The organism is Collinsella aerofaciens (assembly GCF_039062365.1).
Taxonomy (GTDB): domain Bacteria; phylum Actinomycetota; class Coriobacteriia; order Coriobacteriales; family Coriobacteriaceae; genus Collinsella.
In genome coordinates this window covers 1-57,671 of record NZ_JBCJBI010000004.1, presented here as the reverse complement: position 1 = coordinate 57,671, position 57,671 = coordinate 1, and the positions used below count along the sequence as shown (strand labels likewise).

Annotated in this window: 42 protein-coding genes, 1 tRNA gene and 1 other RNA gene (1 of these 44 running past the window's edge); 34 read left to right on the top strand and 10 right to left on the bottom strand. The window is 60.1% G+C overall.

Annotated features, from left to right (window positions below):
- From ABCN01_RS03260 to ligA, 7 genes are all read left to right on the top strand, one after another.
- Positions 1–781 carry the 3' portion of an FAD-dependent oxidoreductase gene (locus ABCN01_RS03260; protein ID WP_342995902.1) on the top strand. It extends 1,169 nt beyond the left edge of the window, so only the last 781 of its 1,950 coding nucleotides appear in the window; its start codon lies off the left edge, out of view; its stop codon occupies positions 779–781.
- A 206-nt stretch (positions 782–987) separates the two neighbouring features.
- Positions 988–1,680 carry a GntR family transcriptional regulator gene (locus ABCN01_RS03255; RefSeq protein ID WP_342995900.1) on the top strand — a complete coding sequence of 231 codons (693 nt, stop codon included), beginning with the start codon at positions 988–990 and terminating at the stop codon, positions 1,678–1,680.
- Between the two features lie 125 nt (positions 1,681–1,805).
- Positions 1,806–2,828: a LacI family DNA-binding transcriptional regulator gene (locus ABCN01_RS03250; RefSeq protein WP_342995899.1), complete on the top strand. Its 1,023-nt coding sequence runs from the start codon at positions 1,806–1,808 to the stop codon at positions 2,826–2,828.
- 134 nt (positions 2,829–2,962) lie between these two features.
- On the top strand, positions 2,963–4,300 hold the full coding sequence (locus tag ABCN01_RS03245; RefSeq protein ID WP_342995898.1) for a glutamine synthetase family protein: 1,338 nt from the start codon (positions 2,963–2,965) through the stop codon (positions 4,298–4,300).
- 50 nt (positions 4,301–4,350) lie between these two features.
- Entirely contained in the window at positions 4,351–5,013 is a 663-nt protein-coding gene (locus ABCN01_RS03240; RefSeq protein WP_006234733.1) for a response regulator transcription factor, read from the top strand.
- Positions 5,014–5,221: 208 nt separating this feature from the next.
- Positions 5,222–6,649: a S1C family serine protease gene (locus ABCN01_RS03235; protein WP_342995896.1), complete on the top strand. Its 1,428-nt coding sequence runs from the start codon at positions 5,222–5,224 to the stop codon at positions 6,647–6,649.
- A 482-nt stretch (positions 6,650–7,131) separates the two neighbouring features.
- Positions 7,132–9,360 carry an NAD-dependent DNA ligase LigA gene (gene ligA / locus ABCN01_RS03230; protein ID WP_342995895.1) on the top strand — a complete coding sequence of 743 codons (2,229 nt, stop codon included), beginning with the start codon at positions 7,132–7,134 and terminating at the stop codon, positions 9,358–9,360.
- A gap of 64 nt (positions 9,361–9,424) precedes the next feature.
- Here ligA and ABCN01_RS03225 read toward each other — a convergent pair whose 3' ends face one another.
- Both ABCN01_RS03225 and ABCN01_RS03220 read right to left on the bottom strand, forming a co-directional pair.
- Positions 9,425–10,273, bottom strand: a complete 849-nt coding sequence (locus ABCN01_RS03225) for a MerR family transcriptional regulator (RefSeq protein ID WP_342995893.1) — start codon at positions 10,271–10,273, stop codon at positions 9,425–9,427.
- A 56-nt stretch (positions 10,274–10,329) separates the two neighbouring features.
- The gene (locus tag ABCN01_RS03220) at positions 10,330–11,676 is read right to left on the bottom strand and encodes an MATE family efflux transporter (protein WP_342995891.1); all 1,347 of its coding nucleotides are present in this window, start codon (positions 11,674–11,676) and stop codon (positions 10,330–10,332) included.
- A 314-nt stretch (positions 11,677–11,990) separates the two neighbouring features.
- Between ABCN01_RS03220 and ABCN01_RS03215 the strand changes: the two genes are divergently transcribed.
- The 18 genes from ABCN01_RS03215 (at position 11,991) to ABCN01_RS03130 (ending at position 36,783) form a co-directional block, all read left to right on the top strand.
- Positions 11,991–13,028, top strand: a complete 1,038-nt coding sequence (locus ABCN01_RS03215) for a hypothetical protein (protein ID WP_342995889.1) — start codon at positions 11,991–11,993, stop codon at positions 13,026–13,028.
- 235 nt (positions 13,029–13,263) lie between these two features.
- Entirely contained in the window at positions 13,264–14,319 is a 1,056-nt protein-coding gene (gene moaA / locus ABCN01_RS03210; protein ID WP_342995887.1) for a GTP 3',8-cyclase MoaA, read from the top strand.
- 4 nt (positions 14,320–14,323) lie between these two features.
- On the top strand, positions 14,324–15,610 hold the full coding sequence (gene moaC / locus ABCN01_RS03205) for a cyclic pyranopterin monophosphate synthase MoaC (protein ID WP_342995885.1): 1,287 nt from the start codon (positions 14,324–14,326) through the stop codon (positions 15,608–15,610).
- Between the two features lie 265 nt (positions 15,611–15,875).
- Entirely contained in the window at positions 15,876–17,156 is a 1,281-nt protein-coding gene (locus ABCN01_RS03200; protein ID WP_342995883.1) for an MFS transporter, read from the top strand.
- A 200-nt stretch (positions 17,157–17,356) separates the two neighbouring features.
- Positions 17,357–18,178, top strand: a complete 822-nt coding sequence (locus tag ABCN01_RS03195; RefSeq protein WP_342995881.1) for an HAD family hydrolase — start codon at positions 17,357–17,359, stop codon at positions 18,176–18,178.
- Positions 18,179–18,684: 506 nt separating this feature from the next.
- Complete coding sequence (locus ABCN01_RS03190; protein WP_342995880.1) at positions 18,685–22,107, top strand: Spy0128 family protein; 3,423 nt, start codon at positions 18,685–18,687, stop codon at positions 22,105–22,107.
- Positions 22,100–23,767 (top strand): SpaA isopeptide-forming pilin-related protein, encoded by a 1,668-nt coding sequence (locus tag ABCN01_RS03185; protein ID WP_342995879.1) that lies wholly within the window; start codon positions 22,100–22,102, stop codon positions 23,765–23,767. Before ABCN01_RS03190 ends, ABCN01_RS03185 begins: the two co-directional genes overlap by 8 nt.
- A gap of 114 nt (positions 23,768–23,881) precedes the next feature.
- Positions 23,882–25,663, top strand: coding sequence for a SpaA isopeptide-forming pilin-related protein (locus ABCN01_RS03180; RefSeq protein WP_342995878.1), 1,782 nt, complete (start codon positions 23,882–23,884; stop codon positions 25,661–25,663).
- 512 nt (positions 25,664–26,175) lie between these two features.
- On the top strand, positions 26,176–27,144 hold the full coding sequence (locus ABCN01_RS03175) for a hypothetical protein (protein WP_343014184.1): 969 nt from the start codon (positions 26,176–26,178) through the stop codon (positions 27,142–27,144).
- Positions 27,126–27,899: a hypothetical protein gene (locus tag ABCN01_RS03170; protein WP_342995874.1), complete on the top strand. Its 774-nt coding sequence runs from the start codon at positions 27,126–27,128 to the stop codon at positions 27,897–27,899. Before ABCN01_RS03175 ends, ABCN01_RS03170 begins: the two co-directional genes overlap by 19 nt.
- A gap of 132 nt (positions 27,900–28,031) precedes the next feature.
- Entirely contained in the window at positions 28,032–28,949 is a 918-nt protein-coding gene (locus tag ABCN01_RS03165) for a class C sortase (RefSeq protein WP_342995872.1), read from the top strand.
- Between the two features lie 304 nt (positions 28,950–29,253).
- Positions 29,254–29,565: an Asp-tRNA(Asn)/Glu-tRNA(Gln) amidotransferase subunit GatC gene (gatC, locus tag ABCN01_RS03160; protein WP_055250987.1), complete on the top strand. Its 312-nt coding sequence runs from the start codon at positions 29,254–29,256 to the stop codon at positions 29,563–29,565.
- Positions 29,565–31,079, top strand: a complete 1,515-nt coding sequence (gene gatA, locus ABCN01_RS03155) for an Asp-tRNA(Asn)/Glu-tRNA(Gln) amidotransferase subunit GatA (RefSeq protein ID WP_342995867.1) — start codon at positions 29,565–29,567, stop codon at positions 31,077–31,079. The genes gatC and gatA overlap by 1 nt, the downstream gene beginning before the upstream one ends.
- Positions 31,079–32,755 carry an Asp-tRNA(Asn)/Glu-tRNA(Gln) amidotransferase subunit GatB gene (gene gatB, locus ABCN01_RS03150; protein WP_342995866.1) on the top strand — a complete coding sequence of 559 codons (1,677 nt, stop codon included), beginning with the start codon at positions 31,079–31,081 and terminating at the stop codon, positions 32,753–32,755. Before gatA ends, gatB begins: the two co-directional genes overlap by 1 nt.
- A 684-nt stretch (positions 32,756–33,439) precedes the next feature.
- Entirely contained in the window at positions 33,440–33,685 is a 246-nt protein-coding gene (locus ABCN01_RS03145; protein ID WP_342997029.1) for a DUF6110 family protein, read from the top strand.
- A gap of 78 nt (positions 33,686–33,763) precedes the next feature.
- On the top strand, positions 33,764–35,779 hold the full coding sequence (locus ABCN01_RS03140; protein ID WP_342997028.1) for a heavy metal translocating P-type ATPase: 2,016 nt from the start codon (positions 33,764–33,766) through the stop codon (positions 35,777–35,779).
- Between the two features lie 138 nt (positions 35,780–35,917).
- Complete coding sequence (locus ABCN01_RS03135; protein WP_342997027.1) at positions 35,918–36,271, top strand: hypothetical protein; 354 nt, start codon at positions 35,918–35,920, stop codon at positions 36,269–36,271.
- Positions 36,268–36,783: a type II toxin-antitoxin system VapC family toxin gene (locus tag ABCN01_RS03130; protein ID WP_342997026.1), complete on the top strand. Its 516-nt coding sequence runs from the start codon at positions 36,268–36,270 to the stop codon at positions 36,781–36,783. The genes ABCN01_RS03135 and ABCN01_RS03130 overlap by 4 nt, the downstream gene beginning before the upstream one ends.
- Positions 36,784–36,841: 58 nt before the next feature.
- On the opposite strand, the gene ABCN01_RS03125 is transcribed toward ABCN01_RS03130, so the two are convergent.
- Complete coding sequence (locus ABCN01_RS03125) at positions 36,842–37,276, bottom strand: hypothetical protein (protein WP_342997025.1); 435 nt, start codon at positions 37,274–37,276, stop codon at positions 36,842–36,844.
- 239 nt (positions 37,277–37,515) lie between these two features.
- On the opposite strand from ABCN01_RS03125, the gene ssrA reads away from it, so the two are divergent.
- The 8 genes from ssrA to ABCN01_RS03085 all read left to right on the top strand — a co-directional run bounded on the left by ssrA (position 37,516) and on the right by ABCN01_RS03085 (position 46,852).
- Positions 37,516–37,879: a transfer-messenger RNA gene (ssrA, locus tag ABCN01_RS03120) on the top strand.
- Between the two features lie 617 nt (positions 37,880–38,496).
- Positions 38,497–39,375 carry a patatin-like phospholipase family protein gene (locus tag ABCN01_RS03115; protein WP_342997024.1) on the top strand — a complete coding sequence of 293 codons (879 nt, stop codon included), beginning with the start codon at positions 38,497–38,499 and terminating at the stop codon, positions 39,373–39,375.
- 157 nt (positions 39,376–39,532) lie between these two features.
- Positions 39,533–39,976, top strand: coding sequence for a 50S ribosomal protein L13 (gene rplM, locus ABCN01_RS03110; protein ID WP_022094635.1), 444 nt, complete (start codon positions 39,533–39,535; stop codon positions 39,974–39,976).
- Positions 39,977–39,978: 2 nt separating this feature from the next.
- Positions 39,979–40,374, top strand: coding sequence for a 30S ribosomal protein S9 (rpsI, locus tag ABCN01_RS03105; RefSeq protein ID WP_022094634.1), 396 nt, complete (start codon positions 39,979–39,981; stop codon positions 40,372–40,374).
- A 123-nt stretch (positions 40,375–40,497) separates the two neighbouring features.
- Positions 40,498–41,835 (top strand): phosphoglucosamine mutase, encoded by a 1,338-nt coding sequence (gene glmM / locus ABCN01_RS03100; protein ID WP_342997023.1) that lies wholly within the window; start codon positions 40,498–40,500, stop codon positions 41,833–41,835.
- 71 nt (positions 41,836–41,906) lie between these two features.
- The gene (locus tag ABCN01_RS03095) at positions 41,907–42,404 is read left to right on the top strand and encodes a PTS sugar transporter subunit IIA (protein WP_022094632.1); all 498 of its coding nucleotides are present in this window, start codon (positions 41,907–41,909) and stop codon (positions 42,402–42,404) included.
- 271 nt (positions 42,405–42,675) lie between these two features.
- Positions 42,676–43,404: a glucosamine-6-phosphate deaminase gene (gene nagB / locus ABCN01_RS03090; RefSeq protein ID WP_152067340.1), complete on the top strand. Its 729-nt coding sequence runs from the start codon at positions 42,676–42,678 to the stop codon at positions 43,402–43,404.
- 448 nt (positions 43,405–43,852) lie between these two features.
- Positions 43,853–46,852, top strand: a complete 3,000-nt coding sequence (locus ABCN01_RS03085) for an AfsR/SARP family transcriptional regulator (protein ID WP_342997022.1) — start codon at positions 43,853–43,855, stop codon at positions 46,850–46,852.
- 69 nt (positions 46,853–46,921) lie between these two features.
- On the opposite strand, the gene ABCN01_RS03080 is transcribed toward ABCN01_RS03085, so the two are convergent.
- The 6 genes from ABCN01_RS03080 to ABCN01_RS03055 form a co-directional block, all read right to left on the bottom strand.
- Positions 46,922–47,221: a YhbY family RNA-binding protein gene (locus tag ABCN01_RS03080; RefSeq protein ID WP_117839974.1), complete on the bottom strand. Its 300-nt coding sequence runs from the start codon at positions 47,219–47,221 to the stop codon at positions 46,922–46,924.
- A gap of 158 nt (positions 47,222–47,379) precedes the next feature.
- Complete coding sequence (locus ABCN01_RS03075) at positions 47,380–48,267, bottom strand: methyltransferase domain-containing protein (RefSeq protein ID WP_343014183.1); 888 nt, start codon at positions 48,265–48,267, stop codon at positions 47,380–47,382.
- A gap of 325 nt (positions 48,268–48,592) precedes the next feature.
- Complete coding sequence (locus tag ABCN01_RS03070) at positions 48,593–49,957, bottom strand: PFL family protein (RefSeq protein WP_118205271.1); 1,365 nt, start codon at positions 49,955–49,957, stop codon at positions 48,593–48,595.
- A 108-nt stretch (positions 49,958–50,065) separates the two neighbouring features.
- On the bottom strand, positions 50,066–52,624 hold the full coding sequence (locus tag ABCN01_RS03065; protein ID WP_342997054.1) for a homocysteine S-methyltransferase family protein: 2,559 nt from the start codon (positions 52,622–52,624) through the stop codon (positions 50,066–50,068).
- A 9-nt stretch (positions 52,625–52,633) separates the two neighbouring features.
- On the bottom strand, positions 52,634–53,422 hold the full coding sequence (locus ABCN01_RS03060) for a hypothetical protein (protein WP_342997055.1): 789 nt from the start codon (positions 53,420–53,422) through the stop codon (positions 52,634–52,636).
- The gene (locus ABCN01_RS03055) at positions 53,422–54,294 is read right to left on the bottom strand and encodes a methylenetetrahydrofolate reductase (protein WP_342997056.1); all 873 of its coding nucleotides are present in this window, start codon (positions 54,292–54,294) and stop codon (positions 53,422–53,424) included. The genes ABCN01_RS03060 and ABCN01_RS03055 overlap by 1 nt, the downstream gene beginning before the upstream one ends.
- Positions 54,295–54,720: 426 nt before the next feature.
- Here ABCN01_RS03055 and ABCN01_RS03050 point away from each other — a divergent pair, with 426 nt between their 5' ends.
- Positions 54,721–56,808: a glutamine synthetase III family protein gene (locus ABCN01_RS03050; protein WP_342997057.1), complete on the top strand. Its 2,088-nt coding sequence runs from the start codon at positions 54,721–54,723 to the stop codon at positions 56,806–56,808.
- 635 nt (positions 56,809–57,443) lie between these two features.
- Here the strand turns inward: ABCN01_RS03050 and ABCN01_RS03045 are convergent.
- Positions 57,444–57,520: transfer RNA gene (locus tag ABCN01_RS03045), tRNA-Glu, on the bottom strand.
- Between the last annotated feature and the right edge of the window lie 151 nt (positions 57,521–57,671).

Here is a 57,671-nt window from a genome sequence, read left to right as displayed (position 1 = left end):
TCCTGCGGGCATGGAGGCAGCCTACATTGCCGCCAAGCGCGGCCACAACGTGGTACTCGTGGATAAGCAGGACGAGCCGGGCGGCGAGATGCACATCGCAGCCGTTCCGCCGGCAAAGCAGGAACTCACCCGCGTGATCAAGTATCAGTACCGTCGCCTGGCCGAGGCCGGCGTGAAGTGCGTCTTTGGTACCGAGCTTTCGGCCGAGGACATTCAGCGTGACTACGCGGGCTACGAGGTCGTCCTGGCCTATGGCGCCGAGCCCATCGCTCCGGCCTTTATGCAGGGCTTTAAGCAGGTTATGACGGCTGACGACCTGCTGGGTGGCAAGGCTTTCCCGGGTAAGAAGATCGTCATCGTGGGCGGCGGCACCGTCGGTTGCGAGACGGCCGACTACCTGGCCCCGCTGGTCAACGACCTGTCGCCGGCCAATCGCGATGTCACCGTCATCGAGATGACCAAGACGCTCGCTGCCAACGAGGGCGGCGCCGGCCGCGCGGTGCTCATCACGCGCATGCTTTCCAAGGGCGTTCACGTGCTGACCGAGGCCAAGGTAACCGAGATTACCGAGGACACCATCAGCTACGAAAAAGATGGCGAGATCCACACTATCGCCGATGCCGATACGCTGGTGCTTGCCATGGGCTATCGTCCCAACACCAAGCTGGCCGACGACCTTGCCGCCGCCGGCGTTACCACCCACGTGCTGGGCGACGCCAACAAGTGCGGCAACATCCGCGATGCCATCGGCGATGGCTACAAGGTTGCCTGCGAGCTCTAGTTAATCCCTTGGTGCATGGGGCCAGGTGTCTCTGTGCCATCCGATAGCAAAACAGCGGCGGCGTCCCGGGTTTCGGGATGCCGCCGCTTGCTCTTGTGATTCTGGCGACGCGAGCGCGCCCTATTTCACCGCAACTGAGGAGATAGGGGATGCGATAGTATAACGTGGTGATATTCGACAAACCGTGAGCTTCATCCGAGGGCTTTATGGAACAACGCCAGCATAATCAGAGCCTGCAAGACCAGGCATACAACGCATTGCGCTCCAAGATCATCTATGCCGAGCTCAAACCCGGCACGCGCCTTTCGGCGATTGGTCTGGAAAAGGAGACGGGAATCGGGCGCACGCCCATTCGCGAATCCTTTGTGCGCCTGCGTGAGCAGGAGCTGGTGGAAACGCGTCCCAAAAGCGGCACCTACGTCTCTAAGATCAGCATGGAACGCGCCGAGAACGCCTGTTTCTTGCGCGAGAAACTCGAGCGAAGCGTGCTCATTAAATGTTGCTCGGCCGCCTCGCCCGAGCAAAAGCATCGGCTTGAGCAGATTCTTGTCGAGTCAGAGTCGCTCGACCATGGCGAAACGCGTCGCTTTTTCGACCTGGACAACCTGTTCCATGAGACGTGTTTTGCGATTGCCGGCCGTCACATGTTGTGGGATTGGATGAAGAGCGTCAATACGCACTTTGAGCGATACAACTGGTTGCGTATGGTGTCGCAGGATCTGGACTGGGAGCCGATCCGTGGGCAGCATCGCCGGATTCTCGAGGCCATTAAGAAGGGCGATACCGACACGGCGAGCTATCTGGCAGAGACGCATTTGCATCTAATGCCCGAGGAGCAGGGTCCGGTTATTGCCTTGCATCCCGACTACTTTGAGCTGTCCAAAGACTCGAATATCTAGCCCATCATCGCATCTGCTCGAGACGCAAAAACGATGCTACTCACCTACAGCGTTTTGCAACCGAGATTTTTAAAAAAATGCCTAAAATGGCTCAGACCGCCGACAAATGGGAAACGGGGTGCGCTATGGCGCAGATGAGAATCAAGGACATTGCCGCCGAGGCGGGTGTGAGCCCGGCCACGGTCTCGCGCTATCTCAATAACCGCCCCGGGCAAATGACCGAGGAAACCCGTGCTCGCATCGCGGCGGTTATCGAGCGCACCGGCTATCGCCCGCGTGCCGCCGCGCGCAATCTGCGCAGCTCGCGCACCAACCTCATCGGCGTGATTCTGGCCGACATCGCCAACCCGTTCTCGAGCGCCATGCTCGAAGGGCTTTCCGCCAGCGCCGCCGCGCGCGGCTGCTCGCTCATGACGGCCATTAGCGGCAACGACCCCGCTAAGGAAGCGGAGTCGCTCACCAGGCTTATTGATGCCGGCGTGGACGGCCTGGTCGTCAACACCTGCGGAGGTAATGACGAGGCGATCGCCGCGGCAGCGGGACGCCTGCCCGTTGTGCTGCTCGACCGCGATGTTGCCGACGGCGGTGTCGATCTGGTGACATCTAACAACCGTGAGCTGGTCGCCGGGTTGGTGGACGCCTTGGCCGCTGCGGGCAGCGAGCGCCTGTGCCTGCTCACCGAGGCAAGCGACGATAGCCCCGTGCGTCGCGAGCGCGCCGAGGCCTTTACCGACGAGCTGTCGCGACGCGGCCTTGCCGGCGAGGTTGTCACCTTGGCCGATGGCGGTGCCACGGGCGTTGGCCGCTTGGACGAGACCATGCGTGACTATGCCGGTAAAAAGCTCGGCCTCATTGCCGTCAACGGCCTGGTCTTTCTGCGTCTGACCGAGGCACTGGCGCAGTTGGGACCTTCGTTGCCGGCTGGTCTCAAGATTGCGACGTTTGACGATTACCCCTGGAACCATGTGCTCTTTGGCGGTGTGACCACGGCCGCGCAGGACACCCTCACCATCGCCGAGCGCGTAGTCGAGCGTCTGTCCGAGCGCATCGACGTTGTTACCACAACCGTGGGCGAAGCCGCAAAGCTGGCGCCCAAACGCATCGAGATTCCCGGCCACATCGAACACCGCGCTTCGACCTCGCGCTAACCGCTCGTTCGCAACGGCCTGTTCGCACACGTTTTTTGAGCGCTTGATACGCTTTAACCCTGCGGAAACATTTTTCTGCGATAGTATCTGCGATATAGACCAGTCGAAACCCGCCCGAAAGAAAGGGGAGCGACATGAACCAGCAGAACATCGATTACGTACTCCGCTCCGTAGAGCAGCGTGACATCCGCTTTGTGCGTCTGTGGTTTGTCGACATTCTCGGCCGCCTCAAGAACTTTGCCATTAGCCCCGAGGACCTCGAGGTCGCTTTTGAGGAGGGTATTGGCTTTGACGGCTCCGCCATCGAGGGCTTTGCCACGCCCGAGGAAGCCGACATGCTGGCGTTTCCCGATGCTTCGACCTTCCAGATCCTGCCGTGGCGCCCGAGCCACAACGGCGTCGCCCGCGTGTTCTGCGACGTGTGCACTCCCGATCGCAAGCCGTTCGCCGGCGACCCGCGCGATGCCCTACGTCGCATGTTCTACAGGGCCGAGAAGGCCGGCTACCTGCTCAACGTGGGTGCCGAGCTGGAGTATTACTACTTCCCCGACGAGCACACGCCCGAGCCGCTCGACAACGTGGGCTACTTCGATCTTTCGGTGAGTGACGCCGCCCGCGACCTGCGTCGCAACACGGTCCTCACGCTCGAGAAGATGTCCGTGCCCGTGGAGTACACCTTCCACGCCGCCGGCCGCTCGCAGCACGGCATGAGCCTGCGCCACGCCGAGGCCCTGAGCATGTCCGACGCCATCACCACGGCCAAGCTCATCATTAAGCAGCAGGCCTACGAGAGCGGTTGCCACGCCTCCTTTATGCCCAAGCCGTTGGCGGGCGAGGACGGCAGCGCCATGTTTTTGCATCAGTCACTGTTCGACCACGACGGCAACAACGTCTTTTGGGGCGAGGACGACGAGAAGTACCACCTCTCCGATATCGCCAAGCACTACATGGCCGGCATTCTGGCACACGCGCGCGAGATTAGCGCCATCACCAACCCCACAGTCAACTCGTACAAGCGCATCACCACGGGCGGCGACTCCGTGCCGCAGTACGCCACGTGGGGCCTGCGCAACCGCGCGAGCATGGTCCGCATCCCGGTCTACAAGCCCGGCAAGCAGCTGTCCACGCGCATCGAGCTTCGCAGCCCCGACCCCATGGCCAACCCGTACCTGGTCAACGCCGTCACGCTAGCGGCTGGTCTGGACGGCATCGAGCGCAAACTGGAGCTCCCGCCCGAGGCAACGGCCGAGACGCTCAAGCTTACCGACCGTCAGATGGTCGAGGCCGGCTACACGCCGCTGCCGCGCTCGCTCAAAGAGGCGCTCGACGTGTTTGAGGACTCGCAGTTTATGAAGGATGCCCTCGGCGAGCATATCCACAGCTTCTTCCTCAAAAAGAAGCGCGACGAGTGGCATAAGTTTGAGTCTACGATCACCGAGTGGGAGATCAAGCACTACCTGGCGAACTCCTAATCGCGCTGGCTTGTTCCAGTACGATTGAGCTCATTTCTTTGGAGGCCGATATGTCCGAAAAGAGTGCCCTGTTCATGGCGCGCACGACGCGCTTCCACGAGTTTGCCCGCAGCTTGACGACCACCCTGGGTGTCGAGGTGAGCCTGGCTACTCCCGATTCGCCGACTGCGGCGCACGACTTTGACCTGCTGATCCTCGATTCCGATGGCATCCGCAGCGACCGCATCGATCAGATTGCCAAGTGGCTTGACGATCGCGGCGGCGTCCCCATGTTGGTGATCGTCGACGATGAGGCGCTCGGCACCCTGCGCCTGCCCAATCACGCGCATGCCGACTTTGTGTGCCCCACGGCGACGCCCAACGAGCTCAAGGCTCGCGCGCAGCGCTTGATGGGCGAGGAGGAGACCGTTACCGCCGACGATGTGCTCAACATCGATAACCTCGAGATCAACCTGGCTACCTACCAGGTGACGCTCGATAACGAGCCCATCGACCTGACGCTGATGGAGTACTCGCTGCTGAGCTTTTTGGCGACGCATCCCAACCGCGCCTACAGCCGCGAAGTGCTGCTGCACCGCGTGTGGGGCTTTGAGTACTGCGGCGGCACGCGCACCGTCGACGTGCACATCCGACGCATCCGCTCCAAGGTGGGCCCGCAGATCGCGGCACACATCACCACCGTCCGCGGCGTGGGCTATCTGTTTAAGGACTAGATTTCCACCACAAAGGGGACAGGCACCTTTGTGGTGGTTTTGACGCAGGTGCGGGTTCCTTTCGGGCCTGCAACAGAACTTAAGCCTTCCTAAAAGATTGCGTTCTCATACACGTGCACCCGCATATTGGGGTACAACTCAACGTGAACAATGATGGCCCGCCACATGTTTGGCGGGCCTTTGGTTATTTGACGAAAGGATCGCAGCTATGAGCGAGTACGATTCCCAGCGTCCCCAGGATGCGGGCAACGCCGGCGAGACCCAGCAGCAGCCGCGTGTGCAGGTGGAGTCGACGCCTGCCAGTAGCAACATTCCCTACGTGCAGGCCTACGACACGCAGACCGGCAAGCCGCTGGGTGGCCAGCAGGTTGTGAACAAGCACACGGTGGTCAAGACCAAGACCAAAAAGCTGCCGATCTTTATTACGGCACTCGCCGGCTGTGCCTGCGGCGCCCTGCTGGTCATCGCGCTCATTATGAGTGGCACGCTCAATATCGGTGGCGGCAAGAATGCCGTGACGGCGGGTGCTTCGGGTTCATCGACGCAAAAGATTACGATCGACTCCGAGGACACCACACTTGCCGAGGCCGTCTCTGCCAAGGCCCTGCCCTCCGTGGTTTCCATTACCGCCACTTCGAGCGGCGGCCAGAATGGCTCGCTTTCGCAGTCTGCTGACGAGTCGGACAGCTCGGGCAGTGTCGGTTCGGGCGTGGTGCTCGATACCGAGGGCCACATCCTCACCAACAACCACGTGGTCGATGGCTATGACCAGTACGTGGTGACCATGGACGACGGCACCACCTACGAGGCCGAGTTCGTGGGCAACGATGCTTCGAGCGACCTGGCCGTCATCAAGCTCAAGGACGCCGACGCCTCCAAGCTCACGCCGATCGAGATCGGTGATTCCTCCAAGCTCAACGTGGGCGAGTGGGTCATGGCGATCGGCTCGCCGTTCGGCAACGAGCAGTCTGTCTCCACGGGCATCGTGTCGGCGCTGTATCGCTCCACGGCCATGAGCTCTACCAGCGGTAACACCATCTATGCCAACATGATCCAGACCGATGCCGCCATCAACCCGGGCAACTCCGGCGGCGCGCTCGTTAACGACAATGGCGAGCTCGTGGGCATCAACTCGCTCATCGAGAGCTACTCGGGCTCCAGCTCGGGCGTGGGCTTTGCTATTCCCGTTAATTACGCCAAGAACATTGCCGACCAGATCATCGACGGCAAGACGCCGGTGCATCCGTACATGGGCGCTACGCTTTCGAGCGTCAATGCGCTCAACGCCCGCACCAACAAGCTGAGCACCGATAGCGGCGCGTATGTGGCGAGCGTCGTTGAGGATGGTCCTGCCGCCAAGGCCGGCATTCAGGAGGGTGACGTTATCACCAAGCTGGGCGACGACGAGATCACGAGCGCCGATGGCCTGATCATCGCGCTGCGCAGCCACGAGGTGGGCGAGAAGGTCGAGATCACGCTTATGCGCGGCAAGGAAGAGAAGAAGGTCACGGTTGAGCTGGGCTCCGATGAGGAACTGCAGAACCAGCAGCAGGACGACAGTTCGACCGACACCGGCAACGGCGGTATTACCGACGAGCAGCTGCGCCAGTACCTGGAGGAGCTGTTAGGCCAGTAGGGCCAGGGTCAGGGCTACGGCCAGGGCTACTAGCGAGCTGTATCGCACATACCGATGCCAGAGGGGGCTGTCCCGCCAACGCGGGGCAGCCCCCTCTTTTCGCGATGATCCCTTGGGGACGGAGGAAAACGGATCACTTGTGGCTGGCAAGAGGCCTGGTTCGGAATGGTCTGGACAGTTAGTTCAGATACGTATAAATCTGGGACAGCTCGGGATGCGTTTTGAACAATTTTTGATTGGGATGGGGCTCGAATGGGTGTTTGGAAGGGAGAGCGGGACGTTTACATGGTCTCGAGGAGCCCAAATTAGTTGAAACAGGGGTGTTCGTGCCTGATTCAGCTCTAGGATTTATACGTATCTGAACTAACTGTCCACCCCAGTCTGGCGGCTGCCGATTCGGTGCGGTTCGAGACCGCTATTCGGCCTCATTGCGACCGGTGGTACTCTAGTATCCGTTTGAAATCGAGCGAAGGAGTGCCGCTATGGAGCAATCGAGCCTGTTTGGTGACGGCGTGGACATCGATACCGAAACGCCCGCGAGCGCGGATGCCACCGCACCGGTCGACGCCCGTGCCCAGGCGGCAGCGCGTGCGGCCGAGTTGCGCCACGAGCTCGATTACCACGCCTATCGCTACTACATGCTCGATGCACCCGAGATCACGGATGCCGCCTTTGACAAAATGCTCGTTGAGCTGCAGGAAATCGAGGCGACCTATCCCGACCTGGTGACGCCCGACAGCTATACCCAGCGCGTGGGCGGCTACGTGAGCGAGCAGTTTACGCCGGTCACGCACATGGCGCGCATGTATTCCATGGACGATGCCATGGATCTGAACGAACTCGACGCATGGCTCCAGCGCACCGAGGATGCGCTTGGTGCCGGCAGCGTCACCTATACCTGCGAGCTTAAGATCGATGGTCTGGGCGTGGCCCTTACTTACCAAAACGGCACCTTCGTGCGCGCGGCAACGCGCGGCGACGGCACCACGGGCGAGGACGTATCGCTCAACGTCCGTACCATCAAGGATGTGCCCATGCATCTGTCCGAGGCGGCGCTCGCCCACATGGGCGCTGACCGCGAGCGCACCATTGAGGTACGCGGCGAGGTCTATATGCCCAAGGGCAGCTTTGTTCGTCTGAATGAAGAGGCCGATGCCGAGGGGCGCGATCCCTTCGCCAACCCGCGCAACGCCGCCGCCGGTAGCCTGCGCCAAAAAGACCCCAAGATCACGGCGCGCCGCGATCTTGCCACCTTTATCTATGCCATCGCCGATACCGACCCGCTGCACGTCCACAGCCAGCGCGAGTTCCTCGACTGGCTGCGCAGCGCCGGCTTTAGCGTCAACCCCAATGTGGCTCGCTGTGCCACGCCGGCCGAGGTCCACGAGTTCTGTGCCCAGGCGCTCGAGCATCGCGGCGACCTGGACTATGACATCGACGGCGTGGTCGTAAAGGTCGATAGCTTCCAGCAGCAGCTCGACCTGGGCTTTACCGCCCGCGCACCGCGCTGGGCCATTGCCTTTAAGTTCCCGCCCGAGGAAAAGCAGACCGTCCTGCGCGAGATTCGCATCCAGGTGGGCCGCACCGGCGTGCTCACGCCGGTCGCCGAGTTCGACCCGGTGACGGTCGCCGGCTCCACCATCGCGCGCGCAACGCTGCACAACATCGACGAGATCCGCCGCAAAAACGTGCGCGAGGGCGACACTATCATCGTGCACAAGGCGGGCGACGTGATTCCCGAGGTCGTGGGCCCGGTGCTCGACAAGCGCCCGGCCGATTCGGTCGACTGGCACATGCCCGAGGTCTGCCCCGTGTGCGGCAGCCCCGTGGTCCACGAGGACGGCGAGGTCGCCTACCGCTGCGTCTCCATCGACTGCCCCGCGCAGCTCAAGGAGCGTCTGCTCCACTGGGTGAGCCGCGGCTGCATGGACGTCGACGGCCTAGGCGACGAGATCGTCGACAAGATGATCGCCGCCGGGCTGATTCACGATGTCGCAGACTTCTACCAGCTCACGGTCGACGACATCGCCGGCCTGGACACGGGGCGCACTTATGCTAGCTCCAACAGCAAAAAGGGCGTCAAGAAGGGCGATCCCATTCCGGTGGGCCTCAAGACGGCCGAGAAAATCATCGCCGAGCTCAACAAGTCCAAGAACCAGCCGCTCGGTCGCGTGCTGTTTGCCCTGGGCATCCGCCACGTGGGCAAGAGCGTGGGCGAGGTCATCGCCGAGCGATTCCTGTCGATTGACAAGCTTATCTTGGCGAGCGAAGAGGACATCGCCGAGTGCGAGGGCATCGGTCCCAAGATTGCGGCGAGCGTCAAGCAGTTCCTGGCCGTGCCCGAAAACCTTGCCGTGCTGGAACGTCTGCGCCAGGCGGGCCTGTCGCTCGAGGTCGACCTTGGCGCCGCACATGCACAGGCCGCAGCCGATGCCGGCGTGGCGGGCGAGCTCGCCGACGCGCAGCCGCTTGCGGGCCTGACCTTCGTGCTCACCGGCACGCTCGTCAATCGCACCCGCGACGAGGCGGGCGCGGCGCTCAAGGTGCTCGGCGCCAAGGTCTCGGGCAGTGTTTCAAAGAAGACGAGCTATCTGGTCGCCGGCCCCAAAGCGGGCTCCAAGCTCACCAAAGCCGAGCAGCTGGGCGTACCCGTGCTGGACGAGGACGCGCTCGAGCAGATCTTGGCTATCGGTGAGGTGCCCCAGGCTTAGTGCATCGATAACCAAATTGAAGATCCGCCCGGAAAACATGATTGAACTGCCTTCCGGGCGGATCTTATTTGGACGGGGCAACGGGCACCGTGATCTGCGTCACGTAGGTTGTGGGGTCGTCGCTGATGATGTCATCGATGAGAGCGATCTCGCGCGAGGGCCCGGCGGGCGCTAGGCCGTGCTCGCGCATATAGCCGAGCAGCTGCTCGTAGCGTGGGGCTGCTTGCCCGTGCGTGCCGCGGAAGCTTATGGTCAGGCAGCGCGCGGCGGGCCGCACCTCGATATCGCCTAGGTATTCATCAGTGTCATCGAGCAGCAGGAAGACCTCGTCGTAGCCATCAAAGTCGCCGGCGGCGAGGCGCTCGGCGCCAATCCCGACGCCCAAGTTGCCCAGAAAGACAAAGGTCTCGTGCTGGCCCTTCTGCAGTTGACGAATCTGCCACTCCAACGCATAGGCGTCGGTAGGGTTGACGCGTTCGCGCAGCACGGCGCAGCGAAGCTCGGGCGCATCGATTGTGCAAATGGCGTCGAGCTCGGTGCTCAGGGCATCGTGGAGCAGAGCAAGCCGGTTATCGATCTTGCGCGACACGCGTTCGAGTTCGCGGCGTTTGCGCTCGATGAGCTCCTGCTGCTGAGCCAGCTGCCGCTGCATAAGGTTCACATCGCGCGTGGTCACAAACTCGCGGATTTGCGCGAGCGGCAAGTCGAGAACACGCAGGTGGCTGATGGTGTTGAGGGTGGAGAGCTGCCGCGATCCGTAGTAGCGGTACCCGCTTGCCGGATCGATGTGCGCCGGGTCCAGCAAGCCCATCTGCTCGTAATGGCGCAGCGTGCCCACGCTCAGGTTAAACAGGCGCGCCACCTCGCCAATGCGGAGCAGACCCTCGGTATGTTCAGTTGGCGAGTCGGTCACAGGACCGCTCCTTTCGGTAAAAAACAGGGGAGGGGCGTCAGGCTAGCATCGCCCCGCTAGGCCACCAACTTGTCAAAAGCCCCGCGCCGGTTGAGCATGGTAAACGCGACAACACAGATGACTGCCGACAAAATCGATCCGCACGGCGAAGCGATGCCCATGGGAAACAACGTGTCGGAATAGGCGTTCGACAGCAGCCAAGCGCCGGGCACGCGAATGAGCGCCACGGCCAGCACGTTGTGCGCAAAGCCGATGTAGCTCTTGCCGTATGCAGCGAAAAAGCCGCTAAAGCAAATGTGGATGCCGGCAAAAATCGCGTCGAAAATGTAGCTGCGCATATAGCCGGTGCCGGCGGCGACCACCGCGGCGTCCTTGGCAAAAAAGCCGATAAACGCCGGCGCCACCAGCCACATCAGCACCGTGATCAGGCAGCCGTATACTACTGAGATCGTCATGGCGTCCTTGAGCACCTGACGTGCACGATCGCCCTTGCCCGCGCCGGCGTTTTGCGCCGTGAGTGCGCTGACGGTAGCGCCCATGGAACTCGGCACGATAAACAAAAAGCTGATCATCTTTTCGACCAGGCCCACAGCGGCGGCGTCGACTAGCCCACGGTGGTTGGCGATGACGGTGATAAACATAAATGCCACCTGGATGCAGCCGTCCTGCACAGCCACAGGCACGCCGATCTTAAGAATGCTGCCGAGCACCTCGGGCTGGGGGCGCAGGTCGCTGCGCTTGACGTGGATGTTCGTGCGACGGCTCTTGAGCCACACGAGCGCGAGGGCAACGCTGGCCGTCTGGGCGGTTACCGTGCCGAGTGCTGCGCCCACGGGGCCGAGCCCCATGTGGCCGATAAACAGAAAGTCGAGCGCGATGTTGATGATGCATGCCACGCCAATCACGTACATGGGCGAGCGCGAATCGCCCAGCCCGCGAAAGATGGCCGAAAGAATGTTGTACGCGGCGATAAAGGGAATGCCGACAAAGCAAATGCGCAGGTAAGCGGCGGTGCCTTCGACTGCCTCGGCCGGCGTGCCAATGAGTGCCACGATCTGCGGGCACAGCGCGAGCAAGATGGCTGCCAGCACCACCGAGACACCCATAAAGAGCGTGATGGTGTTGCCGATGGCTGTCTCGGCGCGGTCGAAGCGGCGTGAGCCCACGGCGTGGCCGACGATGACCGTCGTTCCCATTGCCAGGCCCACGAGCGTTACGGTAATGATATAGAGCGTCTGCGCGCCGTTGCCCACGGCGGTGATGCCGGCGGCGCCGCTAAACTGTCCCATCATGTACAGGTCGGCCATGCCGTAGAGCATCTGCAAAAAGTACGAGAGCATATAAGGCAGGGCAAAGACCGCGATGGTCTTAAGGACATTGCCGCGTGTGAGGTCGTGTTCCATGGGCGGGGCTTTCTGGCTTGGGTCGTTTAACTACCAGTGTAGTGAAAACCCTACAACGATTGTAGAGTCAAGGTTTGTGTCGGCAGTGGGGCGAGAAAGTCACGCTCCGAGCACGATGCTTTGACCCTCCATGCCCCTTACCTCGCCCCAAACCGTCCCAACATTCGACGTTTTTTGCCAATATCGGGAAAAGCATCGAATGTTGGGACGGTTTTTCTGTCGCTCGACGGGATGGAACCGCTTTCTTGCACGCAAAGGTGTGCGAAGCCGCGTGCAGGGGAATAAGGTTGGTTATCCGACTCATTGGAGGGCTCATGGACCTGCCGATCGTCCTGTCCCATAAGACTGCCTGGCTGTACCACAACGTGGCGCGTCCGTCCGAGCCGCTCTCGCGGGCGAGTAGCCTATACGATGAGGATTCGTTTGCCAGCGAGGCGGGGCCAGCCGAAGCGCTGCCCAAACTGGGACTAGATGCCAAGGGGCTGAGAATTTCTGCGGCGGTTGAGATTGTCACCGATTATCTGGTCTCACTTGGTGTTCCACGTGAGGAGCTCGACCGCATCGACACGCTGGTTAGCTTCGATTTTGAGCGCTCTCGGCCGGCGGGCCTTCGACGCCACGTGTTTGGAGCGCCTATACCTTCGGATCATCTTATCGAGGTGGCAGAAGGTCTCTTGGTGGTTGATGAGGCCATGTGCTTTGTTCAGGCGGGCTCGTGGATGAGCGAGCTCGAGCAGCTGGAGTATGGCTATGAAATCTGCGCCCGATACCATTTGAATCATCTGTCGACAGGCAAATATATCGAGATGGGGCAGAGGCATACCGTTGCCGACTTGATAGCTTATTGCAGTGAGAACCGATGTCGACAGGGGACCGCACGCGCGGCCACCGTGCTCAAGCGCGTGCACGATGGCGCGCGGTCGCCCATGGAGACGGCCGCCGCAATCCTGGTCGTCGCGAAGCGTTCCCAGGGAGGGCTGGGATACACCAAAATCGAGCTCAACCATCGGGTCGATGTCCCCAGCGAGTTCAAATACCTTGCTAAGGCCGGGTATTTCGAGATCGACGTATATGCACCTGCGAGCGGTACGGGGGTTGAATACAACGGCTCGGACCATCTGGATAAACAGCGCAGTGCATCTGATGCGGAGCGTATGACCGTGCTGAGCGCGCTGGGCTTTAGGATGATTGTCCTCACCGGGACTCAGTTTGCCCACCAGCTGCAATTGCACCGGGCGATGAACGCTATCGCACTCGCTATGGGCCTCAAGTGCGACCGAAGCGAGGCATTCCAGAAACGGCAGAATGACCTGCGGGAGTTCGTGATTCGCAACTGGAGTAGTGACCTCTAGGGACGCTTTGGCCCTTCTGCTGGGTGCTGTGAGCGGACAAACCGTCCCAACATTCGACGTTTTTTGCCAAAATTGGAAAAAGCATCGAATGTTGGGACGGTTTGACTGCCGAGGATGGGGCCCGGAACGCCGACTTGTTCGCAGAGGCCCCTTGTGTCGTACGCATGTCGACCCAATTCCCGTGTGCGGTACTATATTCCCTGAAGAATAAAACGCCGCGTGAGGGGAGGGCTGCGTGGACGGGCACGTGCAACATGACGGCTTTGGTCGCGATATCAACTACCTGCGCATTGCCGTTACCGACAAGTGCAATTTCCGCTGCATTTACTGCATGCCGGCCGATGGCGTGGTGCCCCGCGCACACGACGAGCTACTCAGCGCCGAGGAAATTGCCCGCTTTGTGCGCTTGGTAGCGGGGGAGGGCATTCGCCGCGTGCGCCTGACGGGTGGCGAGCCGCTGGTCAGCCGCCGTATTATTCCGCTCATTCGCGACATTCGCGCGATTCCGCAGATCGATGACATCTCGCTTACCACCAACGGCGCCCTGCTGCCCAAGCTGGCACCACAGCTCAAAGATGCCGGCCTTAACCGCGTTAACATCTCGCTCGACACGCTCGACCCCGATCTGTTTGGTAAGATCACGCGCCTGGGTCGGCTCGAGCAGACCATGGCGGGCATCGACGCGGCACTGGCCTGGGGCTTTGAGCCCGTTAAGGTCAACTGCGTTGTGGTGCGCCGGCTCAACCAGGATGTAGCGGCCCTTGCGCGGCTCACGCTCGACCGCCCCATCCACCTGCGCTTTATCGAATACATGCCTATCGGCGACGAACACACGAGCTCGCATTGCGCTGTGGACCCGCATGCGCCCACGCTCAATCCCGAGCTGTGGGACGCGAGTGATACCGTGCCGAGCGACGAGCTGCGGGCGCGCATCAATGCCGGGGCCACCGCGGCGGGACTGGGCGAGCTCGAGCCGCTCGACATCAACGACGCTCCTGCCGGCGCGGGCCCTGCGCGCTATTGGCACTTTCCGGGTGCGGCAGGAACGGTCGGCTTTATTAGCGCCATGTCCAACCATTTTTGTGCGAATTGCAACCGCCTGCGCCTGACGGCCGATGGCAATGTGCGTCCGTGCCTGTTCAGCGATGCCGAGTATTCGGTGCGTGACGCCCTGCGTCGTGGTGATGATATGCAGGTACTTTCGATTTGGCGCGATGCCGTGGCCCACAAACCGCAGGAACACGCGATAATTGAGGGCACGCAACGATTTATGTCCCAAATCGGAGGATGATCATATGGCCAAGAGCAGGTACGCCGATGCCACCAAGGCCGCTCGCGGGGCCGCGATGTCTGCCCACAAAGTCACGGCTGCGGCGAATGCTGGCAACGCCGACGCATCCGCGCAGCCGACCGCCAGCGCCGCCGTCGAGCCGGCCCGTGACGCCCGTCGCGACGAGCTGACGCACGTGGACGCCAAGGGCGAGGTTCGCATGGTCGACGTGTCCGACAAGGCCGAGACCCATCGCATCGCCATCGCCGAGGGCACCATCCTCATGCACCCTGAGACGCAGGCTATGGTGCTGCAGGACCGCGCCAAAAAGGGCGACGTGCTCGCCTGCGCGCGCGTGGCGGGCATCATGGCCATCAAGCGCGCGAGCGACATCATCCCCATGTGCCATCCGTTGCTCATTACCAAGAGTAAGTGTGACATTGCGCCCATCGCTCCGGCGGGGACGCCGGCCGAGGGCTGGGCACCGGCGCGCGCAGACGGGCAGGTTGGCTTTCACGTGCTGGTCACGGCCGGCGTAACGGGCAAGACGGGTATCGAGATGGAGGCCCTGACCGGCGCGAGTGCCGCGTGTCTGACCATCTACGACATGTGCAAGGCCGTCGACCGCGGCATGGAGATCGTCGACGTGCGCCTGCTGCACAAGGAAGGCGGCCGCTCGGGCGTGTGGGATCGCGCCGAACGCCAGGCCGCTGCTGTTGAGGCCGTGGGAGCCGCGGGCAACGCACCCGCGAACGCACCCGTCGCACCCGCAGCTCCCACCCCAGCCGTCCCCGCGATCGCGTTTATCGGCTACCAAAACTCGGGCAAGACCACGCTCGTCGAGAAGGTTATCGCCGAGCTCACCCGCCGTGGCCTGCGCGTGGGTTCGCTCAAGCATCATGGGCATCACGGCTTTGATATCGATGTGCCCGCTAAGGATACGTGGCGCCATCACCAGGCCGGATCCAAGCACGTTGGCCTCATCTGCGCCACGCGCTGGGCGGAGTACGCCGACACGCGCGAGGAGGACGAGATGCCCGCGCGCGAGCTGCTGTCGCGTTACAACGATGTCGACGTGGTGATCATCGAGGGCTACAAGACCGAGGGCTTCGACAACATCGTGGTCGCGCGCTCCGGTGTCGACCGTCTGCGCGGCAAGAGCTCGCTCGACCTGGTCGACGGCCGCACGCTGGCCCTTGCCTGCAACGAAGCCCTGGCGCGTCAGGCCTTCGACGCCGGCTTTGCAACCCGAGCCGTCAACATCAACGACGCCCGAGCCATCTGCGATCTGATCCAAGATCATCTGGCCTAAAACCTGCCAAAAAGGGACAGGTTTATTTCGGCAGGTTTTATCTGGGCAAACGTCACTTCCACCACAAAGGGGCCAGGCACCTTTGTGGTGGATTTTGCTTTGGTAGATGTGTGGGGCATGCCTTACAATCTACCAAGTAGTTCATGACGGGCGAAAAACGGAGAGAAGGGGCTTGATGCGTCCTTAATGTTTCATGCGGATAGATTGATTTGACAGACGGTGGTGAATGCCCGCCGTCCGCATTCGTATGAAACAAGGAGTCTCCATGCCCGCCTCTCTTTTCTCAAAGCCTCAATCATCGCTGTCCATGCAGGCCAAGCGCCTGGTGGCGATGCGCTTTCTCATCTACACCGGTTTTCAGACCAGTTATTTTATCGGCGTCATCGGAACGCTCACCTATGCGGATGACGCCTCGGTCGTTGCGACATCGCTGGCTGTCCTGTTTATGAACGTTTTCGTGATCCTGGGATCCTTTGCGGGCGGCGCGGCGCTCGACGCCTGGGGTCCGCGCCGTCATTTCTTGCTGAGCATCGTCGGCACGCTGGCAACCGGCACGGCGATCCTCGCCTTTGGCAGCGCGACCGGCGTCGTCCTGCTCGGCGCGGTGTTTCTGGGCTTTACGATGGGATTCGCCCAGCCCATTGCCACATCCTATCCGGCCTATCTCACCGACGACCCCGTCGAGCTCAAAGACATCAACTCCGCCATCGCCATGTTCTCAAACGTGAGCATCATCATTGGCCCCACGCTGGGTGGCTTTGTCGCGGCGGCTGCGTCGTCGCGCGCGGTGTTCGTGCTCATGATGCTCTTTACCGTGTTGGCGCTCGTCGCTGGTTGGGGCTTTAGGCCGCAGACCAGCTATGTCGCCGGGCATGCGGATGCCGATTCGGCAGAGGAAGGGGAGCGTGCGGGACAAAGCTCCAACCCCAGAGCATCCACTCGTGTCACCTTCGCGACCAGCATCAAGACAGTCTTCACCAACAGCGTCCTCGCCCTGCTGTTCTGCATCATCTTTCTTTCGAACTTTGGCTATGGCGCCTTTGACCCGCTGGAATCGTTCTTCTACCGCGATGTCCTACACGTCGGTGTCGAATGGATGGGCTGGCTCTCGTCGGCCAGCGGTGTGGGCGCGGTGCTGGGCGCCGTGGTCGCGCTCCGCTTGCCGCCGCATCTGGTCAACCTAAAAACGCTGCTCGTGGCGCTTATGTCCGTGGGTCTGGGAAGTTTGCTCTATGTGGGGACGCCGTACGTGGGCGTAGCCCTCGTCGGACAGATTGCCCTGGGCGTGGCCTGGGGCGTCGTCAACCCGCTCCACAACACGATCGTGCAAACGACGGCCCCGCTCGAGCAGCTCGGTCGCGTGAACTCGGTCATGGGCTTTGGCAACATGTTCGCCGGCGTAGCCCCGCTGGCGATTGCTCCCTGGCTGGCGGCGACGTTTGGCGTGCAGCAGACGCTCGTTGGTGCGGGCATGGTCGTGACGGCGGTTCCCGCGACGCTGCTGCTGTTTGGACGCCGGCATTTGGATCGTGCCGCAAGGCAGTAAAAACCATCACAACATTCGATGAAAATCGCGATTTTGCCGAATAACGTCGAATGTTGTGATGGTTTGCGCCCCGGGCCAGGCCACCACAAAGGGGCCAGGCACCTTTGTGTCGATCGGGCCCCAACGGCCTGCGCCTTGGTATACCATGTACGCCGTTCACGAATACACCCCACACCGCCGCACAACCCAGAAAGGCCCCCATGGACACCACCTTTAGCCACATCAAAGCCGTATTCTGCGATATCGACGGCACGCTGCTCACGAGCCAGCACACGGTGTCCCCGCGCACCGTGGCAGCGATCCGCGCCCTGCGCGAGCGCGGCGTGCTCTTTGGTCTGTGCACCGGGCGCGACGCCCACGCGACCGAGGCCATGTACGAGCTCTGGGGCATCGAAGGCCTGGTGGACGTGCTCGTGGGCTGCGGTGGCGCCGAGGTCATCGACCGCGCGCACGACATCAACGAGCTGAGCTATCCGCTGCCGGGCGAGACCATCGCGCGCATCTGCAAGCACATGGCGGACCTTCCGGCAACGCCCGTCTGCCCCCGAGACGGCGTGCTCTATGTGCCCGAGAGCAATGCATGCGTCGAGCACCTGTCGCGTGTCGACGGCGTGCCCTACAAGGTGGTCGACTTTGCCGAGTTTTTGCGCGAGCCGCAGACCAAGGTGATGTTTACCATGGCGCCCGAGGCGATGCCGCGGGTGATTGAGCGGGCGTCGACGTTTGCCGATAACACTGTTAAGGCGGCGGCTCTGCAAACCACGCAGCGGCTCTACGAGTTCATGGATCCGCATGTGTCCAAGACGCGCGGCCTTGTGCGCGTGGCGGAGCTCAACGACATGGAGCTCCAGAACATCTGTGTGTTTGGCGATGCCGATAACGACACCTGCATGGTGGCCGACGCTGGCGTGGGCGTGGCTATGGCAAACGGCAGCGACGCCACCCGTGCCGCCGCCGACTTTGTAACCGCGAGCAACGACGAAGACGGCATCGCGATCTTTATCGAGGAACATCTGCTGTAGCGCCGGGGCAGAATCACCACAAAGGGGACGGGCACCTTCGTGGTGGCCTCAGGCGATTTGGGCGAGTTGATACCTACAATCTGCGCGCAAATACAAATATGGTTGTCTGAACATTACGCTTCTGACTACCGATGAGCTAAAGATATTCTCATCAGTTTGGTAGGGTATTTCTCCCGGTAAATGACTTACAGCTCATGGTCAATTTTCAACTGTTTACAGGATGTTTACTCTTGAGCAAAATGTTGTGCAAATTAATCTAATGCCATTAAAAAATGGATAGGCAACTAAATTACCAGTAGAAACAAAAAATAAATAGCGAATAAACGAAGGTAAATCTGAGAAAATGTCAAGAGAATTGAGAATTCGCTACAAAATTGTCGGTTTTGTTGCTCAGATGTTCAAACAATCGTTACAATATGGATTACTAAACGTGCGCAATTACAGGTTGCGCAGATACGTTTGATAGTGAAAGAGCAAGATCGCGGTCTCTTGGGGAGGAGACATCGATGAAAGCGAATTCAGACAAATCTAAGCAGAGTAATAAAGCGACGCGCCGTGTACTGGCAGGCGTTTTGTGCGGAGCCTCCGTGTTGAGCCTGGTACTGTCGCTCGTCATGCCTCCGATCTCGCAGGCCATTGCCAACGATGGTCAGGCAGCTCCTACCGAGGGAACTGTGATGGGGGGTTCCTCAAGTGAGTCTACTGATGTAGAAAACACCAACAACGGGGATACCGAAAACCAGAATAGTGACGAGACCGAGGGCGACGAGACTGGCGACGATGCTACTGGGGCTGATCAGTTGTCTGATGACACGGAAGCCGATGGTGCTGCGCAGCCTGCGGATGATGGAGAGCCTGTCTATAAGGTCGCTACTGTTGCAAATGAAGGCGAGGTTCCGGGACTTAAAAAAGATAAGGATGGGTACACGCTGCTGACAAGTGACGATGATTTGTCTACCTATCTTGACATGGAGAATAAGCCCGAAAAGCTGCGTCTTGCGGCTGATATTAGTTCGAGTACACCAATCGCCATCAGCCAAAACACCACGATCGACCTTGCGGGTCACAAACTTTATTACCGCACTGGCAACAACGACACGTTCATTAAGGTAACGAGTGGTGCACTTACTATTGAAGATTCTGCAAAACCAGTCGATATACCTTCTCCTGTCGGCGATAAAAATACCGGCCGGCCCGCAAGCATGGTATGGGATGGAAACAACAACGCTACTCTTACCTACTATGTGACAACAAGTAATCCAAAGGAAGATAGCCTTGGCACCACTGAAACCACGACACGGCATGATGTTAGCAGTTTCGGCGCAATCGTTGCTGCGTCCAAAAGCGGATCGGTCAAACAAGTCATTTCGGTTGCGGACGGCAGTACGCTTAACCTCAACGGAGGCATGATCACAACGCCTCGTCCCCTGGGCAACGACGGTCACGTTATTCTCTCTCAGGGCGCTGTCAATATTTCTGGCGGTTACGTCACCAACGGCAACGACGGTGGCTGGGGCGGTGGTCTGTGCATAACGGGCGCGAATGCCAGCCTCGAAATGACAGGCGGCGTGGTCGCGGGAAACAAGGCAGCTTCTGGCGGTGGCATCTTTGCTAACAATGGCGCGGTGCTGAACCTCTCCGGCGGTGTCATCTCGGGTAATGCGACATATCACACTGTAATCAACAATGATGACGTCAACGCCGGCGGCTACGGTGGCGGTGTTTATACCCGGGGTGCATCCGTAACCATCAGTGATTCTGCCAATATAACTAACAACCGAGCTGAAGCCATCGCTAGTGCAGGCTTTTACAACAAAGGTCGCCTCGGTGGCGGCGGCATTGCATCCATGAACGGTGGAACGCTGTCCATGACGGGTGGCTCCGTTACTGCTAATTACTCCTATGAGGCCGGCGGTGGAATCTACGCTGGCTTCCCCGGGCAGAGATTTGAATTCACCATGTCCAGCGGTTTTATTGCGGGCAATAAGTCCGATAATGCCGAGGGCGGTGGCCTCCGTATTTCTGGCGGTACTACCGGCGTTATTAATGCGGAAAATGCATCAAACAGGGTTTACATCACCAACAACAAGACCATGACGGGCAGCAACGCCGCCCGCGGTGGCGACTGGGGTGGCGGTGGTGTCTTTGTTCAGGAAGGTGGTACGCTTAACATCGTCAAGACGCTGATCACTAATAATAATGCCGGTGGCTGGGGCGGTGGCATCGGTGCTTGTCCTACGGGCAAGACAATCGTTTCGTACTCAAAAGGCGCTGCTATCTATGACAATGCTGATAACGTTGATCAAGATGACAAACCTTTGGAATCACCTCATTATTCCGCCGGCGGCAACGGTAAAACTGAAGACAGCAATCCTGATTACATTGGTGATCCCTTCAAAAATCACGGCCATAAGGATTTCTTCTTGGTACGCAAGAATGACAGCCAAAATACGGTTGCAGTCGTTCTTGGCAAGATGCTCGGCGGCGAATCGGCTGGTTGGCAGGGCACTTGCGACAGAATTCCGGTTACCATCGACCCAAATGGCGGTGCCGAGGCTAAGTACATGTTCGGTTTGGAGGCCCATCCGACCCCCTATGCCAAGGGAAAGGCGCAGGCAAAGGCTACGACCATCATCAGCGGTAACTATTCCTACACCCACGGTGGCGGCATCATGACCAACGGCGATCTTGTCGTTGGCGAGGTCAGTGATCTGAGGGTTTACCCGAGCATGAAACTCAAGGCCACTAAGGCGCTTGTGAATGCAAAGGGAGACAAGCAACCCCTAAATGGGCACGAGTACAAGTTTCAGCTGCTGCGCCAGAAGGTTAACGGTACCAAGGCACCTTCTTGGAAAGATGACGGCACATTAGATATGGGCGATTGCAGTGGTGCGGGTGAGGCGACTGTTGATCAATCAAACGGCAGTATCACCTTCGACTCTGGCAAGGACTATTCTTCAGGGCAATACGTTTTCTATCTCGTTGAGGAACCCATCAGCGGCCAAAACGAATTAGACATCAAATTCGATAAGACAATTTACAAGATCGAGGCAACAGTTGAGGACGATGCATCCCACTCTGAAACGCTCATGGGGTTCACGATTAACTATTACAAGGTAAAAACGGTAGCCGTCTATAAAAAGGCCGAGGACGATAAGAGCTTCGTATCACTTGGTCCCGAAGACTATTCCGTTGGGTACTCAGAGGACAAAACAGCGGCTACGGTTACTATCGGTGGCAGTGATAGCCAGACCTTTACCAACAGAATCGTGCCCTATACCTCTAGCGGCTCCTGGATCCCTAAGGCGACCAAGGTCGTTGAGGGCGGCGAGATGAAAGAGTTTACGCTTCAGCTTGCGACCGATGACGGTTTTCAGGACATTATTCGTGAGACCAAAACTACTGGCGATAAGAAGAAGCAGACGCTTTCGTTCTTGGATGGCTCTGGTAAGGGGATTGTGTACTCGCTCTCTGATATCACGAAGAATCCCGACGTCAAGGGCGACCCCACGGGTCGCGGTGCAAGCAAGACCTTTACTTATTACGTTCGCGAAAAGCAGCCGACCACATCGTTCACGAACTACAAATACGACGAGTCGATCTACAAGATCACGGTCACGGCAACTGATCAGTCTGATAAGACGATCAAGTGCGATGTGACCTACACCCAGATCGTCGATGCCAAAGGCAAGCCTATCCCCGAAAACGAGCAAAGTGCGGTCCCCTACGTTCCAGATAGGGACGAGGCCACTGGCAAGGAACAGAGCGTTCCGGTCTTCACCAACACCTACTCCACCTCTTTGCCCCTTTCTGGTATGTCGGGCGTCACTCTGACGTACCTTGCCGGTGCGGCGGTGCTTTGCGCTGCTGCGGCCTGGATGCACATTCGTCGCAAGGCGAATGCGAAGGGAGGCGAGCGTCGTGAATAAGAAAGTTTGCTCCTTCCCGATCTTGTTTGCGCTGCTTGCCCTCCTGATCGGCACCTGCGCGGTTGTGTTCCCCGCTTCCGCGCAGGCCGCGCCGACCTCGACCGGTTCCATCACGGTGAGCGGCACCGTGGCGAGCAGATACGACGCCTACCAGATCTTTAGCGCCAACGTCGTCGACGGCGACAGCGACGCCAAGATCGCCACCGACCTCGCCTGGGCAAGCGCCGCCGTGCGCGACGCCGCGCTGCCTGTGTTGCACAGCGCCGGCATGCCCAATTCCCAGACCACCGCGCAGGAAGCTGCCGAGTGGCTCAACACCGATTCCCACCTTACGAGCGCGCTGAGCGCACAGCTCGCTCGTTCCCTCCAGAGCTCTGGCGCCGAGCCCGTGGCCCTTAACGCGGGCACGACGGCCGAGCTGCCCTGCGGCTACTGGCTCATCGTCGCTAAAGACGAAGCCATCTCCCAGAACGAGGCCGGCACCGCGCCGGTCATGGCCCTGGTCGGCGGCAGCGCCGTCACCGTCAAGCCCAAGGCGGCGACGCCCAAGGTGGTCAAGCACGTGCTGGAGGACAGCACCGCCGCCTGGCGGAAGGCCGCCGACGCCACGGTCGCCGACGACCTGTACTGGCGCCTCTCGGCCACGGTCCCGGCGGGCCTCACGGCCTACGACACCTATACGGTGCAGTTCGTCGACACCATGAGCGCGGGGCTCGACCCCTCCAAGGTGGCCGCGAGCATGCGCGTGTACGTGGCGGCGGGCGCGGACGGCGGCTTTGACGCCGTCTCGGTCGGCAATGACGGCCGCGCCGGCACCGAGCCCGCGAAGGGCTGGACCGATATCACGGCCCAGTGCGCCACCAAGGTGGCGGCGGACGGAACCTTCGCCGTGCGCACCGGCGACCTCATCGCCGCGCTCGGCGGGGCTGACGCCTTCGCCGCGGGTGCCCGCGTGGTCGCCGTGTACAATGCGCCGCTCTCCGGCGGCTGCAACCACGGTATTACCAAGGGCAACCCCAACGAGGTCTACCTGCGCTACCCGCGCTCTCCCTTTGCCGACCAGTCCGGCGACGCCGGCTTCACCAGCACGCCGAGCGATGACGCGTGCGCCTACACCTGGGATCTCGCGCTCACCAAGCGCGGCAGCGACGGCGACAAGCCGCTTGCCGGGGCGGTCCTGAGCATCGCCGACGACCGCGGCCGCACGCTGTCGGCCGACGGTACGTGGGATGCGGAGGGCAAGGCCACCGTCACCACGGGCGAGGACGGTCGCGTGACCGTCTCGGGCGTGGACTCGGGCAAGCTGGAGGTCTGCGAGCTCAAGGCGCCCAAGGGCTACACCGCCTTTGAGGGCACGCGCTCCGTGACGGTCAAGGCCGAGGGCCTGGACGTCGACCAGGTGGCCGCCGCCAAGCCAAAACTCACCATCACGGCCGAGTCGCCCCTGCGCGCCGACAGCGCGGATGGGTCGACGGGCAGCCTGGAGGCGTCGCTCATCAACACGCCCACCGGCACACCCCCTAGCATTATCACCGGAGGCTTTATGCCCTCGACTGGCGATATGGCAATGTACGCCGCGGCCGCCGCAGCGGTCGCCGGAGCCGCGCTCATCGTGGTCGCGCTCCTGGTCAAGCGGGGAGGTGGCAGCCATAAAGAGTAGCTGGCAGCCCCACAGAGAGCGGGGCGAGACGTAGCGAAGCAGATGCTAAGACACAGACAGATGATGACCGATCGAATGAGAATCAAACGGAAAACGGAGGAAAAGAAGATGGGCATGAGCAAGAACATCGCACGCTTGGCAGTGACAGCAGGCCTCACCGCAGCCCTGAGCTTCGGCGGAGTTATGGCCCCGGTGACCATGGCGTTTGCTGATGGCACGCCAACGGTGGCTCCGGATGGCAATGTAAAGATTGACGAGAAGACCTATAAGGACACAACCTTTAAGGGTATCCAGATTTTCAAGGCAAAGGTTACGCAGGATAAGAAGAGCAATGGAAGCTGGGATGAGTCGGGCGACAAGACGCTCTCTGATATTGAGTGGGCAGGTGGAGAAAGCGGTTCCGTGAAGAACGCAGTGATTCATGCGTTTGATGGTGTTGCAACAAGCTCTAAACCTACCGGTTTACCTGCTGGCGATTCTGCTCAGGCATGGGCCGAGTTCATCAATAAACATGCTTCTGAAGTAGTGGACAACAACGTTAATGCTGGAACTGTGCTCGATATGATCGCCAGGGCGCTGGAGGGCGCCAATATCGCTGAAGGGCAGAATGGCTGGCAGACGAGCGATAACGGCGCTTTCAATACCCTGAAGACTGGCTACTGGCTCTTTGTGACTAAGAGTGTCAAAACAGATTCCACCAATCAAAACACGGACACTTTCACTTCGCCAATCTTCACCATCGTCGGTGGCGCAGATGTAACGGTGGAGCCTAAGAAGGACGTCCCCAAAGTGACCAAGGCCGTCAAGGATGACGCAACGAATGGCACGTTTGGCGATAACGTGTTTGCGAACCCCAATATGTCAGCTGACTCGCGCATGGATCAGTTTATCAAGTACCAGCTTGCCGGTACGGTTGCGAACAACATTAACAACTACAGCGCCTATAGGTACATCTTCAAGGATCAGCTTCCTAAATCCATGACGCCCATGTTCACTGATGAGGCCAACAGCACGACCCCCGCTGTGACAGTTAAGATTGACAACAGGAAGGTCGTTGATGGCTACACTGCAACCCTTGATGAAGACAACGTGCTCAAGGTCGACTTCACTGACCTCAAGACTTGCAAAGGCGAGAATAATTCCGCCATCGCCGTCACCGGCAACTCCACTGTGACTGTTGAGTACCAGGCCAAGCTTGATTCTGCAAAGATCTTTGTAGGCGGTAAGATTGATGAACAGTTCGATGGCTTGGTGGGTAAACCCCAGGAGAATACAGTTACGTTGACCTATTCCAACAATCCGCATGACAACGGCGGTTTCGGTACCACGGTCACGCATTCTGCCTACGACTACACCTATGGTATCGATGTAACCAAGGTTGGCTCAGAGACTGGCAATCCGCCTCTCGCCGATGTTGTGTTCACGCTGCAAGAGCAGGGTGATGCTGACGACATCTTTATTATGGCAAACGGCACCAAGACGAAGGATAGCGAGCAGGCCAAACTGACGACCGACGCATACGGCAAGATTAACGTTGTCGGCCTTGATGAGGGCACCTACATCCTTAAAGAGGTCACCCCGGCGCCCGGTTACAATAACTCTGCAGCAAATGGCGTTACTTTCACTATCAAGAGTACGTTCGATCAAACAAGTAAGAATGTGAAGCTTGATACTTCCACCATTGATGCTGGCAACGATGTTGTCATGGGCGGCACCGCAACGGCCGGGGCCGGCAAGCTCAGCTTCACCATTGTCGACCAGAAGGGCACCGGCCTCCCCCTCACCGGTCTTAACGGCGTGACCTTCACCTGGATCGCTGGTGGCGCGGTGCTCGTCATCGGCGTGGCGCACCTCATCCGCAGCCGTAAGCAGGCTGAGGAGTCCGAGCAGGAGTAACGCTCGCTCACCCATCCCTTTGGCAGGTGGGATGCGATGGCCATGAGACTTGCGGACACTTTTCTCGTCCATCCACGTTCTTGCTTTGCCATTCTCTTTTCGGGGCAGACTCCGCACTGGAGTCTGCCCCGTTTTTTTGGACAACGCAGGCAGCCTCCACCGTCCGATGCGGGTACGTTCGTCATCGCGTTTCTTGACTCGTATGAGGTTCGGATTAAGGTCCGTAGGCGCACGCGCGGTGCGGACGGTAGAAGGCATTTGCGCCGCAACAAGCGCAAATAAGAATGCCCGGGGTTAGAGGCCCGGGCATTTAACAAAACCAGAAAACTAGGCCGCCCGCGCTCTCGTACACTTACGCGGGGTGCGTCGTTTTCTATTGACATTGTATCCCGAATCGCCCAGCCGATTCGGGACATTTTGAAAACGCAAATGCTGGCTTATGCACGAAAAGAATCTCGTTAATTCCAAAAATAATGTATAATTCCTATTTAAACTGGAATCAAACGAAAACGATGGAAATGAACGAAGCGCTAATCTACTTACAAGAAGCACTAGGCCTCTCTGCCAAGACCAAAAATTGGCCTGGATCCGCACGCTTGCCGCTGCATCTGCGGGCGATTGAGGTCCGCGCTGTTTACGCAAACGGTTTTTCGTTTTTGCTTGCAAGTTTGCCTACTGGCGTCGGACTTCCCGAGGTTAAGAGAGTCTATAGTCAGCTAGCCTTGCGCGCGGAGACTCCTGTTGTCGTTTCGTTTCCTGATGCCGATGCACGTCAGCGCAAAGCATTGGTCGCACAAGGGATTCCGTTTGTCTGCCCCGGTAGACAGGCTTTTCTTCCATTTATGGGCACAGCTTGCACGGAGAGGGGCGGTGCCCGGTCTCGCAATCACGCGTCCAAGATGTCACCCAACGCACAGGCTGCCGCAATCTGGGGAGCAGCCCAGGAGCCATATCGTCCCTATGACCTTTGTCGTGCGCTTGGGATCTCGGCAAGCCGTGCGAGTGAGGCCATAACCGAGCTTGTCGACAGGGGACTCGCGAGGCGCGAGCGTTGCGAGCGACGTGTCGTCGTGTTCCCTGTTGCCGTTGACCTTCTGCTCAGCGAACACATGGCACAGCTCTCCTCGCCTGTCTCGAAGGTCTTTTTTGCAAGGAAGACGCCGCAGATCGACTATCTTGTTGACGCCGGGGAGACGGCGCTCGCTGCGCGTTCGATGCTCGCTGCACCGGGCATGGAACAAAAGGCCGTCTTAAGAAGTGCATGGCGTCAACTGAGCGACCTCGAAGTCGCAGACGGGGAGTTGCCGGATAACGAAACGGCGATGGTTCAAGTGTGGCGCTATGCGCCCGTGTTTGCCGGCTCCTCCCGCGTCGACGACATTTCGCTTGCGCTATCTTTGGCGGCAATCGACGATGAGCGAATTCAGCTCGAAGTCGATCGCATGTTTGGAAAGGAATATCCATGGCAAGAAGCGCTGTAGAAGGCCTCCAGGAATTTCAGCAGCATATGCAAGAAGCTGCAGGATCGTATGCCCTTATCGGCGGCACGGCATGCGACATTCTGCTCGCGGAGGCGGGGCTTTCGTTCAGGGCGACTCACGATTTTGATGTGGTAATTGTCGCCGATGACCGGTTGCCTCAGACGGCAGAAGCTATATGGACTTTGGTGCGTGATGGCGGTTACCGCTGCGGCTGGGGCGAAGGCAAAGGCTCATGTTTTTATCGGTTTACAGAGCCTAAGAGGCCGGGTTACCCCCATATGATCGAACTCTTCGCGAAGTGCCCCGACTTTCTAAAGGGTCGTGAGGGGATTGATGTGGCGCCAATTCACGTTGATGAAAACATAAGCAGTCTGTCGGCAATTTTGTTGGACGATGCTTACTACAGCTTGTTCCTTCAGGGAATTCGGACCGTAGGCGGCGTTTCGGTCCTGGGTACGGAATACATTGTCCCGTTCAAAGCGAAGGCGTATCTCGACCTAAAAGCTAGAAGGGAAGCGGGGGAGAACGTTGATTCGAGGAAGGTAAAAAAGCATAAACGCGATGCGCTGAGACTTGCTCAGCTGCTCGGCGAGTCGGAAGGTGTCGACCTGGGCGGAGAACTGAAGGACGATATGCTTGCGTTTGTCAAAGATTGTGAGGTGGGCGACGTCAATCTGAAACAGATTGGGGTTGCGGGCGTAACGATGGCGCAGTTGCTCGAGACGATGAAAGCAACATATGGCTTGATTGGTTGAGTGGGGTTACGTGGCCCGGACGGTGCAGCCAAGCTGCGTTGTCCGGCGCATGAGCTCGCTAATCGGCTATTATTTGTTTAGACAACTTGAGTTGCAGAGGAGTGACTGGCGATGGTGCAGGGCGCCAAACATATGAAGAGCAATAACGCCGCGGCCAACGGTGGCTCAAGCCCTCAGTCCAAACCTCAACCAAAGCCCAAGCGTCGCCGCAAACGACTGCCGCGCTGGGCCGACCGGCTTATCACCATCGTCATCATCCTTATCGGCGTGGGCCTTATGACCTGGCCGTGGATCTTGGACCGGCTCGAGGCCTCGGGCGTGTTCAACCAGATCAGCACCGTGTCCAGCACCGTGGACGCTCTGTCGGAAGAGGAGCGCGAGCGCATTCTGCTTCAGGCGCGCTCCTATAACGAGCAACTTGCCGGCGAGGCCACCGAGCTTCCCGCCGACCAGATCGACCCCTACGCCCAGCAGCTCATCTTTGACCGCGACCCCATGATGAGCTGGGTCGAGATCCCCTCCATCGACGTGAGCATGCCCATCTACCACGGCACGAGCGAAGAAGTCCTTATGGCGGGCGTCGGCCACCTGGAGGGCACGAGCCTGCCGGTGGGCGGCATCTCGACGCATTGCGTGCTCACCGCGCACTCGGGCATGCGCAACCTGAGCATGTTCGACGACATCCACTCGCTGGAGCCCGGCGACCTGGTGCTGCTGCACACCATGAACAAGACGCTCGCCTACAAGATGGTGGACTCCGAGGTCGTGCTGCCCGAGGAGATGGAGTCGCTGACCATCGAGCCCGGCGCCGACAAAGTGACGCTCGTCACCTGCACGCCCTATGGCGTGAACGACCATCGCCTGCTGGTGCATTGCGTGCGCACCAAGTACAACAAGAAGGACGTCGACAAGCAAAAGTCGCTGGCCGGCCGCCACTGGGGCAAGCGCGAGTTCGCCGTGCTCATCGTGGTCGTAGCCATTGTGCTGTTGCTGCTGGACATCGTGATCCACGCGGTCCGCAAGCGCCGCAAGGCCAAGGCCTCGGCATAAGACATTCTTTAGAACCACCACAATGGGGACAGGCGCCTTTGTGGTGGTCGGGGCTTCCAAACCATCACAACATTCGATGAAAATCGCGATTTTGGCGAAAAGCGTCGAATGTTGTGATGGTTTTCGTTGTGGGCGAGACGGTTTTCGCTATGGACGGTGCGGTTTCGCTGCAGAATCGCCAGCCCGCCGCCTGCCAACCGCCGCCCTCGTTACGTTTTCGCTGCATTTGGGTAAAGTGCCTGCTCCAAGCCGGCGTTGCCCTGTATACTAGAGCGGTTTAACTGTTATGCGGAAGGGAGCGCCTATGGCACTCAGCGAGAAAGACGTGCGCGGCATCGCCGAGTACGCAAAGATCGCACTGACCGATGACGAGCTCACCCAGATGACGTCCTACATGAATGATGCCGTCCAGATGCTCGAGCCCGTCCTGCAATATGACTTACCCGACGTGGAGCCCACGTTCCATCCCATCGGAAGCCTGTCCAACGTGATGGGCGACGACCTGCGCGAGCCCGAGCGCGACCTGCCGCTCGACGTCGCGCTCGAAAACGCCGGCAGCGCGCGCGACCGCTACTTCCGCGTGCCGTCCATTTTAGGAGAGGGGGAGAGCGAGTAATGGCGCAGAGCTTCGATTCCCTAACCGCCGCCCAGATCGCCGCGGGCGTTGTCGCCGGCGACTTTACCGCTACCGAGGTGGCCCAGGCCTCCCTTGCCGCCATCGAGGCGCGCGAGGGCGGGGTCCAGGCATTCCTGCAGGTGTCGCCCGAGCTTGCGCTCGAGGCCGCTGCGCGCGTGGATGCCGACCGCGCTGCAGGCAAGCCGCTGCCCCCGCTCGCGGGCGTGCCGCTGGCCATCAAGGACAACATGAACCTCGTGGGTACGCGCACCACCTGCGCTTCCCGCATGCTCGAGAACTACCAGAGCGTCTACACCGCTACCTGCGTCCAGCGCATGCTCGATGCCGGCTGCCTGCCCATGGGCAAGGCTAACATGGACGAGTTTGCCTTTGGCAGCTCCACCGAGAGCTCGGCGTTCCACCGCACCAACAACCCTTGGGATACCGAGCGCGTGCCCGGTGGCTCTTCGGGCGGTTCCGCTGCTGCCGTTGCCGCGGGCGAGGTTGCGCTCTCGCTGGGCTCGGACACCGGCGGCTCCATTCGCCAGCCGGCGTCGCTGTGCGGCGTGGTGGGCTTTAAGCCCACGTATGGCGCCGTGAGCCGTTACGGCGTGGTTGCCTTTGGCTCGTCGCTCGACCAGGTGGGCCCCTTTGGCCGCACGGTCGAGGATGTCGCGCTGGCCATGAACGCGCTCACCGGTGCGGGCCACGATCCGTATGACTGCACCAGTCAGGATTGCGCCGTCGACTTTACCGAGCATCTCAACGACAGCATCGAGGGCAAGCGCGTGGGCATCATCCCCGCGTTTATGGAGGCCGAGGGCCTGACGCCCGAGGTCAAGGTCGCTGTTGAGCGCGCCGCTCAGGAGCTGCAGAACCAGGGCGCCGAGCTCGTGGAGGTCGACCTGCCGCACCTGGACGCCGCCATCGCCGCCTACTACGTTATCGGCCCGGCCGAGGCGTTCTCAAACCTGGCCCGTTTTGACGGCATTCGCTACGGCTACCAGGAGGAAGGCTGCGCCAACCTGTCCGACCAGAGCTCGCTCAGCCGCGCCCACGGCTTTGGTGCCGAGGCCAAGCGCCGTCAGATGCTCGGCGCCTACCTGCTGAGCTCGGGCGTGTACGACAAGTACTACTACGCCGCGCAAAAGGCCCGCACGCTCATCACGCAGGACTACGACGCTGCGTATGCCAAGGTGGACACCATCCTCATGCCCGCCTCGCCGCGCACGGCTTTTAAGTTTGGCGAGATCAGCGACCCCACGCAGATGTATCTTTCGGACCTGTACACCATTTCGCTCAACATTTGCGGCAACGGTGGTATCTCGGTGCCGCTGGGCCTGGGCGAGGATACTCAGCTGCCCGTTTCTGCCCAGCTGGTGGGTCCGGCCTTTAAGGACCGTCAGCTGCTCACGTTTGCCCGCGCCCTGGAGCGCGGCTTTGCCGATGCCGCCACGGGTGCGCCCGCGCTTTCTGTCGCGCCCGATTTTGCCGGGAAGGGAGGCGAGCTGTAATGAAGGAGCTTTCCGAGGTCCTGCAGGATTGGGAGGCCGTGATCGGTCTGGAGATCCATACCGAGCTCACCGCACTCGATACCAAGATGTTCTGCAACTGCAAGCTCAGCCACGATGACGAGCCCAACGCCAACGTGTGCCCGGTGTGCCTGGGCCTGCCCGGCGCCCTTCCGGTGCCCAACAAGCGCGCCATCGAGAGCATCGTCAAGGCCGGCCTCGCCACCAACTGCGAGATCCAGCGCCACTCGATGTTCTACCGCAAGCACTACTTCTATCCCGACATGGCCAAGAACTTCCAGACCACGCAGGGTCCGGTCGCCTTTGCCATGTACGGTCACCTGGACCTGGACGTGACCGGTCGCGGTGCCGCTGAGCGCCCCGATTGCGCGTTTGGTGAGGCCGAGGCCCAGAGCCTGGCGAGCGCCTCGGCCAACGCCGAGGGCCTGTCCACGTCCATGACGTCGACCATGCGCGAAGGCAATCAGCGCGCCGGCCACCTGGCCAGCTATGACGCGTCCAGCCTGCAGATGCCCGAGCGTCGCGAGGATGGTTCCTACACGGTGCCCATCCGCATCCTGCGCATCCACATGGAGGAGGACGCCGCCAAGATGGTCCACGTGGGCGGCGCTGAAGGCCGCATTACCGCCGCGGCCGAGTCGCTCGTCGACTACAACCGCTGCGGCACGCCTTTGATTGAGCTCGTGACTGAGCCCGACTTGCGTACGCCCGAGGAAGCGCGCCTGTTTATGGAAAAGCTCCGTCGCATTTTTGTGACGCTGGGCATTTCCGACTGCTCCATGGAGAAGGGCTCCATGCGCTGCGACGGTAACGTGTCGCTGCGCCGCCGCGGCGAGACCAAGCTGGGCACCAAGACCGAGCTCAAGAACCTCAACTCGTTTAAGAGCCTGCATGACGGCCTTGCCTACGAGATTTGCCGCCAGGCCGAGGTGCTCGAGGAGGGCGGCATCATCTATCAGGAGACCCGTCACTGGGAGCCCAGCCGCAAGCGCACCGTGGTCATGCGTGTGAAGGAAACGGCCGACGACTACCGTCTGTTCCCCGATCCCGACTTGGCGCCGTTCGACCTGGACGACGAGTTTATCGACCGTTGCCGTGGCGAGATTTCCGAGCTGCCCGATGCCAAGCGTGCCCGTTTTGAGGCCGACTTTGGCATTAAGACGGCCGACGCCGAGCAGATTGCCGGCGACCCCGAGTTTGCCGACTTCTTTGAGGCCGCCGCTACCGGAATGGCTGGCAAGGAGGCCCAGACGGTTGCAAACTTGCTGGTGAACGAGATGATTGCCTACCTTAAGGGCGCAGGCGTGTCGCTCGCCGAGTCCGGCATCGTGCCGGCTCAGGTGGCCGCTCTTGCCAAGCTGCTGGCGACCGATGCCATCAGCTCCAACCAAGCGCACGAGGTCTTTGAGGCCATGGCCCAGACTGGCGACGACCCCAACAAGATCGTCGACGAGCGTGGTATGCGTCAGGTGAGCGATGCCGGCGCGCTACAGCCGATCGTGGACGAGGTGCTGGCAAACTGTGCCGAGCAGGCGCAGCAGTATCGTGACGGCAACCAGAAGGTCATCGGTTTTTTGGTGGGCCAGTGCATGAAGGCGAGTCGCGGCAAGGGCAATCCGAAGCTCTTCAACGAGTTGCTGAGAACGTCGCTCTCGTAAACGGGAACCGAGGGGCCGGGCGCAGGGCCTTGCCTCTCAATTTCGGACAGTCCTGACTCACGACGGAGGCGCCACTGGCGCCTCCTGTTCGTGCGGAACTCATTGAGAGGCAAGGCCCTGCGCCCGGCCCCTCGGTTCCGTGACGACTCGGCCGTTCGGGTCAGGTGGGCTGAATGGAATAGAGCGAATGGGCGCGCCGTCGGCACGCCCATTTTTTGTGCGGGTGACAAAGAGACTGTCCCTTTGTCACATTTTTTCGGAGCTGTGGAAATCGAAGGTGAATGGTTTTCCAGAGAAGTGAACGACCTTATTTGGACCCCTGAAGCATCGACACTTTTGGAGCCCTGTTTCCTGCGGTTTTGTCTAGTTTTTCCTGCGGTTTTGCTGGCGAAAAATGCGGATGCTTCGGGGGTCCGATTTTACTCGTTCACTTCTCGGGAAAACCATTCACCTTCAATCTACTGAGAGGGAAGATCTCCTCTTTGGCGCTATAGATGCGCATCGCGGCAGGAGGATTGTCGAAAGTCGGCTGGTCTGCGCCCCAAGATTTCCAAAAAGTTAACCTTTGTTGACCTCAATAGTTAGATACACTAAACTATTTTCCAAAAGTGTGCCCGAGCAAACTTATTTACTCGGGTACTGAGGCACCGTGCCGCGTCCGATGCGGCAAAAGGGAGAAGCAACATGAAGAAGTCGACGTTTAACACTCTGCTTGTCGGTGGCGGTTTTCTGCTTGGCACGGCTGGCATCAAGCTGCTCACCAGCGCTCCGGTAAAGAATGCCTGCGTGCAGGGCATCGCGTGCGGCATGCGCGTCAAGAACTGCTACCAGGACATGGTCGAGCAGGCCAAGGCCGAGGTCGACGACATGGTTGCCGAGGCTGCTTACATCACCCAGAGCGAGGCCGCCGCGGACAACGCAGCCGAGTAGCGCTCCCAGGCACAAACTATGAGATTCTCGATTATTAGCGAGATCCCCGGCAGGACCCGCCTTCAATTGGCGGGTCCTGTGCCAGAGAGCGATCTCGATGCACTTCTTAAGCTCAGCGGCGATATCGACGGCGTGCACAAGGTGCGCGTTTATGGCTGTATTGGCCAGATGGCGCTCGAATATGACGAGCGGTGTCGTGCGGGCGTGCTCGACGCCTTGGGTGCGCTCGATGCCCAGGCCATTGCCGACGCAAAGACGGGTTACGTGATGCAGCTTGAGCCGCGCAAGCACAAGCTCGTCATGGATCTTGCCACACTTATCGGCGCCCACTACGCGCGCCGCTGGTTCTTGCCGACGCCTCTGCGTGCGGTGTTCGTTGTGGCCGGTTACATGGCATTTTTGCGCGCTGCCCTCCGTGAGCTCGCGCAGCCTCGCCTGACCGTTCCCGTGCTCGACGCTTCGGCCATCGGTATCTCGTTCGTCAAACGTGATGTCGACACCGCGGGGCAGACGATGTTCCTGCTCAACGTGGGCGAGCTACTCGAGGACTACACCCGCGCCATGAGCGAAAACGAGCTCATCAACTCGCTGCTCGATGTGCCCGATAAGGCGCAAAAAGTGGTCGGTGACACCGAAGTAAGTGTTGCCGCCACCGAGCTCGAACCCGGCGATCTGGTCGCCGTACGCACTGGCATGTCCATCTGCATCGACGGTGTTGTCGAGCAGGGAAGCGCTATGGTCAACCAGGCGACCCTGACCGGCGAGCTGCTGGCCGTCGAGCGCAGCGTGGGCGACGACGTGTTCGCCGGTACCGTCGTGGAAGACGGCAGCATCTTGGTGCGCGTGCACGCCAATACGGCCCAGACCAAGCTCCGCTCGATCGTCTCGCTCGTGCAGGCGGCCGACTCGCTCAAGTCCGAGGGCCAGTCGCACATGGAAAACCTTGCCAACAAGATCGTCCCGTGGAACTTCCTGCTCGCGGGCCTGGTTGCGCTTACCACCCGCAGCCTCATCAAGACCTCAGCGGCGCTGATGGTCGACTACTCGTGCGCACTCAAGCTCACGGGCTCCGTCGCCGTCATGACTGCTATGAGCGATGCTGCCAAGATGGGCGTCATGGTCAAGGGTGCGAAGTACTTTGAGTCGTTTGCCAAGGCCGATACCATTGTGTTTGATAAGACCGGCACGCTCACCGAGGCGCAGCCGCGTCTTGCCTGCGTGCTCACCACCGATGGCTGGAGCGAGGACGAGGTCCTGCGCTTTGCCGCCTGCTTGGAGGAGCATTTCCCACATCCGGTGGCGCGTGCCGTGGTCAACGCTGCTCGCGAGCGCGGGCTCGAGCACCGCGAGCGCCATGCCGCCGTCGAGTACATCGTGGCGCACGGCATCGCTTCGTCCATCGAGGGGCGTCGCGCCATCATCGGTTCCGCGCACTTTGTATTTGAGGACGAGGGTGCGCAGCTCGAGTCCGACATTAAGGAGCAAATCGAGCTCCAGATGCAGGGTCTGTCGCCGCTGTATCTGGCGGTCGATGGCAAGGTCGTCGGCGTGCTCGGTATCGAGGATCCGCTCAAGCCTGGGGTCTGCGAGGCCATCGCCGACCTGCACGCGTTGGGCGTCAAACATGTCGTTATGCTCACGGGCGACTCCGAGCGCACGGCCGAGCGCATTGCGCGAGAGGCAGGGGTCGACGAGTTTAAGGCCGAACTGCTGCCCGAGGACAAGTACGCCTATGTGGAGCGCATTAAGAGCGAGGGGCGCCATGTTGCCATGGTGGGCGACGGCGTTAACGATTCGCCGGCACTCGGTTTGGCTGACGTGGGCCTGGCGATGGGTGGCGGAAGCGACATCGCCAAGGAGGTCGCCGACATCATCCTGACCGACACGGATCTGGCCGCGATCGTTCGCCTGCGCCGCATGAGCCAGGGCCTCGTTGATCGTCTGACGAGTTCCTATTCTAAGGTGATGCTCACTAACTCAGCGCTCCTGGCGCTGGGCATTACCGGCGCGATTACCCCGCAGGCGTCATCGCTGCTGCACAACGGCTCAACGATCGCCTACAGCCTTAGCAACGCGAAGGCGTACCTGCGCTAGCGTTTTCGCTTGAGTTTATGGCCTGCATTCGGACGGTGTTGCATCCGCCAGAATGCAGGCCTTTTGCGTTTGACCATGTGCTAGCAGCAATATATAGTGATGCTAGCAGAGATAGCAGGAGTCGAAGGTGAGGTTGAGATGGGTGCTGTTGGCGGCATGGCGCAGGTGAACGTTCGCGTTGATCGTCAGGTCAAGGACCATGCGGAGGAAGCGTTGCAGCTTTCGGGCGCCTCGCTGCCCGAGCTTATCAAAAAGGTCGTAGCGAAGGTTGCACAGGGCGGCGGTTCGTGCGAAGAGGTGTTGTCGGCCGTTGACGACCAACTGTCTAGTGCTGGTGACACCTCGCCGTTCGCCGCATCATGGGCGGCGGCGGATCAGCTTTACGCGGACCTGGGCATCGCTGCGTCGCCTGTATCCGACGATCGCGGTTGGGACACAATCTATTCCGAAGCCATGGACGAGCGCTATCGCCAAAAGGGGATGATCCTGTGAGCGGGGCTCCCATCAAAATAATGGTGGATGCCAACGTATGGGTTGATTCGTTTTGCGCCGACCATGCCGAGTCGCTTGCCGCGCGTGCGTTTATTGGGCAGGCGGCGGAGACGGGGGCGTTGCTGTTCTTTCCGGTGCATATTGCTAAGGACGTGCTGTACGTTGTCCAACACGAGCTGAAGCGTAGCGTTCTTGCCAGCGGGGGAGTGCTCGAAGAGGCATCTGCCCGTGCAATTGGCGATGCGGCGTTGGCGTTTGTTCGGAACATGACCGAAAACGCCACGGCCGTGGGTGCAGATGCGTCGGACCTTTGGCTGGCCGACAAATATTTGACGCTCCATCGCGATTACGAGGACAACCTGGTACTCGCTGCATGCAAACGCGCCCAGGTCGATTACTTAGTGACCAACGATCGCAAGCTGCTCGAACATGCCGATCTTGCAGCAAAGACCCCGCGCCAAATGATGCCGATACTTGCTTTAGCCGAACGCGGCGGCGCGGCTATCGGTTGACGCGAACTGTTTGCGGGCCTCTTGGACGACGATGCGCCAAGGGGCCCGCGTCTGCTATTTACAAAAGCTCGGCCTTGATGGCGGGACTTTCTGCGAGCTGCTCGGCTGCCTTTTCTTCGGAGCTGTCGAGTGCTGCCAGACTGCGGTAGACCCACTCGTTGACCTGGGTGTTCTTGACGCCTGCGGTCTGCATAAGGGCGCCTACCTCGCGGATTGCTGCGAACAGATCGGCTTTGGGACCCGCGAGCTCTATCTCGATGCCGTGGTAGGCGGCCACGCCGCGGTTCTCACTCACGTGGTCGATAAAGCCCTCGACGGTCTCAAGCTGCTGGGCGAGAGCTGCATCATCGTCAGCGTCCAGCACGACGAGTGCGTTCGATACCGTGAGGGCGGGATGTCCGCAGGGGACAAAGCCTTCGATGACATCCATAGCTTCGGTAATGGTTGAGCCCAGGCCTGCGAGGGCATTGATGAGTTGCTGTTTGGTATCCATAACGGTCCTTTCGACGGGTCAATTTTGCATGGCGAAAATATACGTGACGCGATCGGTAGCAAAAGTGCGAAGTGTGGTGCACATTAGGGTCTTCACAGCTCGTGCATAGAGCAGCTGTCTACCTTTAGAACGTGGTAAGATAGCTATCCACGAGCGGGGTTCACCCCGCGTGTTCCTTGAAAAGTCGACGGTTATCGGGTGTTTGTAGGCCCGATGCCATCCAGACTTTCCCGACATTCGGGGGCGACTGGTTTCGACACGATAGCTCTGAGAGAGGAAGCAAGCCGAGGTCTCCTCGCCTCGTTAAACAGGGGTACCGTCAAATTGAATTGACAACAACTCTTCTTTTGAGCCTATGGCTCTCGCTGCTTAGTTTATAGCGGCGCGTCAACCCGGTGATTTCCCCGACACCGGCGCGACGTCATTTTAGGGGAATGCTCCTGCGCACGTAATCGGTATGGCGCAGGCTAAGACCGAACCGGTTAGGACGCTGCGAGCGTGTCGCTGTGCGCAAGGCGTCCGAGACTAAACCAGCGACTGAGCTTGGAGATGCCAATCAGGGGGCTTTCGTGGACCGGAGTTCGATTCTCCGCGCCTCCACCATAAGTAACAGGCAGGTAGATATTCGTATCTACCTGCCTTTTTATTTCTAGTCCGTACCGCGGAGAATCGAACTCTATGCAGGGCGCGGGCGTAAAAAAAACGCGTAAGCGTTTTTAGCCCGCGGGCGAGGACGCCGGCAGGCGGCCGAAGCCGGTGCGTATTTGCGTAGCAAATACGCGGATTCTCCGCGCAAAGCCCCAACCCAAAACAGATGCGATGTTTATCGAATCTCAGCCGGCCATGCGCCGCATCAACGGATCCCCCTACCCGCGGAGAATCGAACTCTATGCAGGGCGCGGGCGTAAAGAAAACGCCTTGGCAACGCAGACCGGGACACGCTTTCCCGATGGCAGCCCAGGCGGAAAGTACGTCCCGGAATCCGCGCTCAGACTGGGACGTAGTTTCCGGATGGCACATCAAGCGGAAACCGCATCCCGGAATCTAAGCTCGAAATGGGATTCATTTTCCGGATGGCGGGCTCAGCGGAAAATGCGACCCGGAATTTGCTCTGAGAACGGGACACACTTTCCGCTTCACCTGCCGCCTCAAAAAACCTGCGCGCTCGCCATCTCAAAACTGGGTAGAAGAAAGCCAAAACGCAATCGCAGGAGGTCAATATGACTGCAGAAGATAAGGCAAAGAACGCCGGCAAGGTCGCGCTCGTCTTGGAGGGTGGTAGTTTTCGCGGGCAGTTTACCGCGGGCGTGCTCGACGTTCTCATGGAGGCTGGCGTTGAGATTCCGGCTGTCTACGGTGTATCGGCCGGCGCCCTCAACGGCGTGAACTACAAGTCGCACCAGATCGGCCGTGCCAACCGCATCAACCTGGCTTTCTGCAGCGACAGCCGCTTCATGGGCGCCGCATCGTTTGCGTCCACGGGCTCCATTGTGGGTTACGACTTTATCTTCAACGATGTCCAGGACCGTCTGGATCCCTTTGACAACGAGACGTTCGACGCAAGCCCCATCGAGATGTACGCCGTCGCTACGGACATGCTCTTTGGAACCGCCACGTACCTTCCGGTCAAAAGCGCCGTACTTGACCTCGATGCCGTGCGCGCATCGACGTCGCTGCCGCTGGTGACGCCGCCGGTCGAGATTGACGGGCACAAATACGTCGACGGTGGCGTAGCCGATTCGATCCCCATCGAGCATGTGCTGGAGGAGGCGGGCTTCGACCGTGCGGTCGTCATCGTCACGCAGGACCGCTCGTACGAGAAAAAGCCTTACGAGTTTATGCCTGCCGCGCGCGCCCGCTATGCCGACTACCCCTATCTGCTCGAGGCTATCGAGACGCGCCACGACCGCTATAACATCCAGCGCATGCATCTATGGAAGTATGAGCGCGAGGGCCGTGCGCTGGTCGTTGCTCCGCAAAAGCCGGTCGAGGTCGGCCACGTTGAGCACGATCCGGCAAAGCTCCTCGACCTGTATATTCAGGGCCGCCAGGAGGCAAAGCGATTGCTGGGAGATATCGAGGCGTTTGTCGAGCGCTAGCGTCGCGAAGTCATGACCCATGGACGACATGTGCAGAAACTCTGGTCGGAACCAAAATACCTGTTGACTCGGGCGGCGAGCGGGGTAATATGGACGGGTTACTTGCAGAGCCCCGTGAATCTCTGTAACAACACGTACTGTACATGGAGGAGTCTAAGTGATTTCGAAATCGACTCACTACGCCAAGCAGGGCGAGGTCCAGCGCAACTGGGTTCTCGTCGACGCCGATGGTGCTGTCCTGGGCCGTCTTGCCACCCAGATCGCAATGATCCTGCGCGGTAAGAACAAGCCCCAGTTCACGCCCAACAGCGACTGCGGCGACTTCGTTGTCGTCATCAACGCCGATAAGGTCCAGCTTACCGGTAACAAGGCCGACACGAAGACCTATTATCGCCACAGCGGCTACAACGGCGGCCTCAAGGCTGAGAGCTTCCGCCAGGCTATGGAGAAGCATCCGGAGAAGGTCATCGAGCGCGCCGTTCGCGGCATGCTGCCCAAGACCACCCTCGGCCGTGCCCAGATGACCAAGCTTAAGGTCTACGCTGGTGCCGAGCATCCGCACGCTGCCCAGAACCCCACGAAGATTGAGCTGGAGGCTTAAAGATGGCTGAGAACACCGTTGTCTACCAGGGTACCGGCCGTCGTAAGAACGCCGTCGCCCGCGTCCGTCTCGTCCCCGGCACCGGCAAGGTGACCATCAACAAGCGTGACGCCGAGCAGTATTTCGGCCGTCATCAGCTCGTTGAGAACGCCCTTGCTCCCTTCAAGGTGACCGACACTGCCGGTCAGTTCGACGTTATCGCTCTGTGCGATGGCGGCGGCATCTCCGGTCAGTCCGGCGCTCTGCGCCTGGGCATCGCTCGCGCTCTTCTGAACGCTGGCGACTACCGTGCTGACCTCAAGAAGGCCGGTTTCCTTACGCGCGATGCTCGCGTGGTCGAGCGCAAGAAGTACGGCCTCAAGAAGGCCCGCCGCGCTCCCCAGTTCTCCAAGCGCTAAGGTTTTATCTCCTTTCGAGATACAATGTACAAGCGGGGCCTGCCGATTCCTCGGCGGGTCCCGCTTTTCTTTTTCGACTAGGGTGGGCGGTTGCATATCGCCTGCTAGGGAAGGAGCGATCCTATGCCCCAGAACATCTTCGGTACCGACGGCGTCCGTGGCGTCGCCAACGCCGATCTTTCGTGCGACCTCGCGTTTCGTCTGGGTCGCGCGGCGACCAAGTTTCTTGGTCCGGACATCTGCATCGGCCGTGACACGCGCCTTTCGGGCACCATGCTCGAGAGCGCTCTGACCGCCGGCATTATGGCCGAGGGCGGCCGTCCGCACTGCTGCGGCGTCATCCCCACGCCTGCCGTGGCGCTGCTCACTGTTCAGAACGAGCTCGACGGCGGCATCGTCATCTCCGCTTCGCATAATCCGCCAAAGTTCAACGGCATCAAGTTCTTTAGCCGCAAGGGCATGAAGCTTCCCGACGCGGTCGAGGAAGAGATCAGCGCCTGGGTCATGTCCGAGGAGGCCATGGCTGCCGATACGCTGCCGACCGGCGCCGGCGTGGGCCACATCATCAAGATGAAGGATGCCCGCAAGGCATATGTCGACCACGCCATCGATACACTTGATGGCCTGAGGCTCGACGGCCTGGTCGTTGCCGTCGACTGCGGCCACGGTGCTTCCTGCCAGACTACGCCCGCCGCGCTGCAGCGCCTGGGTGCCACGGTCCATGCCATCAACACCGATTACTGCGGCACGGACATTAACGTTGAGTGCGGCTCTACGCACCTCGAGCCCCTGCGCGAGCTCGTGCTGCGCACCCATGCTGACATCGGTCTGGCCCACGACGGCGACGCCGACCGCGTACTGTTCGTGGACAGCGAGGGCAATGAGATCGATGGTGACTACATCCTGGCTATCTGCGGTTCTGACCTTGCCGCTCGCGGCAAGCTCGCCAACTCCGAGATCGTCTCGACCGTCATGTGCAACCTGGGCTTCTCCATCGCTATGAAGGAGCAGGGCTTCGAGATGGTTCAGACCGCCGTGGGCGACCGCTACGTTCTGGAGCGCATGCTCGCGGACGGCGCCGTCATCGGCGGCGAGCAGTCCGGCCACATCATCTTCCTGGAGCACAACACCACCGGTGACGGCCTGGTGACGGCTCTGCAGCTGCTGGCCGTGCTCAAGCGCACCGGTCGTACCCTCACCGATCTTGCCGGCATCATGAAGAAGTACCCGCAGGTACTCGTCAACGTGCATTCCGACAACAAGGCTGGTCTGGACGATTGCCAGCCCATCTGGGATGCCGTCGCTGCTGCCGAGAAAGAGCTTGACGGCCGCGGCCGCATTCTGGTGCGCCCGAGCGGTACCGAGCCGCTGGTCCGCGTGATGGCTGAGGCCGAGACGCACGAGCTGACTCAGCGCGTTGTCGACGACATCGTCGAGGTTGTCAAGCGCGAACTTCCCTAATGGTCAAAAACGGGTGCCAAGTGGTAAACTGTTAAGGTTATTTTGGTTGATCGGTATGTCCGAGGGGGAGCATGTTCACTAAAGTCCTAAGGTCTTTTGGTATGCGTGGTCGAGTCCTTACGTTGGATGCTCCCATCTCGGGTGACGTCATTCCGCTCTCCGAGGTAAACGATCAGACGTTTGCCACCGGCCTTTTGGGCCAGGGCGTGGCGATTCAGCCCACCGGAACGCGCGTGATCGCGCCGGCTGATGCCAAGGTCGAGGCTATTTTTCCCACGGGACACGCCGTTGCGCTTAACACGGTCGATGGCTTGGACGTGCTCATCCACGTTGGTTTGGACACTGTTCAGCTCGAGGGCAAGCACTTTACCGTACATGCGCAAGTGGGTGACATCGTCCATAAGGGCGATGTGCTCATTGAGTTCGATCGCGAGGCAATTGCTGCCGAGGGCTACGATGTGACGGTTCCCATCTTGGTGTGCAACTCCGTTGAGTTCTCGAGCATCAAGGGCTCCGTTGGCGTGCATGTCGAAGAGATGGACCAGCTCATCGTTGCTCGCGAGCGCTAGCAAGTGCACGTGCCCATTAGTCTACAATTCAAACACGTTTACGGAGGGCGCCCTTGAAAGAGGACGCCCTCCGTGGCAAGATGGAATTTGTCCGAAGCTAAAAGGCTTTGGGTCACCGTGGACGGGCAGGGGCCTCGACGCGGTTAGACACGAGACACATACATTACGCGACCTCGCCCTGGTGGCCGCACACGTTGGTTGCGGCCGACGCGGGCCGCGGGCAAGTGCTTGTAAGGGAGCCTTGCCTTTCTTGTACGAGAAAGGACGCGTAATGAAGATCATTAAAGCTAAAGACTACGAGGATATGAGCCGCAAGGCCGCCAATATCATCTCGGCCCAGGTTATCCTCAAGCCCGACTGTGTGCTGGGCCTTGCCACCGGCTCCACCCCGATCGGTGCCTACAAGCAGCTTGCTGCTTGGTACAAGAAGGGTGACGTCGACTTTGCCGAGGTCAGCACCTACAACCTGGACGAGTATCGCGGCCTTTCGCACGACGATCCCCAGAGCTATCACTACTTCATGCGTGAGAACTTCTTCGATCACATCAACATCGACCTTAACAACACGCATGTGCCCGACGGTTCCAACCCCGACGCCGCCGCTGCCTGCTCTGAGTACGACAAGATCGTCGCCGAGGCCGGTTACCCGGATCTGCAGCTGCTCGGTATTGGCAACAACGGCCACATCGGCTTCAACGAGCCCGATGACCACTTCTCCAAGGGCACGCACTGCGTCGACCTCACCGAGAGCACCATTCAGGCCAACAGCCGCCTGTTCGACAGCATCGACGATGTTCCCCGTCAGGCCTACACCATGGGTACCCAGACCATCATGTATGCCCGCATGATCCTGGTTGTCGCCAACGGCGAGGCCAAGGCTCAGGCCGTGCATGACATGTGCTATGGTCCGGTTACGCCCGAGTGCCCGGCTTCGATCCTGCAGCTGCACACCAACTGCGTTGTCGTTGCCGACGAGGCCGCCCTTTCGCTCTGCGAGTAGCGCGAATCCTGCAGCTCGACATAGCCTTGCCTAAGGCCTCCGCTTTGCGGGGGCCTTTTTGCTATCCCTTTTCGCCCACTTGACCAAAATCTTGCCGCAAGCTTGACGAATGCCGGATGCCCAACAGCTTGATTCATTCTATATCAGATTCTATGCAAAAATGCCACAAGAAGGTCGTAGACGGTAGCGGGTGCTAGGCGAGTTGAATGACATAGCTGAACCTTGTTCATCTGCGTTACACTGCCGCTTAGATGGGACAAGCTGACAAGCTCATTTACCTGCTTAAAGACCGATTAGTCGGGGGATTAATAACAATCGGCCCTCGCTGTACAAAAACTTGCCGCTTGCGTACCAAAAGACAACCTAAAACACAAGGTCGCTCTATTCATAGCGCGGCTTGTATGGTCTTGCGGCTACAGTGTCCATACGGTCGAGTTGAGGAGCGGGCATGGTAAACGATTTGAGCGGTATAGACGACCTCGAGCTGATGCCGTTAGGCGGAGGCTATATGGTGCGACGCGAACGCTTGATGAATGAGCTTATCGCCAAGGGCCGAAAGGCCGGCATCGTGGTTCTTTATGCGCCCGATGGGTTTGGGAAGACCTCGGTGCTGCTGCAGTACACCCATGAGGTTAAATGCGACCCGACGCGAGGCCCCGTGCGGATTATCGAGGCCGATCGCGCCATTGGGCGCGAGGTGTTTATGCAGCTCGAGGTGGTTACCGAAGAACTTAAAGACAAACCGCACTCTCTTATCGCGATTGATAATGTGCCAAACCTCGATCAGCACGATACCGAAGACCTCATCGACAGGATTCGCGGCCTGCGCGCTATGGGGATAGGGGTCTTTATCTCCTGCCGTCCTTCAAATCGTCAGCTGATTCATGGGCTGGGCGATTCGGTTAAGATCAATGCGCAGATGCTCAAGGTGCATGCCTATGAGTATTCGGCGTGGGCATCGGCGTTTTCGATCAGCACATCGCTCGACTTTTATCAGCTCACGCAGGGCGTGCCCGAGCTCGTTTCGGCATTGCAGACGGGTCTGTATGGCCAAGGCGACGTAGCCGGTCTGCTCGAAAACGAGATTGTCAACGTATATGGCGCGGCACTTGCCGATCTGGCTTCGCTCGACAATAATGCGCTGTTTTGCGTGGCATGCCTCATGGTTTTAATGGGCGAGGGCAATATTGCGGAACTCGAGGCTTGCGGGGTGAGGCTGTCGATAGTCGACCAGTCCTACTTTGTACGCGACTACCCGATCTTTGGCTTGGATCCCGCCGAGCGGAGTTTTACGTGTCTGGGCACGGAGGATAACGGACGCTTGCGTTTGCGTAAGTTGGTGGCCGAGGTTCGCCCCGAACTTGTTCCGAGGGCGGTCCGGATTTTGCTTAAGGCGGGCCGATGCGATGCGGCGATGGGCCTGGCGGACGCCTTTTTGGACCGTGATGCGGTTCTTGAACTTGCTGGGCAGTATGGGGTCGATCTTGCTCTGACGGGGCACGGGGCCGATATCTGCCGAGCAGCGCTGGGCACGATTGATGCCGACGATCCGGCTCCAGAGCCAACGCCTGCCGAGGCGCTCGGCGTATATCTGGCAGCGGTCAGCGTGTCCAATACAAAGCTCGCTCGCTATATGGCATCGGTCATCGAGCGCGGGGGCGAACGGGCGGCCTGCGAAATAGACCCTGTTTCATGGAGGGTGGCCCAGACACTGACGGCTGTTTGCTATGGGGACAACGGGCTTGGGCTTCCTACGAATCTGGCCGTGCCAGAAATCGAGACATCCCATACCGCACTCGATATGTTGTCTGCGCATATCGAGGTCAAGCGCTGTCTGACCGAACGGGGAGATGACGGCGACGTTCTACAGCAGCTCAAAACGAGCAAGGCCTACGACTGCGAGCTCGACATCGCGGGGATTGTTATACGGGCCGACAGGATGCTGGTGGAGCTCTTTGACGGGTCGTTTGCAGGAACCGACGAGCGCGAAGACGAGATGACGGTGGTGCGGGAGGCGCTCGACGTACGTGGACTTAAGGCGATGGCTATCTGGGTGCGCATGGTGTTGGCGGCACGGCGGCTCCTTTCCGGCTTGCCGGTAACCGACGACGCGGCGTTCAACGAGCTCGATCGTTTTGCCGTGCGCATGCGCGACAACCAGATTCAGCTGTTTGGCCTGTTGTTAGAAGGCTGGCAGTCGCTGGCAGAGGGACGGCCGGTTAATGCAAAGTTCCGTGCGGTCCAAGTGCTCAAACTTGCCGAGGAGTCGATTGCGTACATGCGCGATAACGCATTGCTGCTGGAGCGCGCGGCATATCTGCGAAATACATCGATGGTTTCGGTGCGCGAGGAAGCGGAGTTGCTCGATATAAGCCAGACACAGGTTGGTGGCGCAGAAGCCTGGATGGTGGCGCTGCATTTGGCCTGTGCGGGCCGAGACAGCGACCTTGCGGCCTGGATGTCCATGAATCGTGCGGGGATTCTAGAACCGTCGTATCGGCTCTTTGCGCGCCTTGCCATGCATTGTCTGGGCGAGCCGGCGGCCAGGATACGCAAGAAGCTTCCCGTACGCGAGCTGTCGCGGTACTCGCTGCGCGACGATTTGGAAGGGGAGGGCGAGCGCCTGTTCCAGGCCGGCGAGGTTGAAGCTGTTGATACCATCGACCATATCGAGATTCGCATGTTTGGTGTGTTTCGAGCCGAGCGCGACGGGTTTCCCATCACGGACAAAATGTGGCGCCGCAAGAAGGCGGCGACGCTTGCCGAGCGGCTTGCACTGGGCATGGATGCGCTCGTCGACCGCGAGACGCTGGCCATGGAGCTGTGGCCCCATGCTGAGTTTAATAGCGCCCGCAACAACCTGTACTCGACGATATCGCGCTTACGGTCGGCTTTGGGCCCGACGCCGGATGGCAAGTCGTGCGTGCTTATCCAAAACGAATGCATTGGGCTCAACGGCGACTACGTCAAGACCGATGTACGGCTGTTTGACCAGATAAGCCGTGAGGTTTTGGGAAATCGCACGGGTGCGCGTGGGCCCCATTTAGTTGAGCTGTGCCTTAAGATTGAGCAGCTTTATGCCGGACCGCTGTATGTTCCCAATGGCTGTAATCCCACCTACTTTTTGCGTATGCGACGCATTATGCAGTCAAAGTACATCGATTGCATGATTAAGGGAGCAAATGCCGCTCTAGAAGAAAACGATCTGCAGTCGGCGATTTGGCTGGCGGAGTCGGGTCTTCGGCAGGAAACGGCGCGCGAGGATATGGTGCGCTGCGCCATGCGTGTCTACAGTGCGGCGGGGCGGAGGCGCGATATCGTCGAGCTGTACAGCGGGCATATGCACCATCTGAGGGAGCAGGTCAATGGCGTGCCCGAGCCCGAGACGCGGCGTTTATACGAGCGCTTGGTGGAGGGTCGGCTCAACCGCGTGCTGGTCGAGCGATAAAAAACGGGTGCCCGAAGTACTCGGGCACCCGTAAGCTTGCTATGTGTTGGCTCGCCGGATCATTGGCTCTTAGACGAGCTTGATCTTCTCGATGTCCTTGCGCGAGGACTCGCGATACAGCGAGAACTTGCGGCCGATGACCTGGACGACATCGGCGTGGCAACGCTCGGCGAGCTCCTCGGCGGCTTCGCGGGCGGAAAGGCTGGAGCCATCGAGCACGGAGCACTTAACGAGCTCGTGCTTCTCCAGGTAGGCGACCGTCTGCTCGACGGTGCCCTCGTTGACATCGGACTTGCCGATGATGATGGCGGGGTTGAGGTGATGGGCCATGCTGCGAAGCTGCTTGACCTGGGCTCCTGTCAGTGCCATGGGTTCTCGCTTTCTATGTATGGGGCGCCCCGCGACGGGGCCTTAATCTACGTGAGCTGTCCCACGATAGCGCAGGAACGGCGCGGTGTGGAGCGCGTTTGCCCAGTTCGCAAAGAATGCGGATGCCGAGTGAGTGGGCGGCGCAGGCTGCGAACGGGCTATGAGCTGGGCGCAGAGACCGGCTCCCATGCAATAAACGCCCAACGAACCTTGCGGACATGATCGAGCATATAGCGCCCCTGCGGCACGCCCTTGGAGCCCGGCTCACCGGCATGAGGGTTCTCGATCATGTGTTGAGCGATATAGTCGCGCAGGCGGTCAACCTTATCCTCGTTGCCATGCTCAAGCATGCGGGAAAAGTCCGCCACGCCCGCTTCAAGGCTGTCGAAGGTATCGCGACGAGGCGATTCAAAGTACGTGACCTGCGGCAACGCACCTATCTGAATGAGGATGTTGAAGGCGTACACAAAGCCATTGCTGCAGGTAACCGAGGCACCAATGGCGTTCATCAAGTGCAGATCATAGCGCGGGCTGGAGTTGGCAACCATCGTGACAGCACAACGCCGACGAGCCGTACGATTAAGCTTGGCAAGCGCACCTTTTAGATTGGTCGTCGTAACCGACCGACTGGCAAAGGCAACATCCACCGCTTTCGCGACCGGTCCAACCAAATTCCAGTCATCATCCCAAGCAAGCTCAAGCGGCGTAATGCGATCCCCAAGCCCATAGTACTCAATGCCGGCGTCAAGGGTGCCCAGCATGGCGGGGGAGAAATCAGCCGCAATCACAGGATGCCCAGCCTGAGCAAGCGGAATAGCAATCGACCCAGCCCCACATCCCATATCCAGCACCGATTCACCAGGCTGTAACGCCAACAGCTTCATAAAGTCCCGGGCATACGGAGCAGTCTCCAACGGCCGAAAATGCCGAGCCCGCTTATCCCATTCAAAAGAATCATCAGCCCGCCGCCGACCAGCCTGCAGGCGCATCCATTCGCCATTCCAATCAGCAGAAAGAAGCTCAGAACGAATCTCCCCATCAACCACGGGCCAACCTCCTAGCAACAAAAAAGCGACTCCCCCCAAAAGAAGAGCCGCAACCAGCATATATCAGAAAGAACCGATCCAACGCCAAACCGCCATACCAGCAAAGTAGGGCAGAAGCGAAGCGACTGCCAAAGGGATAGAACCCAACCGAGGTCCCGTTGTGCGGGAGCCCCGCCGCCGGGCGGCAGACATATAAGGTCGATCGCGAGTTCCGCACGAGCCGGAGAGCACTTAATGTGCTCTCCGTGCGAGTCAGGACTGTCCGAGCAGGCGACCTTATATGTCTGCCGCCCGGCGGCGGGGCTCCTCGCCCCGTAACCCCCTGCTAGTTCTTGAGCGAGTTCAGCGGTGCCGGGAAGCGTCCGCCACGGTGGGCAAGCACGGTGCCGGCGTTGGGGTTCACCGGCATGATGGGCGCACGGCCGAACAGGCCGCCGTACTCGACGCAGTCGCCCACGCCCTTGCCGATGGCGGGAATCACGCGGACGGCCGTGGTCTTGTTGTTGATAACGCCGATGGCCATCTCGTCGGCGATAATGCCGGCGATGGTCTCGACCGGGGTGTCGCCGGGGATGGCAATCATGTCCAGGCCGACAGAGCACACACAGGTCATGGCCTCGAGCTTCTCGAGTGAAAGAGCACCGGCCTCGACGGCGGCGATCATGCCGGCGTCCTCGGACACGGGGATAAAGGCGCCGGAGAGACCGCCCACGCTGGAACTGGCCATGACGCCGCCCTTCTTGACGGCATCGTTGAGCATGGCGAGCGCGCAGGTCGTGCCGGGGCCACCGCAGGTGCCCACGCCGATGATCTCGAGGATGCGCGCGACGGAGTCGCCGATGGCAGGCGTGGGAGCCAGTGACAGGTCGACAATGCCCTTCTCGACACCCAGACGATGGGCGGCCTCGCGGCTCATGAGCTCGCCGGCGCGGGTGATCTTAAAGGCGGTCTGCTTGATCTTCTCGGCGACCTCCATCATCGATGCGGAATCGGGCAGCGTCTCCAGGGCTGCGGCCATAACGCCGGGGCCCGAAACGCCAACGTTGATGACGGCGTCGGCCTCGCCACCGCCGTGGACGGCGCCCGCCATAAACGGGGAGTCCTCGACCATGTTGGCAAAGCAGACAAACTTGGAGGCGCCGACGGAATCCTCATCTGCCGTAAGCTTGGCGGCGTCGATGATGGTCTGGGCGGCCATAAGCACGGCGTCCATGTTGATACCGGCGCGCAGGCTAGCGACGTTGACGCTGGAGCAGACGCGGCTGGTGGTAGCGAGCGCCTGGGGGATGGACTGGATGACGCGGCGGTCGGCGTCACCGATGCCCTTCTGGACGAGTGCGGAGAAGCCGCCCAGGTAATCGATACCGAGCGTCTCTGCCGCGCGGTCGAGGGCGTGCGCGATGGGGGTGAGGTCCTCATCCTTGCAGCACGCGGCGATCTGCGCCACCGGGGTGACAGAAACGCGCTTGTTGACGATGGGGATACCGTACTCGCGCTCGAGGTTCTCGGCGGTCTCGACCAGATGCTCAGCCGTGTGCGTCACGTGGTCGTAGATCTTCGTGCACATGCGGTCGAGGTTCTCGTCACCGCAACCCATGAGCGAAACACCCATGGTGATGGTCCTGATGTCGAGGTTCTGCTCCTCAACCATGCCGCGGGTTTCCGCGATTTCTGCGGGCGTGATCGCCATCCTTGCGCTCCTATCTGCCAAAACGAGCATAGTCTTTTCTATTCTAACGTGCCGCACGTGCCAAGTGGCGCGTGCGGCACGTTTTAGTGCTCGGTTGTTTCCGTTGTGTTACTGCCCAAAGACCTCTTCGGCGATACGAGCGCTTTCGGCGGCGTCCTTGGCGTAGTAGTCCGCGCCGATCTGCTTGGCGTATTCGGGGGTGAGTACGGCGCCGCCTACGATGATCTTGACGCCCGGAACCTCGGCATGAAGCAGCTTGATGGTCTCTTCCATGGCCACGACGGTGGTGGTCATAAGCGCCGAGAGGCCGACGAGTTTGATATCGCGCTCCTTGACGGTCTTGAGTACCTCCTGCGGATCGACATCGCGGCCCAGGTCAAAGACGGTGTAGCCGTAGTTGTCGAGCAGCATTTTGACGATGTTCTTGCCAATGTCGTGGATGTCGCCCTTGACGGTGGCCACGCAGATCTTGCCCTTGTCGGCAATCTCGCCGGCGGGCATCAGGCGTTTGATGGTATCGAAGCCCACGCGCGCGGCCTCGGCCGAGGCCATAAGCTGCGGCAAGAAGAACTTGCCCTGGTCAAAGAGGACTCCGACCTCGTCGAGGGCGGGGATAAAGTGATTGTTGATGAGGTCCATGGCGTCGTGGTCTGCCAGCAGACGCTCGGTCTCGGCAGCGATCTCGCCTTTGCGGCCCGAGACGACCATGCGACGAATCGGGTCGTCGTTGCCGTCGGTGCCGGCGGTGCCAGCAGCGGGCACAGCGTCGGTCGATACTGCCTGAGCTGCTGCCGGGTTTGCGGCGATCTTGTACGGATCGGTCCAGCCAGCGTAGCGCTCGATGTATCCGGTCGAGCCCTCGTCCTCAACGCTCAGCACGCGATAGCTGTAGACGGTATCCATAAAGCGCTTGGAGCCCGGGTTCATGATGGGGGCATCGAGACCTGCGCCAAAGGCGGCGGCCAGAAAGACCGAGCCCAGCAGCGGGCGGGCAGGCAGGCCAAAGCTGATGTTCGACACGCCGAGCGCGCATTTGACGCCCAGACGCTCCTTGCACAGGGACATGGCGCGTAGGATCTGCTCGGCCTGGCGTTGATTGGTCGAGGCGGTCATGACCAGGCAGTCGATGAGGATGCGGTCCGGTCCGATGCCGTAGCGGGCGGCCTCGGCCACGATGCGCTCGGCGATGGCGAAGCGAGCCTCGGCGGTATCGGGAATGCCGCCTTCGTCGAGCGTAAGGCCGACAACGTTGGTGCCGTAGTGGGCGACCAGCGGAAAGATCTCATCCATGATCTGCTGCTTGCCATTGACCGAGTTGATGATGGGCTTGCCGGCGTAGCGGCGCACGGCGGCCTCGACGGCTGCGGGGTCGGTGGAGTCGATCTGCAACGGCAGCAGCGTGGAGCCCTGGAGCTGTTCGGTCGCCTGTTGGATGATCTTGACCTCGTCGATCTCGGGCAGGCCCACGTTGACGTCCAGGATGTCGGCGCCCTGTTCCTGCTGGCTGATGCCCTGGCTCACGACGTAGTCCAGGTCGCCGTCGCGCAGGGCCTGCTGCAGGCGCTTTTTGCCGGTGGGGTTGATGCGCTCGCCGATGACGGCGATCTTGTGGCCGTCGCAGGGAAGGTCCACGACCGTTTGGGCGCTCGTGACCGACATGCTGGGCTTGCGGCGGCGCGGGCTGGGCGTGTGGTTGTCGATAAGCGTGCGCAGGGCCGCCATGTGCGCCGGCGTGGTGCCGCAGCAGCCGCCCACGACGCTCACGCCGTCGGCGATCATGCCGGCGACGGCCTCGGCGTATTCGGGGGCCTGGATATCAAAGACGGTGTTGCCGTCGTCGTCCACATGGGGCAGTCCTGCGTTGGCCTGCACCATAACAGGCTTGTCGGTAACGGTGAGCATACGTGCAGCGAGTCCTCGGAGCTCGGCCGGTCCTTGGCTGCAGTTGATGCCCAAAACGTCGGCGCCGATGGCGTCGAGCGTGATGGCGGCCACCTCGGGACTCGTTCCCAGGAAGGTGCGACCGTCTTCCTCAAAGGTCATGGTGGCAAAGACGGGCAGGTCGGAGTTCTCGCGGCAGGCGAGGACCGCCGCCTTGATCTCGGCCAGGTCGGTCATAGTCTCGATAATAAAGAGGTCCACACCCGCGGCGACGCCGGCGCGCACTTCCTCGGCAAAGAGGTCGTAGGCCTCGTCGAAGCTCAGGGTACCCAGGGGGCGAAGCAGCGCGCCGATAGGACCGATATCGCCGGCGACGTAGTGGGCACCGGCCGCGCGGGCACAGGCGACGGCCGCGGCAAAGACGTCTGCCACGGTGGCGGCACCGTCGAGCTTGTGGGCATTGGCGCCAAAGGTGTTGGCGGTAATCACGTCGCAGCCGGCCTCGACATATTGACGTTGGATATCGGTGATAACCTGGGGTTCCTCAAAGTTGAGCAGCTCGGGCAGGGCGCCCGCTTTCATGCCGGCGGCCTGCAACATGGTGCCCATGCCGCCGTCGAACAGCAGGTGCCCCGTGCCCTCGATGGCGGCACGCAGGCGATCGTCCTTAATGCGCAGATCGTCGATCGTGCGCGTCTTGTACGTGGCACCGTTGCGACGTGCGGCATCAACGGGTGCCGCCAATGCAGTGCCGTCAGAATCATGAGTGATAAGCGGAGTAAACATCGAGGGCTCCTAATGGCTGGAATAGCAGGTGGTGTGGGCGGCGCGGAAGCGGCAGTGCTCGCGCATGCGGCAGATATTGCAGGTGGGGCGGCTTTGGGCGTCGTGGACTTCGCCTTCGAACAGGCCGATCACCGCGGTCACGCTCTTGGTGGGCATGAGTAGGCTGGTGGGTGTGACGGTAAGCCCGATGAGCCGCGTGGCGTTGAGCGCAGCCACGATTGAGCGCTGGGCCGAGAGCGGGCAGTCGCCGTAGCCGGGACTAAAGCGCCAGTTGCCGGCGAGCCCTTGAACGGCGGCGTCCGTCTTGACCTGCTGGTCCATTTGCTCAACGGCGGCTTCCACGTAAGCGGAGCACGCGGCGTCGAGCACGGCGCCCTCCAGGGGATGTTGGGCTCCCGTGGTGCGCAGGCGACGCTCGGCGTCCATGCCGAGGGTGCATGCCATGAGTGCGGCAAAGCGGGCGTCCTTAAGATGACGATAGATATCGCGACCGCGCAGCTCAACGTTGGTGCCGACCAGGCGGATGCAAGGCTCGCCCTGTTCGTCGACGCCCGTGGCATCGATGGCAAATACGCGGCGCACGCCACGGGGCTCAATGTCCAGTTCCAGACGTTCAACGACAAGCTCAATACGTCGTGACAGTTCGGGCTCAATCTGCTGGCCGCCGTAACCCAGATACCGCAGCATCTCGGCACGGTCGACACGGGGATGGTGCGCAGCATCGACACGGTAAAGCGCCGGCGACGCAAGGTCGGCCGGCACTTCGATAGCGGTTGTATCGATGTGCGGTTTTTCCATTACCCCAGGCGCTCCATAATGGTCGCGGCGATCGCAGGACGGTTCATAGTGTACAGGTGCAGGCCGTCGGCGCCGTGCTCCTTGAGGTCGCAAAGCTGGCGGGCTGCATAATCTACACCAGCTGCCTGCAGGCTCTCGGGGTCATTCTCGTACTTGGCGAGAATCTTGATGACGGGGGAGGGCAGCGACGCGCCGCACATAAAGACCATGCGGCTGATCTGCGACTTGCCCATAAACGGCATGATGCCCGCGGTAATGGGCACGGTGATGCCGGCCTTGTCGGCAAGATCGCGAAAACGGTAGAAGCACTCGTTATCAAAGAAGAGCTGCGTCACAAAGAAGCTCGCGCCAGCGTCCTGTTTTTGCTTGAGGTGTTCGACCGAGAGGTTGAGATCCTCACAGGCAATGTGGCCCTCGGGGTAGGCTGCGGCGCCCACGCAAAAGCCGGCGTCGACGAGCTCGGGGATGAGGTCGCGGGCGTAGGCGTAGTCGGAGGCGGGCTTGTCATCCTCGGTTGCGCCGGCAGGGAGATCGCCACGCAGGGCCAGGATGTTTTCCACGCCGGCGGTGCGATACTCGTCGATCTTGGCGGCGATATCGGCGTGTGAGCGGCCCACGCAGGTAAGGTGTGCCACCGAGGGCGTGTCGAATTCGCTCGAAATCATATGCGCGATGGGGGCGGTGGTGGCGCCGTTGCCCGAGCCGCCAGCCGAGCAGGTGACCGAGACAAAGCTCGGCGAAAGCTTGCACAGATTGCCTGCCACTTCGCGAGCCGTGTCGAGGGTCAGCTCGCCCTTGGGCGGGAACATCTCAAACGAAATGGGCGCGGTGCCCTGGGATGCTGCCTGCTTAAAAACCTCGTCGACGCGCATATCGTGCTCCTCTAGATGCGTAATAGTGTGATGTGTTGTAAGGATTCTACAGCACCACTGTGCCACGGTGGAGTTTCACTCGCTATTTGAGGATACCAATCAAAGATGCCTTGCTATCGGCTTTCTCTATAACAGAGCGGCTAATCTAGGCACGGACTATAAAGACTGGTATCTGATGCAAAATACCAGTTAATAGAGATCCATCCCAAATTGACTACCCTTAAACCATGGAGAGAGGTCTGCAATTTATGCAGTTGATTGGCTGTTGAGGGTGGCAACGCCGCCTCGATAGGGTAACCTCATTGATTGGTTTCGCGACAGCAACATAACGGTAATGTCGCGGAAACACGGCGAGTCTAAGCTATGACTCGTTCGTTAGTAATCAACACCGCTTCTCACGCGGTGCCGATACGAAGGGAGTTCCGTATGGCCGAACTTACTGACCGCTTCGGGACCATGGTGTTCTCTGAGGAAGTCATGAAGGACTACCTCCCCAAGGACATTTGGAAGCGCCTTGCTGCAACCCTCGAGGGCGGTGAGCCGCTCGACCTAGATGTGGCCAACGCCGTTGCCCATGCCATGAAGGTCTGGGCCATCTCCAAGGGCGCGACGCACTATGCGCACTGGTTCCAGCCGCTTTCGGGCATTACTTCCGAGAAGCACGACAGCTTCCTGGAGCCCAACCACGACGGCACCGCCATTACCAAGTTTACGGGCAAGAACCTCATCCAGGGCGAGCCCGATGCCTCGAGCTTCCCCAACGGCGGCCTGCGTGCTACCTTCGAGGCCCGTGGCTACACCGCTTGGGACCCCACTAGCCCCGCCTTTATCAAGGACGATGTCCTGTGCATCCCCACGGCTTTCTGCTCCTACACGGGCGAGGCCCTGGACAAGAAGACCCCGCTGCTGCGTTCCATGACCGCGCTCTCGCGTGAGTCTAAGCGCGTTTTGGCGCTGTTCGGTAAGACCCCCAAGAAGGTCGTTCCTTCCGTGGGCGACGAGCAGGAGTACTTCCTGATCAAGAAGGACGCCTACCGCAAGCGCAAGGACCTGGTCATTACCGGCCGCACCCTCTTTGGCGCCGCTCCCTGCAAGGGCCAGGAGCTCGAGGAGCATTACTTTGGCGCTATCCGCCCCACCGTCTCGGCCTATATGAAGGACCTGGACGATGAGCTGTGGGCGCTTGGCATTCCCGCCAAGACCAAGCACAACGAGGTTGCTCCCTGCCAGCATGAGCTTGCCCCCGTCTATGGCGAAGTCAACGAGGCCATCGACCAGAATCTGGTCATGATGGAGAAGATGAAGCTGATCGCCTCCCGCCACGACTTGGTCTGCCTGCTGCACGAGAAGCCCTTTGAGGGCATCAATGGTTCGGGCAAGCACAACAACTGGTCGCTTGGCACCGAGTCCGAGAACCTGCTCGATCCGGGCGACACCCCGCTCGACAACCTGCAGTTCATCGTCTTCCTCACCGCGGTGATCGAGGCCGTCGATAACTATCAGGAGCTCCTGCGTGCCTCTGTTGCCTCGGCTGGCAACGACCATCGTCTGGGCGCCAACGAGGCTCCTCCGGCGATTATGTCCATCTTCCTGGGCGACCAGCTTACCGAGGTCGTCGAGAAGATCATCGATGGCAAGGCTTCCGTCCATGCCACGCGCGGCGTGCTCGACCTGGGCGCCGATACCCTGCCCAAGCTGATGCAGGACAACACCGACCGCAACCGCACCTCCCCGTTCGCCTTCACCGGCAACAAGTTCGAGTTCCGTGCCTGCGGCTCCGAGCAGAACGTCTCCGACTCCAACCTGGTGCTCGATGCCGCCGTGGCCAAGTCGCTCAAGTCCTTCGCCGACGCGCTTGAGGGTACGCCCGAGGATGAGTTCCAGGATGCCGCGCTCGAGTACTGCAAGAAGGTGTTGACCGATCACCAGCGCATCCTGTTCTCCGGCGACGGTTACTCCGACGAGTGGCCCATTGAGGCCGAGAAGCGCGGCCTTGCCAACAACAAGACCACGGCCGATGCCCTGCCCGCCTTTGTTTCCGATAAGGCCATTGCGCTCTTTGAGGAGACGGGTGTCCTGACCAAGGCCGAGGCTCAGTGCCGCTACGACTGCAAGCTCGAGAAGTACAACAAGCTCATGAACATCGAGGCTACCACGATGGTTCGCGAGGCGCGTCGTACCTATCGCCCGGTCATTACCGCCTATGCCACCAAGGTCGCTAAGGGCCTTGAGACTATTCGTGCCGCCGGTGCCGAGGCCGCCATGCAGTGCGAGCAGAACACGCTCAACAAGCTCTGCAACGGTATCACCACCATCAACGACTCCATCAAGGCGCTCGACGCCGTGCATCAGAAGGCCGAAGCCCTCGATGGGCAGGAGCAGGCCAACGTGTACGCGCACGAGGTCGTTCCCGCTATGGATGCGCTGCGCGCCGCCGTGGATGCGATGGAGGAGATCGTGGCCGCCGACTACTGGCCGGTCCCGACCTACGACGACATCCTGTTCTACGTGTAGAGCGTAACTGACATATCGTCACGGTATTGAGCCGGGGTCCGCATCATTCGGGCCCCGGTTTTTGTTTGCGAAGGACGCTTTGAAGTCCGTTTTGCAACTGATTCGCCCACGTAATAAGGGGTCGTGGGCAAAAAACGTCAAATATGAGTACTGTCACAAGTCCTGTAGCATTATCTTTTTGCAAAATATGCAGTGTTACGCAACATGTGTCCAAGTACTTAGCCGATAAACGTCTGCAATTTTTCCGCCGTAGGACGCCTGACGGCTAAATCGCCTTCTGAAGGCATGAAATCGCTGTTACTAAAATGGTAACAGTACTCATATTTGCTATTTTTTGCCCACAGGCCTTGCGATGATGCCGGGATCCGCACCCTGCCGGGTTCGAATCCCGGCACATGGGCAGCAAAAAGCCCGCTACCGAATTGGTAACGGGCTTCACATCTCAAATGGTGCCCCCAGCGGGATGTCCGCGGGCGGCTGGCGCCGCCCGCCTTCGCTGCGTCGCTTCGCTCCTTGCGTGCTGCGCTGGAAAACGCTTCGCGTTTCCTCAGCTCCGCACCCTGTCGGGTTCGAATCCCGGCGTTGGGGAAGAAAAAAGCCCGTCACCGAATTGGTAACGGGCTTCAGATTTCAAATGGTGCCCCCAGCGGGATTCGAACCCGCGATATCCACCTTGAAAGGGTGGCGTCCTTGGCCGCTAGACGATGGGGACAGCGGGAAAGAGTATAGCAGACTTTTTTAGCCGTTCACATATCGTTGGCAAACTGAAAAACCACCACAAAGGTGCCTTGATTATCAACTTTATCCGAACACCTCCCACATTCATCCGCACATGTGCGGATGAATGTGGGAACCCGATACCC

Excerpts from the sequence above, each read along its gene's own strand:
- ABCN01_RS03180 (WP_342995878.1), top strand. The coding sequence starts at position 23,882 with ATGAGCAAGAACATCGCACGCTTGGCAGTGACAGCAGGCCTCACCGCA.
- ABCN01_RS03215 (WP_342995889.1), top strand. The coding sequence starts at position 11,991 with ATGGACCTGCCGATCGTCCTGTCCCATAAGACTGCCTGGCTGTACCAC.
- ABCN01_RS03125 (WP_342997025.1), bottom strand. The coding sequence starts at position 37,276 with ATGGATACCAAACAGCAACTCATCAATGCCCTCGCAGGCCTGGGCTCA.
- ABCN01_RS03165 (WP_342995872.1), top strand. The coding sequence starts at position 28,032 with ATGAAGAGCAATAACGCCGCGGCCAACGGTGGCTCAAGCCCTCAGTCC.
- gatA (WP_342995867.1), top strand. The coding sequence starts at position 29,565 with ATGGCGCAGAGCTTCGATTCCCTAACCGCCGCCCAGATCGCCGCGGGC.
- ABCN01_RS03190 (WP_342995880.1), top strand. The coding sequence starts at position 18,685 with ATGAAAGCGAATTCAGACAAATCTAAGCAGAGTAATAAAGCGACGCGC.
- ABCN01_RS03175 (WP_343014184.1), top strand. The coding sequence starts at position 26,176 with ATGGAAATGAACGAAGCGCTAATCTACTTACAAGAAGCACTAGGCCTC.
- ABCN01_RS03145 (WP_342997029.1), top strand. The coding sequence starts at position 33,440 with ATGAAGAAGTCGACGTTTAACACTCTGCTTGTCGGTGGCGGTTTTCTG.
- ABCN01_RS03050 (WP_342997057.1), top strand. The coding sequence starts at position 54,721 with ATGGCCGAACTTACTGACCGCTTCGGGACCATGGTGTTCTCTGAGGAA.
- ABCN01_RS03195 (WP_342995881.1), top strand. The coding sequence starts at position 17,357 with ATGGACACCACCTTTAGCCACATCAAAGCCGTATTCTGCGATATCGAC.
- ABCN01_RS03200 (WP_342995883.1), top strand. The coding sequence starts at position 15,876 with ATGCCCGCCTCTCTTTTCTCAAAGCCTCAATCATCGCTGTCCATGCAG.
- gatC (WP_055250987.1), top strand. The coding sequence starts at position 29,254 with ATGGCACTCAGCGAGAAAGACGTGCGCGGCATCGCCGAGTACGCAAAG.
- ABCN01_RS03060 (WP_342997055.1), bottom strand. The coding sequence starts at position 53,422 with ATGGAAAAACCGCACATCGATACAACCGCTATCGAAGTGCCGGCCGAC.
- ABCN01_RS03080 (WP_117839974.1), bottom strand. The coding sequence starts at position 47,221 with ATGGCACTGACAGGAGCCCAGGTCAAGCAGCTTCGCAGCATGGCCCAT.
- ABCN01_RS03255 (WP_342995900.1), top strand. The coding sequence starts at position 988 with ATGGAACAACGCCAGCATAATCAGAGCCTGCAAGACCAGGCATACAAC.
- ABCN01_RS03065 (WP_342997054.1), bottom strand. The coding sequence starts at position 52,624 with ATGTTTACTCCGCTTATCACTCATGATTCTGACGGCACTGCATTGGCG.
- gatB (WP_342995866.1), top strand. The coding sequence starts at position 31,079 with ATGAAGGAGCTTTCCGAGGTCCTGCAGGATTGGGAGGCCGTGATCGGT.
- ABCN01_RS03235 (WP_342995896.1), top strand. The coding sequence starts at position 5,222 with ATGAGCGAGTACGATTCCCAGCGTCCCCAGGATGCGGGCAACGCCGGC.
- moaC (WP_342995885.1), top strand. The coding sequence starts at position 14,324 with ATGGCCAAGAGCAGGTACGCCGATGCCACCAAGGCCGCTCGCGGGGCC.
- ABCN01_RS03240 (WP_006234733.1), top strand. The coding sequence starts at position 4,351 with ATGTCCGAAAAGAGTGCCCTGTTCATGGCGCGCACGACGCGCTTCCAC.
- nagB (WP_152067340.1), top strand. The coding sequence starts at position 42,676 with ATGAAGATCATTAAAGCTAAAGACTACGAGGATATGAGCCGCAAGGCC.
- ABCN01_RS03115 (WP_342997024.1), top strand. The coding sequence starts at position 38,497 with ATGACTGCAGAAGATAAGGCAAAGAACGCCGGCAAGGTCGCGCTCGTC.
- ABCN01_RS03070 (WP_118205271.1), bottom strand. The coding sequence starts at position 49,957 with ATGGCGATCACGCCCGCAGAAATCGCGGAAACCCGCGGCATGGTTGAG.
- ABCN01_RS03170 (WP_342995874.1), top strand. The coding sequence starts at position 27,126 with ATGGCAAGAAGCGCTGTAGAAGGCCTCCAGGAATTTCAGCAGCATATG.
- ABCN01_RS03085 (WP_342997022.1), top strand. The coding sequence starts at position 43,853 with ATGGTAAACGATTTGAGCGGTATAGACGACCTCGAGCTGATGCCGTTA.
- glmM (WP_342997023.1), top strand. The coding sequence starts at position 40,498 with ATGCCCCAGAACATCTTCGGTACCGACGGCGTCCGTGGCGTCGCCAAC.
- ABCN01_RS03245 (WP_342995898.1), top strand. The coding sequence starts at position 2,963 with ATGAACCAGCAGAACATCGATTACGTACTCCGCTCCGTAGAGCAGCGT.
- rpsI (WP_022094634.1), top strand. The coding sequence starts at position 39,979 with ATGGCTGAGAACACCGTTGTCTACCAGGGTACCGGCCGTCGTAAGAAC.
- ABCN01_RS03135 (WP_342997027.1), top strand. The coding sequence starts at position 35,918 with ATGGGTGCTGTTGGCGGCATGGCGCAGGTGAACGTTCGCGTTGATCGT.
- ABCN01_RS03220 (WP_342995891.1), bottom strand. The coding sequence starts at position 11,676 with ATGGAACACGACCTCACACGCGGCAATGTCCTTAAGACCATCGCGGTC.
- ABCN01_RS03095 (WP_022094632.1), top strand. The coding sequence starts at position 41,907 with ATGTTCACTAAAGTCCTAAGGTCTTTTGGTATGCGTGGTCGAGTCCTT.
- ligA (WP_342995895.1), top strand. The coding sequence starts at position 7,132 with ATGGAGCAATCGAGCCTGTTTGGTGACGGCGTGGACATCGATACCGAA.
- ABCN01_RS03250 (WP_342995899.1), top strand. The coding sequence starts at position 1,806 with ATGGCGCAGATGAGAATCAAGGACATTGCCGCCGAGGCGGGTGTGAGC.
- ABCN01_RS03055 (WP_342997056.1), bottom strand. The coding sequence starts at position 54,294 with ATGCGCGTCGACGAGGTTTTTAAGCAGGCAGCATCCCAGGGCACCGCG.